The 44,442-nt window shown below is 41.4% G+C and carries 41 protein-coding genes and 1 pseudogene (1 of these 42 cut by a window edge); 19 read left to right on the forward strand and 23 right to left on the reverse strand.

The window, feature by feature from the left end; translation table 11 throughout:
* On the forward strand, positions 1-804 hold the 3' portion of the coding sequence (locus tag J2X69_RS20525; protein ID WP_310107571.1) for a tryptophan 2,3-dioxygenase family protein. 168 nt of this gene lie to the left of the window's left edge; 804 of the gene's 972 nt are visible here — the last part of the coding sequence; the start codon falls outside the window, past its left edge; it ends in the stop codon at positions 802-804.
* A gap of 229 nt (positions 805-1,033) precedes the next feature.
* On the opposite strand, the gene J2X69_RS20530 is transcribed toward J2X69_RS20525, so the two are convergent.
* Complete coding sequence (locus J2X69_RS20530) at positions 1,034-1,510, reverse strand: hypothetical protein (protein WP_310107573.1); 477 nt, start codon at positions 1,508-1,510, stop codon at positions 1,034-1,036.
* Positions 1,511-2,061: 551 nt separating this feature from the next.
* On the opposite strand from J2X69_RS20530, the gene J2X69_RS20535 reads away from it, so the two are divergent.
* From J2X69_RS20535 to J2X69_RS20590, 12 genes are all read left to right on the forward strand, one after another.
* Entirely contained in the window at positions 2,062-3,450 is a 1,389-nt protein-coding gene (locus J2X69_RS20535; RefSeq protein ID WP_310107575.1) for an MATE family efflux transporter, read from the forward strand.
* A 157-nt stretch (positions 3,451-3,607) separates the two neighbouring features.
* Complete coding sequence (locus tag J2X69_RS20540; RefSeq protein WP_310107577.1) at positions 3,608-4,987, forward strand: MATE family efflux transporter; 1,380 nt, start codon at positions 3,608-3,610, stop codon at positions 4,985-4,987.
* A gap of 133 nt (positions 4,988-5,120) precedes the next feature.
* Positions 5,121-5,558: a VOC family protein gene (locus J2X69_RS20545; protein ID WP_310107579.1), complete on the forward strand. Its 438-nt coding sequence runs from the start codon at positions 5,121-5,123 to the stop codon at positions 5,556-5,558.
* Positions 5,559-6,135: 577 nt separating this feature from the next.
* Entirely contained in the window at positions 6,136-6,720 is a 585-nt protein-coding gene (locus J2X69_RS20550; RefSeq protein WP_310107581.1) for an RNA polymerase sigma-70 factor, read from the forward strand.
* A 137-nt stretch (positions 6,721-6,857) separates the two neighbouring features.
* Positions 6,858-7,907 carry a FecR family protein gene (locus tag J2X69_RS20555; protein ID WP_310107584.1) on the forward strand — a complete coding sequence of 350 codons (1,050 nt, stop codon included), beginning with the start codon at positions 6,858-6,860 and terminating at the stop codon, positions 7,905-7,907.
* A 209-nt stretch (positions 7,908-8,116) separates the two neighbouring features.
* The gene (locus J2X69_RS20560; protein ID WP_310107586.1) at positions 8,117-11,536 is read left to right on the forward strand and encodes a SusC/RagA family TonB-linked outer membrane protein; all 3,420 of its coding nucleotides are present in this window, start codon (positions 8,117-8,119) and stop codon (positions 11,534-11,536) included.
* A gap of 53 nt (positions 11,537-11,589) precedes the next feature.
* Entirely contained in the window at positions 11,590-13,092 is a 1,503-nt protein-coding gene (locus J2X69_RS20565) for a RagB/SusD family nutrient uptake outer membrane protein (RefSeq protein ID WP_310107588.1), read from the forward strand.
* Positions 13,093-13,110: 18 nt separating this feature from the next.
* On the forward strand, positions 13,111-13,944 hold the full coding sequence (locus J2X69_RS20570) for a DUF4843 domain-containing protein (RefSeq protein ID WP_310107590.1): 834 nt from the start codon (positions 13,111-13,113) through the stop codon (positions 13,942-13,944).
* 270 nt (positions 13,945-14,214) lie between these two features.
* Positions 14,215-15,630, forward strand: a complete 1,416-nt coding sequence (locus tag J2X69_RS20575; RefSeq protein ID WP_310107592.1) for a PKD-like family lipoprotein — start codon at positions 14,215-14,217, stop codon at positions 15,628-15,630.
* 266 nt (positions 15,631-15,896) lie between these two features.
* Positions 15,897-16,769, forward strand: a complete 873-nt coding sequence (locus tag J2X69_RS20580; protein ID WP_310107594.1) for a serine protease — start codon at positions 15,897-15,899, stop codon at positions 16,767-16,769.
* 212 nt (positions 16,770-16,981) lie between these two features.
* Positions 16,982-18,094, forward strand: a complete 1,113-nt coding sequence (locus J2X69_RS20585) for a TlpA disulfide reductase family protein (RefSeq protein WP_310107596.1) — start codon at positions 16,982-16,984, stop codon at positions 18,092-18,094.
* Positions 18,095-18,344: 250 nt separating this feature from the next.
* The gene (locus J2X69_RS20590; RefSeq protein ID WP_310107597.1) at positions 18,345-18,809 is read left to right on the forward strand and encodes a DUF1456 family protein; all 465 of its coding nucleotides are present in this window, start codon (positions 18,345-18,347) and stop codon (positions 18,807-18,809) included.
* Positions 18,810-18,814: 5 nt separating this feature from the next.
* Here J2X69_RS20590 and J2X69_RS20595 read toward each other — a convergent pair whose 3' ends face one another.
* On the reverse strand, positions 18,815-19,030 hold the full coding sequence (locus J2X69_RS20595; RefSeq protein WP_310107599.1) for a YwbE family protein: 216 nt from the start codon (positions 19,028-19,030) through the stop codon (positions 18,815-18,817).
* 172 nt (positions 19,031-19,202) lie between these two features.
* Between J2X69_RS20595 and J2X69_RS20600 the strand changes: the two genes are divergently transcribed.
* The gene (locus J2X69_RS20600; RefSeq protein WP_310107600.1) at positions 19,203-19,661 is read left to right on the forward strand and encodes a hypothetical protein; all 459 of its coding nucleotides are present in this window, start codon (positions 19,203-19,205) and stop codon (positions 19,659-19,661) included.
* Between the two features lie 135 nt (positions 19,662-19,796).
* Positions 19,797-20,267, forward strand: a complete 471-nt coding sequence (locus tag J2X69_RS20605; protein ID WP_310107601.1) for a hypothetical protein — start codon at positions 19,797-19,799, stop codon at positions 20,265-20,267.
* Positions 20,268-20,630: 363 nt separating this feature from the next.
* Here the strand turns inward: J2X69_RS20605 and J2X69_RS20610 are convergent, their stop codons facing one another.
* From J2X69_RS20610 to J2X69_RS20660, 11 genes are all read right to left on the reverse strand, one after another.
* Positions 20,631-20,879: an acyl carrier protein gene (locus tag J2X69_RS20610; protein WP_310107603.1), complete on the reverse strand. Its 249-nt coding sequence runs from the start codon at positions 20,877-20,879 to the stop codon at positions 20,631-20,633.
* Between the two features lie 230 nt (positions 20,880-21,109).
* Entirely contained in the window at positions 21,110-24,175 is a 3,066-nt protein-coding gene (locus J2X69_RS20615; RefSeq protein ID WP_310107605.1) for an efflux RND transporter permease subunit, read from the reverse strand.
* Between the two features lies 1 nt (position 24,176).
* A complete protein-coding gene (locus J2X69_RS20620) occupies positions 24,177-25,229 on the reverse strand; it encodes an efflux RND transporter periplasmic adaptor subunit (protein ID WP_310107607.1) in 1,053 nt (350 codons plus the stop codon).
* A gap of 2 nt (positions 25,230-25,231) precedes the next feature.
* Entirely contained in the window at positions 25,232-26,587 is a 1,356-nt protein-coding gene (locus J2X69_RS20625; protein WP_310107608.1) for a TolC family protein, read from the reverse strand.
* Between the two features lie 58 nt (positions 26,588-26,645).
* Positions 26,646-27,278: a TetR/AcrR family transcriptional regulator gene (locus tag J2X69_RS20630; protein ID WP_310107610.1), complete on the reverse strand. Its 633-nt coding sequence runs from the start codon at positions 27,276-27,278 to the stop codon at positions 26,646-26,648.
* A 31-nt stretch (positions 27,279-27,309) separates the two neighbouring features.
* The gene (locus tag J2X69_RS20635; RefSeq protein WP_310107612.1) at positions 27,310-29,205 is read right to left on the reverse strand and encodes a monovalent cation:proton antiporter-2 (CPA2) family protein; all 1,896 of its coding nucleotides are present in this window, start codon (positions 29,203-29,205) and stop codon (positions 27,310-27,312) included.
* An 11-nt stretch (positions 29,206-29,216) separates the two neighbouring features.
* On the reverse strand, positions 29,217-29,777 hold the full coding sequence (locus J2X69_RS20640; RefSeq protein WP_310107614.1) for an NAD(P)H-dependent oxidoreductase: 561 nt from the start codon (positions 29,775-29,777) through the stop codon (positions 29,217-29,219).
* A gap of 11 nt (positions 29,778-29,788) precedes the next feature.
* Positions 29,789-30,223 (reverse strand): (4Fe-4S)-binding protein, encoded by a 435-nt coding sequence (locus J2X69_RS20645; RefSeq protein ID WP_310107616.1) that lies wholly within the window; start codon positions 30,221-30,223, stop codon positions 29,789-29,791.
* 174 nt (positions 30,224-30,397) lie between these two features.
* Positions 30,398-30,892: a hypothetical protein gene (locus tag J2X69_RS20650; RefSeq protein ID WP_310107618.1), complete on the reverse strand. Its 495-nt coding sequence runs from the start codon at positions 30,890-30,892 to the stop codon at positions 30,398-30,400.
* 66 nt (positions 30,893-30,958) lie between these two features.
* Entirely contained in the window at positions 30,959-31,303 is a 345-nt protein-coding gene (locus tag J2X69_RS20655) for a hypothetical protein (RefSeq protein WP_310107620.1), read from the reverse strand.
* Between the two features lie 64 nt (positions 31,304-31,367).
* Positions 31,368-32,855: a glycoside hydrolase family 32 protein gene (locus tag J2X69_RS20660; RefSeq protein WP_310107622.1), complete on the reverse strand. Its 1,488-nt coding sequence runs from the start codon at positions 32,853-32,855 to the stop codon at positions 31,368-31,370.
* Between the two features lie 193 nt (positions 32,856-33,048).
* Between J2X69_RS20660 and rfbA the strand changes: the two genes are divergently transcribed.
* On the forward strand, positions 33,049-33,909 hold the full coding sequence (gene rfbA / locus J2X69_RS20665; protein WP_310107624.1) for a glucose-1-phosphate thymidylyltransferase RfbA: 861 nt from the start codon (positions 33,049-33,051) through the stop codon (positions 33,907-33,909).
* A 280-nt stretch (positions 33,910-34,189) separates the two neighbouring features.
* Positions 34,190-34,255 (forward strand): annotated as a pseudogene (locus tag J2X69_RS20670) (helix-turn-helix domain-containing protein); the annotation flags it as partial.
* Between the two features lies 1 nt (position 34,256).
* Here J2X69_RS20670 and J2X69_RS20675 read toward each other — a convergent pair.
* The 5 genes from J2X69_RS20675 to J2X69_RS20695 all read right to left on the reverse strand — a co-directional run bounded on the left by J2X69_RS20675 (position 34,257) and on the right by J2X69_RS20695 (position 37,567).
* The gene (locus J2X69_RS20675; RefSeq protein WP_310107628.1) at positions 34,257-35,279 is read right to left on the reverse strand and encodes a hypothetical protein; all 1,023 of its coding nucleotides are present in this window, start codon (positions 35,277-35,279) and stop codon (positions 34,257-34,259) included.
* Positions 35,280-35,282: 3 nt separating this feature from the next.
* A complete protein-coding gene (locus J2X69_RS20680) occupies positions 35,283-35,600 on the reverse strand; it encodes a DUF3817 domain-containing protein (protein WP_310107630.1) in 318 nt (105 codons plus the stop codon).
* A complete protein-coding gene (locus J2X69_RS20685; protein ID WP_310107632.1) occupies positions 35,600-36,175 on the reverse strand; it encodes a hypothetical protein in 576 nt (191 codons plus the stop codon). The genes J2X69_RS20680 and J2X69_RS20685 overlap by 1 nt, the downstream gene beginning before the upstream one ends.
* Positions 36,176-36,265: 90 nt before the next feature.
* Positions 36,266-36,784: an acyl-CoA thioesterase gene (locus J2X69_RS20690; protein WP_310107634.1), complete on the reverse strand. Its 519-nt coding sequence runs from the start codon at positions 36,782-36,784 to the stop codon at positions 36,266-36,268.
* A 114-nt stretch (positions 36,785-36,898) separates the two neighbouring features.
* Complete coding sequence (locus J2X69_RS20695; RefSeq protein WP_310107636.1) at positions 36,899-37,567, reverse strand: protein-L-isoaspartate(D-aspartate) O-methyltransferase; 669 nt, start codon at positions 37,565-37,567, stop codon at positions 36,899-36,901.
* Between the two features lie 111 nt (positions 37,568-37,678).
* Between J2X69_RS20695 and J2X69_RS20700 the strand changes: the two genes are divergently transcribed.
* Positions 37,679-38,269 (forward strand): riboflavin synthase, encoded by a 591-nt coding sequence (locus J2X69_RS20700; RefSeq protein WP_310107638.1) that lies wholly within the window; start codon positions 37,679-37,681, stop codon positions 38,267-38,269.
* A 299-nt stretch (positions 38,270-38,568) separates the two neighbouring features.
* Here the strand turns inward: J2X69_RS20700 and J2X69_RS20705 are convergent, their stop codons facing one another.
* From J2X69_RS20705 to J2X69_RS20725, 5 genes are all read right to left on the reverse strand, one after another.
* The gene (locus J2X69_RS20705; protein ID WP_310107640.1) at positions 38,569-39,078 is read right to left on the reverse strand and encodes a hypothetical protein; all 510 of its coding nucleotides are present in this window, start codon (positions 39,076-39,078) and stop codon (positions 38,569-38,571) included.
* Between the two features lie 25 nt (positions 39,079-39,103).
* Complete coding sequence (locus J2X69_RS20710) at positions 39,104-40,201, reverse strand: formylglycine-generating enzyme family protein (RefSeq protein ID WP_310107641.1); 1,098 nt, start codon at positions 40,199-40,201, stop codon at positions 39,104-39,106.
* A 73-nt stretch (positions 40,202-40,274) separates the two neighbouring features.
* On the reverse strand, positions 40,275-41,285 hold the full coding sequence (locus tag J2X69_RS20715; protein ID WP_310107643.1) for a hypothetical protein: 1,011 nt from the start codon (positions 41,283-41,285) through the stop codon (positions 40,275-40,277).
* Between the two features lie 371 nt (positions 41,286-41,656).
* On the reverse strand, positions 41,657-42,199 hold the full coding sequence (locus J2X69_RS20720) for a ferritin (RefSeq protein WP_310107646.1): 543 nt from the start codon (positions 42,197-42,199) through the stop codon (positions 41,657-41,659).
* A 99-nt stretch (positions 42,200-42,298) separates the two neighbouring features.
* The gene (locus J2X69_RS20725) at positions 42,299-43,645 is read right to left on the reverse strand and encodes a M20/M25/M40 family metallo-hydrolase (RefSeq protein ID WP_310107648.1); all 1,347 of its coding nucleotides are present in this window, start codon (positions 43,643-43,645) and stop codon (positions 42,299-42,301) included.
* Positions 43,646-43,713: 68 nt separating this feature from the next.
* Here J2X69_RS20725 and J2X69_RS20730 point away from each other — a divergent pair, with 68 nt between their 5' ends.
* On the forward strand, positions 43,714-44,229 hold the full coding sequence (locus J2X69_RS20730; RefSeq protein ID WP_310107650.1) for a DinB family protein: 516 nt from the start codon (positions 43,714-43,716) through the stop codon (positions 44,227-44,229).
* The last annotated feature ends 213 nt before the right edge of the window (positions 44,230-44,442 follow it).

Below are 44,442 nucleotides of genomic sequence, written 5' to 3' on the forward strand. Positions count from 1 at the left end.
CAGCCCAAAACCTCTTTCAAGGACGAAAAAATCTTTATCATCTATCATCAGATCACTGAGTTGTATTTTAAGCTGATTATTTCTGAAATGGAGCAAATTGCAGAGGAACAGCCTATTACAGAGAAGTATTTTCTGGCTAAGTTGGAGCGGATCAATATGTACTTTGATCATCTCATCAGTTCGTTTGCGATGATGTGGAAGGGCATGGAGCAGGAGCAGTTTCTTAAATTTAGGATGTCCCTGCTTCCTTCCAGTGGGTTTCAAAGTGCCCAATATAGAGAGATAGAATTGATGGCTGCAGATGCCTTCAATTTGGTGGCATTGGACAAGCGTACCGATCCTGATTTCCATACGCCTACTGACGAGATTTTTGAAAACCTGTATTGGCAGCAAGGAGCTGTCGAATTGGCAACGGGGGAGAAGACGCTTACGCTAAAAAACTTTGAAGCCAAATACAGCAAGAAATTGATGGATTTGATGGATGCTTATAGGCGTAAAAATTTATGGCAGCGCTACATCGATGTGCCTAATCCCACCGAGGAGTTGACTGAGACAATGAAGCAGTTTGATCTAAAGGCTAATGTATTCTGGCCTCTGGCCCATTATAAATCGGCTGTTCGTTTTCTCCAAAGGGATCCTGTGGATATTGCAGCCACGGGTGGGACCAACTGGCAGAAATACCTTCCTCCGCGTTTTCAAAAAGTAATTTTCTACCCTGAATTATGGTCAGAATCTGAGCGGGAAGAGTGGGGAAAAGGATGGGTAGTAAAGGAAATATTCGGAGATGAACATAAAGGTTATTAGAAAAAATGGCTTCCATTCAAGTCATTTTTTCTAATAACTTATTCCGCCTTCTTGTTTCATGAGTCTCGCAGATGGCAGGATAAATTTGTATGGCAGATGTCTTTACTGATATCCGCCGTTCATTAACGGGCAAAAAAAATGCGTTTTTAACAATTTTACATTCATTTTCATTCACTGATGTTAAGAAAATCGATGTAAATTATAGTGGAGAAGCACAAAATGTACTGTTCTAATCTATTGTTATTTCATTTGGGGTTGAGCAGATTTTCTGCAAAGAATCAAGATTGTACTTCCATCTGTCTATTTCTTCTTTCCTTTCATCGATAGCGAGTTGTAAGCTCTTAAGTTGATTTTGATCTTCTTCACTCATTGTGTTTTCAATAAATTGATTTGACAAGCGGTCTATTTCCGCTGATTCTTTTTCTCCCTCATCTACAAAACTCTGTACCTGGATGTGCATATCTTCATATGCTTTTCCGACCTCTTCGCAATTGGTGTTTCCATTTGGTACTTCTAAGCTGTCACTTCGATATAGTGCTTGCCAATCAGCATGTAGCTGGCCTAATTTCTCGGAAAGGGATTGGGCTTCCCCGGAAGTTTTTTCCCACTCATGCTTTAACTCATCCATGCTTTGATTCTGAGTAGAGGCGTGTTCACAGGAAGCGAAAGAAACGGCCACAATTAATCCCAATATATATCCTTTCATAATGATAGTTTTTTAGATTATAGTTATCCGCAATGATGCCAATGCCTTCAATTGTTTTTTTAATCTGCATAGAGAGTAATAAAGGGAGGTTTAAGCCGCTTATATGCGCTTTTTGAGCATGTTCTGTTCTGTTTCGGCTCGTCTGAAGAAGTAGTGTGGGTTTTATATCAAGAATTCTGGATGATTAAGTTGCATATGTTTTCCGTTAATTGGGCAATAAATTCTACGCCAAACCTTAATCCATAGATGCCTGACTTGGATTAAGAATATCGGCTCATTTTTGCGACCGCTCATTATGAAAGCAGGGGATTGGTAGAGTTTTATTGACCATGCAAAATCATTCTAACTAGCTTAATCCTTCCAAGACTTATTTGGGATCGCTGCGTGTTTGAAAGCGAATTTATTTTGAACTTTTAAGCAATACTTTTTCATTTATATTCAATTAGTACTTAGTTTCTTTTCTTCATTCGTGCCCAAATAATTTCTATTTCACAGATTTTACCTAGAACTTGGGCAGGTAGGTTTTTTATGAAACTGCTTTTTCTATTACCATGCATAAGGATAATACCATAAAAGAACGAAGCTTAGTCAACACACTTTTTTCAATAGCCTGGCCAATTATAATGGCAAATATTCTGCAAACTGCCTATCAACTGATAGACACATTTTGGCTGGGGAGATTGGGGGCAAATGCTGTGGCGGCTGTCAGTATCAGTTTTCCGATTTTGTTTTTGGTTCTTTCGTTGGGTGCGGGACTGACCTTGGCAGGCACAGTGATAATCTCCCAATTCAAAGGGGCAAATGATCAAAAAATGATTGATTTCAGTGCCTCACAGACAGTTTTGATCATTTTCTTCGTGTCTATTGTTTTGGCTGTTTTGGGATATTTTTCAGCATCTCCTCTAATGAATCTGGTGGGAGCAGGTCCTGAAATTCTGGAGGATTCAGTCACTTATTTCAAAGTTTCTTCCTGGGGTTTTGTATTCCTGTTTATGTTCTTTGTCTTCCAGTCGCTTATGCGTGGAATAGGCAATGTGTTACTGCCCATGTACATAGTTTTCGGTACGGTGCTGTTAAACCTGTTTCTGGATCCGATTTTTATTTTTGGCTTTGGATCTATTCCGGGTTACGGAGTGGCAGGGGCTGCTATCGCAAGTGTCATCACCCAAGGGCTCTCCGCGCTGGTTGGTATGATTATTCTTTTCAGTGGGAAAAGCGGGATAAAAATCCGGCTGGCTCACATGATGCCTCAGTTTAAGTGGGTCAAACGCATGTTTGCACTCGGCATCCCTGCCAGCCTGGAACAATCTTCCAGGGCAGCGGCAATGACTGTTATGGTAATGCTGGTGACCAGCTTTGGAAGTGAGGTAGTGGCTGCCTACGGCATAGGGGCAAGAATTCTCAGCTTGGTGATCGTCCCGGCCTTGGGATTGGCTATAGCTACGACCACACTGGTAGGACAGCAAGTAGGGGCAGGGCAAATAAAAGGAGCAGAGAAAATCGGAGATTTAAGTGTGAAAATTGCATTCTTTGGACTTACCGGTATTGGGCTGTTACTTTTTGCATTTGCGGAGCAGCTGACTGCTTTTTTTGTGCCCAATGATCCTCAGGTAATTAAAGATGGAGCTAGATTTATCAGAATTATGGCTCCGAGCTTTGGATTACTCGGAGTTCAGCAGGTATTAAATGGTCTGTTTAATGGAACACGGTTTACCCAGGCTTCCATGCTGATTTCAGTTTTCAGTCTGTGGATTGTTCGTTTTCCCTTGGCATTTGTACTCTCTCAGCGAACAGACCTGGCCTTTGAAGGAATTTGGTGGGCATTTCCACTATCCAATCTTGTTGCGGCTTTGGTAGCTTTTATTTATTATAAGACGGGGCATTGGAAGATCAGAACGATTAGGCATAGAGCAGATTGGCTGGGAACGGGAATCGAGTAATGAATCAATGGGACTGAATTGATTTGTAAAGGGGAAAGTAGGGGAAAAGCGACAAAATGTGTCTGATATGCGTTTGGTAACTCTTTATTAACTCAGGCAGTTTTCCCGTCATCGAAAATTTTCCTTTCTTTCGCCCTTCATAATTTCCCAACCAACGATGACCTGGCAATTAATCAAAGATGCCCTGCGTGGCAAAGAGCAGGACTTTACCAGCCTTTCACTTAAAACAGCCATTTTCGTACTTGCGATTCCCATGATTCTAGAGATGATGATGGAATCAGCTTTTGCTGTAGTGGATATATTCTTTGTGGCAAAACTCGGAGAGCACGCCATCGCCACTGTAGGCTTGACAGAATCGGTGGTAGTGCTGGTTTATGCCATGGGATTTGGAATCAGCATGGCTGCTACAGCATTAATATCCAGAAGATTCGGAGAGAAGGAGTACAAAGAGGCGGGGGCGGCAGCTTTCCAACTTCTAATTGTCGGGGGAGTGATATCCATAGTACTGGGAGTTCTGGGGTGGATATTTGCGCCTGATATTCTGGGCCTGATGGGAGCAGAGGCAAAAGTCATTGAGACCGGTGTGAGTTATACGAGGATTATTTTTGCAGGTAATACCGCGATCATGCTGTTGTTTCTGTTGAACGGAGCATTCAGAGGTGCAGGACAGGCGCACCATGCTATGCGGTCGCTTTGGATCGCCAATGGTTTGAATATGATCTTGGATCCCCTCCTGATTTTTGGAGTCGGAAATTTCTCCGGATTTGGTCTGGAAGGAGCTGCAATAGCTACGACTTTTGGTAGAGGAGTAGGGGTGGTTTACCAATTGTATCACTTGTTCAATGGAAAGCATAAGCTAAAAATCTTAAAGGAGAACATTGCGATTTCTTGGGAAATCATCAAGAAAATCATGGAGATCGCGGTAGGGGGAATGGGACAATTTTTGATAGATTCGGTTTCATGGATTGCTCTTACCCGTATGAATGCGGAGTTTGGATCAGCTTCTTTGGCAGGTTTTACTATTGCGTTTAGGATTTTGATATTCACGCTTTTACCTGCTTGGGGTTTATCAGGTGCTGCATCTACTTTGGTAGGACAGAATCTGGGTGCGAAGCAACCGGATCGTGCAGAAAAAGCTGTATGGATGACAACACGATATACCGTGATTTTCATGGCTTCGGTGACGGGAATTTACTTACTGTTCAACCAACAGCTTGCGGGTTTCTTTACCGATATTCCGGAAGTGCAGCAAGTAGCAGCCCAAGGACTTTGGGTAGTGGTATTGGGTTATGTGTTCTTCGCAGTGGGGATGGTGTTGACACAGGCATTTAATGGGGCAGGTGATACCAAAACCCCGGCATGGATTAATATTGGTGTGCTATGGTTTATTGAGATTCCATTGGCATATGTGCTCGCTTTTACCTTTGGTTTGGCTCATTTGGGGATATTTATATCCATTTCATTTAGCCATAGTTTTCATTCCCTGGTTGCCCTTTACTTCTTTAGAAAAGGAAAATGGAAGCTAATGGAGGTATAGTGACTTTTTATCAAGTCACAGTATTTTCATAATTTATGTGCTTGTATCCAGGTAATTATAATGAACGGCAGTAAGGATCATCTACTTGAAAATATATAATATCTAAGAATTACAACACTTAACCCGAGACTCTATGACTACGATTAACACTTACCTGACTTTTGAAGGAAATTGCGAAAGTGCCTTCAATTTCTATCGCTCCGTTTTTGGGGGAGAATTTGCCCATGTAGGGAGATTTTCCGATATGCCTGCAGACCCAAATTATCCTATATCAGACGATGCCCGAAACCAAATCATGCATATCAGTTTACCGATCAGCAAGGAATGTGTATTGATGGGAAGCGATACAGGAGGACATGGCGGGCCATTGACTGTTGGGAATAATTTCTCGCTTTCAATAAATACTGACTCCAAGGAAAAAGCCGATACTTTTTTTGCCAAACTCTCGGCAGAAGGAAAAGTGACTATGCCTATGGATAATACTTTTTGGGGTGATTATTTCGGGATGCTTACAGATAAATTTGGAATAAACTGGATGATCAGTTTTAATGAGGCTGCCCCACAAGGGTAAACTAACATTGAATTTTGTACAGCCGGGAAATTGCATTCTCGGCTGCTTTGTTTTTGACGGGCATTATGGTAAAATTGAACGATTGCAGATGTTCTTGGTATTGTGTGCCTCAAGCTCTGTTTTCCGACTGGCGTTTTATAATTCCAGAAGCCCCGCCTTTCTTGTAGGTTTAAGGTTTGTGTAGTCCTGGGCCTTCGGGGTTTATTTTTCAATAGACGAACTTGTTTGTTAGTGAGTTCTAAACCTTAATTCTTTGTAAAACAAGATTTTCGGAAATTTTACCCATTAACAAGCATGCATCTTCACTCGGACGCCTTGAACCTGCCTTGTCGGACAGGCAGGGCTGGCATATCAGAGACTTTTTCAGAAAGTCCTAATTAATAGGAACCCGAGTGAGCGTAAATGAAGATTTCACATCAGAAAGTCATTTTTGTTTTAGTATTTGTAAGGAAACAGGGAGTTTATTCAATAAATCCCATGTTTGATTTGAGTTGACCATGTTATTCTAAAATTAATTTTACTTAGTTTTAGACACATGAAGTTCTATGTCAGCATTTAAAATATTAAAGAAAACGCTATGAATTACTCTTTACTACGAGATGAAGAGTTAGTTGATCGTTTGGTAAATGAAGAAGATGAGAATGCCTTTCAGGAAATATATAACCGTTATTGGAAACTGATATTTTTACAGGCATACAGAAAGATTGGAAACAAGGAAAAAGCGGAAGGGCTTACCCAAGATCTATTCATGAGCTTATGGGATCGAAGAAATATGGTGGGTATTCAGCATCTTTCAGGCTGGCTAAATCAGTCCATTCGCTACGCTATCATTAATTTTTACAAATCCCAGGCTGTAAAGGAAAAGTACAGGCAATTTGCCAAAAATCATACTAATTCTTCAGAGAGCAGTAGCGATCATTTGGCCAGACTGAATGAATTGTCGGAAAGTATAAGCCATGCTATGGATTCTCTTCCCGAAAAGACAAGGATGGTCTTTAAAATGAGTAGGGAGGAAAACAAACCTGTAAAGGAAATAGCCGACCTGTTGGACCTTTCCGAAAAGGCGGTAGAATACCATATCAGTCAAAGTCTTAAGAAGATGAGGATTTATCTAAAAGAATACTTGATGGTAATTCTCTTTTGGCTCTTCAAAACTTGGTAGTCGATCACCGGTTTTCCATAAAATCAAATTCCTGTATTAGCCCAATAGGAACAAATTCACAAAAATTCACAAAAATATCATCTCGTGTTTAGGGATAAGCTAAGTCTGATTGACTATACACATGAATTGAGCAAATTATGAGCAGAGATTACCTTCAAAATTTACTGGAACGCTATCAATCGGGCAACTGCAGCGATGAAGAACGGGAAATCGTGGAAGCATGGTACGATACTCTGGACAAAAAGTACGATTTACCTGAAATAGGTGCAGAAGAACTGGAATCAGTAAGGGATAGAATATTGGCTCATATCATTACTAAATCCGCGCACCCCTCAAAAAAGGAAATTGAGCCAATTAACCGCGCTCGTGCTGTTAGACTGTGGCCGAAGTTTGTGGCTGCCGCGGCAGTTGTCGGTATTGTTATTTGTGCAGCCTTGTTTATCAATGTTTCCTATAAGCATTCGTATTTCACCCAACAAGAACGAATAGCAGCGATTGACAAACCTGTTATAAAAGAAAACCTAACTGACTCACTTATGACGGTGGTGTTGGAGGACGGAAGTAGGATAACCCTTCATGCCGGAGCCAAAATAACTTATCCGACAGCGTTTGAAAAAGATAGAAGAGAGGTCGTTTTGTCGGGAGAGGCATTTTTTGAAGTGAGTAAAAATGCCGACAGTCCATTTTATGTGTTTTCTAATAGTTTGATTACCAAAGTTATTGGGACCAGTTTCTACGTAAGGTCGGGAGATTCTAAGGAAAGTGAAGTGGAGGTAGTTACGGGGAAAGTAATGGTCACCGCCAATAATCAAAGCATATTTGCAACTGATGCGAATAAGGAGGTTTACATCACACCGAATCAAAAAGTAATCTTCGATGAAGATTCAAAAAAATTAGTCCCTGCAATAGTTGATAATCCAAAACCACTCATGAGTGCGCAAGCCATTGTCGAGTTTGGGTTTAACTATAAAAATGTACAGCTACAGCAAGTTTTGAATGATATCGAATCAACCTATGGGATAAATATCATTCCCGACGATTCGAAAATATACAATTGCACCTTTACCGGTGATTTAAATGATGAAAATATGTATTCCAAACTTGATTTGATATGTCAATCCACCGGAATGTCATATGAAGTAAACAACCTCAGCATCATTATCAAAGGAAATGCATGCAGCCTCTAACCAAACCTATTATTCTCATAAAAAAGCAGACTATGTGACACCGCTACTATCCCCCTAAAACTTAACAGAGATACCTGATTCTGTCCTCTAAATAGAATCAGCTGAGCGTAGATAAAAAAACTGGCAATGCCCTAACATTGCCAGTCTGACTACTACCTGATGGTAGGATATTGCCCAAGTTAATTTTAGAACAATGACATTACAAATATATGAAAAGAAAGCAGCTCTATGCTTTAAAGGATATTTATAATAGAATATCCATGCTATTGATTACGGCCCTAGTCCTCTCCATAGGAGTGACAAATGGGCAAGTACTGGATAAAAGAATTTCTATTTCATTAGAACAAGTCGAGATCGTAGATTTTTTGGAAAGCCTTCAGTCCATGGCAGATGTTAGGTTTGTCTATAGTCCCTCCGTTATTCCTGTCAATGAAAAGATCTCACCAAAATTCAATAAGCAAAAGCTGAGTGAGGTGCTTAGAGTGACCCTGTCTGATTTTGGAGTTGATTACAAAGAAATGAGTGGACAACTTGTCCTTTTTAAACATACGTCTGAAGAAAAGAAAGATGGAGAAAAAACCTACATCATCCCACTCAACTCACCCCAATCGAAAGTTCTTTCCGGAAAAATAACGGATGTTAGAGGGGAAGGTATTGTAGGAGCCACTATCATGCTGAAAGGTACCGGCATTGGAACAACTACGGATATTGATGGATATTTCAAGTTTTATATCCCCGATGATCATGAAAAGGATTTTCTGGTAATCTCCTTTATAGGGTATAAACCTATGGAAGTGAAAATCGGAGATCAAAGTATCTTTCAAATAACACTGGAAGAGGAGATAGGCCAGTTGAGTGAAGTGGTGGTCAATGGTTACTCTGAGATCAGGAAGGAATCGTTTACAGGAACTACAGTTACTATTTCAGGCGAGGATTTGAAGCAGGCTAACCCTACCAATATCCTTGCAGCCATTCAATTGTTTGACCCTTCTTTTAGGGTGTCGGAAAACACCTCTTTGGGCTCCAATCCCAATTCCATACCGGAAATTACCGTCAGAGGTTCCACAGGTTTGCCAAGCAATACTTCTGGATCTACCGATGATTTTAATTTGAGCAAAGCCTCACTGATCAATAATCCTAATCTCCCAACATTCATTTTGGATGGTTTTCAGGTAAGTATTCAAACTGTTTTTGATATCAATTATAACAGGATCGCTTCTATCACCTTGCTGAAAGACGCTGCTGCTGCTGCTATTTATGGGTCCCGTGCTGCCAATGGAGTGGTAGTCATCACGACTTACCCTCCGGAAGAAGGGAAAATACAGGTGACTTATACCGCCGATGTAAATATCAGCGGGCCGGATCTATCGGTTTACCAGTTGCTAAATGCTGAGGAAAAGCTTGAATATGAGCGGTTGGCCGGGCTATACAGCACAAGTACCAATACCAATGGTAATAGCCAGAATGAATTGGATTTGCTTTACTATCAAAAGAAGAAGAACGTGGTTAGCGGTGTGGATTCCTATTGGTTGTCCGAACCTGTAGAGACATCCATAGGAAGTTCGCATTCAATTAATGCAGAGGGAGGATCCAGCACGATGCTTTATGGAGTGACGGGAAGATATCAAAAAATGAAAGGTGTCATGAAAGGGTCTGAGCGAAACCGTTATGGAGGGGATTTGAGGCTTACCTACAATTTGAAAGATAAAATCACTTTCAATAATCAACTGTCGATCACGATAACAAAAAGTAAGGAGTCTCCTTATGGAAGTTTTGCCGACTATGCAAGAATGAACCCCTATTATCCTAAAAAGGACGATAATGGAAATATTCTTCAAGCAGTGGACAGCTGGAGGAGACGGGAAACCAGTGGTACTCAAGTGCAGGATGTAGTGCTGAACCCCGCCTACAACGCTACCCTAAGCAATTCTGATGTCGAGAATTACACACAGATTATCAATTCGTTTTCCACTGTTTACCGGGTTACGCCGAGTTTGCGAATGCAGGCGCAAATCAGTTTGAACAGGATGCTTTCGGATAGGGATAAATACCAATCACCGTTCAGCAATGAATTCTATAACTATACCGGTGATGACCTAAAGCGGAGAGGGAGGTATGATTATGCAGGGGCAAATGAGACTGCTATAGATGGGAATTTTGTGGCTTCATACAACAAGGTTATTGGAGGACACTTTTTCAATGCATCTCTGGGAGGCAACTGGAGGACCTACAGTTCTGAATTCAAGAGCTTTGCGGCGACAGGATTCATAAGCGACAGATTCACGAATATTTCTTTTGCCAATCGCTATGAAGAAAATGCTTCTCCTAACGGAGATAGATCCGAAGAGCGTTTGCTGGGAGTATTTGCCAATGTCAATTACTCTATTAAAGATAAATACCTCTTTGACCTAGCCACCCGAATTGACGGTTCATCAAAATTTGGAACTGAAAACAAATATGCCCCCTTTTGGGCAGCCGGTATTGGTTGGAACCTGCATAATGAGGATTTCTTGTCTGATAGATCATTTATTAATAGACTGACAATCAAGGCAACAACGGGAGTTACCGGAGAGGTTTCTTTTCCGTCCTACATGTCCAAAACCACATATGAATATAGAAATGATTGGTATTCGACCGGAGTAGGTGCTGTGAGTCTGGGTTATGGTAATGAGTCGTTGAAATGGCAAAGAACACGAAACTATGATCTTGGTGTGGAGCTTTCACTTTTCAACAATAGAATTTACCTCCTGCCTAGGTACTATTATAGAAATACAGAAGATGTCCTGGCAGATATCATCGTACCGTCATCTGTGGGGTTTGGTTCTTATAAAGCCAATCTTGGTGTGATGGAGAATAAGGGTTTTGAGGTAATGATGAGAACCAATGTGATCCACGGAGCAGGCGGCTGGTTTGTAGGGCTCTTTGCCAACATTGCCCATAACAAGAACACCATCAAGAAAATCTCTGAATCGCTGAAGAAGTACAACGACGAAGTTGACCAAGATCAGGGAGGCGCGCCATTGTTGAGATTTCGTGAAGGGGAGTCTTTGAATACCATATACGCAGTTCCTTCTTTAGGTATCGATCCGGAAAATGGAAGAGAGCTTTATATGAAGCGGGATGGAACAATTACCTATGAGTACGATGCCAAAGACAATGTACCCGTAGGCGATAGTTCACCTAAAATCGACGGATCTTTCGGTACCAATATCTCTTACAAGAATTTCTACCTATCAGTCAATTTTTACACCAAACTGGGAGGGGACCTTTATAATCAGACATTGGTGGACCGGGTGGAAAATGCAGATCCAAGATACAACGCAGATCGGCGCGTGCTGTCGGAAAGGTGGCAGAAGCCGGGAGACATAGCATTCTTCAAGGATGTAGCGATCAGGGACAATACGAATGCCTCCTCACGATTTTTGCAGGCGGACAATGCCGTAGAGTTGCGTTCAGCTAATCTGAGTTACGAAAGCTATGGCAAGCTGGCTAAAGATCTGAAAATGCAGAGTCTGAAATTCACTGTGACCATGAATGATATCTGGAGATGGGCACCTGTGAAGTTGGAGCGTGGTATCCAATACCCGTTTGCCAGAACAGTTACATTCTCCGTTCAGACGAGGTTCTGATCAGGAATCAATCATAATTGACACAAGAAATTTATACTACTAAAAGAATAGAAATGAAAAAATACCTGATATTATTCTCGGGCCTACTCATTTTCTCTTCATGTCAGGATTATCTGGATGTGAGACCGGAATCCCAAATTGAAAAGGAGGTTTTGTTTAGTACTGAATATGGTTTTTTTGAAGCACTTAATGGTGTTTATGTGAGGAGTACTGAGGGAGATATATATGGCAATGAACTTACTTTCGGTTCTCTTGACGTTTTGGCCCAGAATTATTCCATGACCAACAGCACCAATACATTGGCTGAAACCTATGCCGAGACGGCTGTTTTCAACTACCGGAACAATTCTTTTGTGACTAGGAAAAATAACATTTGGAATGGATTGTACAATGCTATTGGGAATTGCAACCTCATTCTTGAAAACATTGATGAAAAAGAAGGTGTGTTTACAAATGCGCTTTATGCCCCACTGATAAAAGGGGAAGCCAAAGCACTGAGAGCTTACCTGCATTTTGATTTGCTACGGTTGTTTGCTCCCTCTTTTCTTAATAATCCTGCTTCACCGGCTATTCCTTATGTGATCAATTACTCTACTGAGATTACGCCTCAATCCACTGTCTCTGAAGTGTTGGACCTGATCATTGCTGAATTGCTTGAAGCGAGAACATTGTTGGAATCTGATCCAATTTTAAGAGATAGCTATCTGGTAGGCTACACTTACAATAATGATTTTGATGGCCTGCCGGATGATGGTTCCAATGAAGAACAGGGCAACGATCTGTTTATTCAAAACCGAAGGCACCGAATGAATTACTACGCTGTTTGCGCAGAGTTGGCAAGGGTGTACTTGTATAAAAACGACAAGGTAAATGCGCTCAAATATGCATTGGAGGTTATTGAATCAGGTAAGTTCCCGTGGACAGATAAAAACGATTTTACGGCGGATGATGATAAACTCAAAGACCGGATTCTCTACAAAGAATTGATTTTCGGATGGTATATACCTTCCAGGGAGAATGACCTGAGAAACAGATTTGAAAATATCGCCACCAGTACAGCTATCGTATCAGCAGAAGGTAATATCATCTATGAAACAGGTGGTGTAGGTGCGGATGACTTCAGGTTCAAAGAATGGATGAAGCAAGAAAGTGACGGGATAACCACAAAACTGCTGTTTATGAAATACAAACGTGACGGAAACGCAAATCTACATAATCTGATGGCTCCAGCATTGCGATTGAGCGAGATGTATTATATAGCTGCGGAGTGCAGCTTTGATACTGGTCCGGAAATGGCGTGGGGATACTTCAATACAGTGAGATTTAATCGCGGTATAGGGACTGCAATTCACAATAATACTGATTATGAGTTTTTTATATCCGAGCTAATTAAGGAGGCACGTAAGGAGTTTTACGGAGAAGGCCAGATATTCTATATGTACAAGAGATTGAACAGGGATATCTTGGCCGAGTCAGGAAGGACTATTGCTGCCGGTGATCAGGTGTTTGTTTGGCCTTTGCCTGATGATGAAATTGTTTTTGGAGACAGAGATTGATATATAAACTAGCTTAATATGACAAGATATTTAACCCTACTTATTCTAGCATCTATCTCCTTGTTTTCATGCCGGGATGAAGATGAGCTTTTGTACTGGGCTCCGGACAATGTGTTCTTTGATTTTGATGACGAAAACACGAATAACCGAGATAGTGTTTTTTATACATTTGCCTATAATCCGGAGTTGGGATCTGATACGGTTTTCCTACCGGTGACCATCTCAGGAAGAAGGGTTTCCTATGATAGGAAATTCTATGTGTCTGTGGTTGATTCAGCAACTACTGCTATTTCAGGCACCCATTATGAACCACTGGAATTTTACTATCTCATGCCTGCGGATTCGGGACAAACATACATTCCATTCATTATGTATAGTTCTGACCCCATTCTTGCGGATACTTCAGTTTCAGTCAGTTTGGTGCTTCAAAGTGGTGAAGATTTTGGAGTTGGTTTTCCTGATTTGATTGCCGCCAAAGTTATGTTTTCCAATAGACTGGAAAAACCTGAGTGGTGGGATTTGTGGGCTGGTCAGTTGGGAACTTATTCCCGAACGAAGCATCAGCTTTATTTGATCTCTGTCGGAAATCAAGATTTGATATCTTCTTATGCAGACTATCTGTTTATTCCAAGAAGCCTCTTTTTAATTGATCAGCTAAGAAAGTTTATCAATGATCCTTTCAGTTGGGCTGAGGCTCACTCAGATGAATATACAATGGAAAAGGTAAATGATCAACTATACTATTTCTATAGTATATCAAATCCTCAGACAAAATATGAGCTTACTTATTATCCGGACGATGCGAAGTTCTATTTCTACAATGAACACAACCAACGGGTGACGGTAAATTAAATGCATTTTGGAGGAATGAATGTCTTCGCTGAATATTTTACAAACGATGTTTTATATATACATGTCTTCACACCAAAGAAGGCTCTCATTTAGATAGCTTTCTTTGCTCATGGAGATGATCACATGATTGAGTTTTAAAAAATAATATTCTATGAAATCGAGCATGAAGAAAATCGTCACACCCCGGGATGATTATAATACATGCGAGATTCCATCCCGTTTCCTTCGTCACGGGACAAGTTATGGCCACTGAAAAAAAAATATAATTATATGAAACCATATTTAATCATATCCATAGTGTGCTGCCTGTTTTTGGCAACCTCATGTTATGAGGACTTGGGAAACTACAACTATGATCTCCCTGAGGAGCCTATGATACTTGGTGTTGCCGATTCGGTGTTTCAAGTGTCGGTTGGCGATAGCCTGCGGATACATCCCATTCTGAATCACAGCATGGCAGACACGGATAATTTCTCATTTGAGTGGCAAATTCAAATAGCCGAAGAAATGAGACACGAGACTTATACAGGGAAAAATCTGGATATACAGTTCGGATTTAAAGCCGGTAGATATCTCGGTATTTACAGTGTATTCGACAATTCCAATGGAATGAAATATTTCTACTCGTTTACTATTGAATGTCAGACACAGTTTTCTAAAGGAATCGTAACTCTTTGTGATGATAATGGCCAGGGCAAGCTTTCCTTTGTGAAACCTGATTCTACGGTTATCAACAACTTATATGAAAGTCTGAATAGCGGAATGCTACCCAACAACCCGTTTCAATTGGTTCCTATTATCAATCAGGCAAATACGAATACAGGTCTTACCAGGTATTGGTTTTTGGGAAAGGATGAGATCAACCCGGGAGTAGGCATTAATGCAAATACATTGTTTTTCGAAGCAACCCTGGAGGATAATTTTTTCTCTCCGCCAAATTCCATAATGCCAAATTATGTTTATCCCACCATGCTGGGGGCTTCTACAGGGGTATTCAATAATAAGCTTTATTTGGGAACTACCAGTACACAGGATATTAGCCCTGATTATGGCAGATATGGTAATGCTATTTCCGGAGATTACTCACTGGCTCCAAGTTATATCTATGTGGATTTTCAGTACTACCTAGGCTTTGATATTAAACATTCTCAATTCGTGCGTTTTGCGAGCAGCGGAGCATATTATGGAGTGGATTATAAAGTGGATACGGTAGGGACTGGATTTAATCCCAAAAAGCCTGGCTTGGTCTCCTATTCTCATATGCTTTATTTGAATGGAGCAACATCATATGCTTATGGAATTGATTCTTCAAACAGTTTTGTGGAGTTTAAATTCATGTTGAATGGAGATATTTTCGTGACTGATTATGTACGTGATTTTGCCCGTCCGGATTTGATCAACGAATCCAATATCTGGATTGGTAATCAATTGGGCATTATCTACTTCACTTCAAATGATAAAATCTATCGCTATAATCCAATCAATGAAGAAGTCAGAGCTCTCTCGGCTGATTTTGGAGGTAAGAAGGTGACCATGATTAAGTTTGTTCCAAACAGTGATTACATCATAGCCGGAACGGAAGGAAGTTTGTATTATTTAGATATTGGAACCGGAAAAGGAGGAAATATAGCTCGTAGAATAGATGGTTTTGTTGGTGCTCCTGTTGATGTATTTATAAGAGAGTAGCACTTTAAAAATACTACCCAATCCATTTTAATTAAACACTAGTAGGAGTGGGGGGCTGGATTTTTGAATCGTATATTATGGTTTAAGTAACTGATTTTTAAACCATAAGGATACTCGTCCAGCCCTTTTTTTTCTTATCCCGAAAAAAGTCTCTTTTATATTTTAGGGTTTTTGGACTTGTCCTTTACTTAAGGATAGGCGGCTTTATACTTTCAGTATAATATTTCAATTAGTCAGTTGTGCCTTTTATTTTAATTTAATAAAAAATGAAATTTAAGTTTACAAAATTCAAATTCTTATTATCAGCTATGCTCTTGCTTCTTGGGCTTGCGGGTTATTCTCAGCAAATAAAAAAGATCTATGAGTCGGAACCGGGTGTTACCATAGATGATGCCGTTTTCCGACATATCGATCAGGAAGCACATAAGCTTATGGAACATAAGCACCCCGAAAGGTTTGCTACTTTGGCTACACAGCTGGCCAATGATCATGTTGATCTCAAGTTATTGGAATCCTTCCAAAATAAGGTAGAGGCATCTGAAATATTTAAGACAAATGCTTCCGGAGTACTCGTAGTAGCTACCATTTATAAATGCGATGATTGCCCTAATACGCATCTTCGGGCTGCTTCCGGTTTTGTGATTGCCGAAGAAGGAATTGCTGTGACGAGCTACCATATCTTCAAAGGAGACGCTACGGATGAGAATTCTGATTTGGCGGTAGTTGTGATGGATTATGAGGGGCGCGTTTATCCTGTAAAGGAGGTGCTGGCAGCAAGCTTCAATGACGATGTGGCTATTTTTCGATTTGATGTGATGGGTGGAACAACGAGTAGTTTGCCATTGGGTCAGGATGCTATTCCCGGTCAGAACGTGAGTATTATTTCGCACCCACATTCCATGTTTTATTCTTTCACTTCAGGTGTTGCGATCAGAAGTTATCTTCGGAATGAAGCAAAAAAGACGAGTGTTACCGCAGATTTTTCACAAGGCTCAAGCGGAGCTCCTGTATTTGATGACAAAGGCAATGTGGTGGGAGTCGTGTCTGCTACGAGGGCTCTTTACAATACTGATCAAAATGTCCAAATGGTTTCAAGAGAGGTCATTCCAGTGAGTCGCTTAAAAACCTTAATCAACTGAATGTAGTAGAACAGCAGCTTAACTCAACACAATCATAAAATTTATTCAAAATATCAGATAAGATTAATCATGAAATCGAGCATGTCGAAGACGACACACAACTTGTCCCGAACTTGCATCGGGAGAGGGATGATTATTCGCCGTGCGAGATTCCATCCCGTTTCCTTCGTCACGGGACAAGTTATGACCATTAAAAATCAAAATATAAACAGATGAAAAATATTTTAGTTATTATCATTTTGGCCATGGGGATATATGCCTGCCAGCCGTCCGGTGAAAAAATGGAAGAGGAATCGGATTCCTTTACCATTGAAGGTGAGATCAAAGGGCTCAATGTTTCAGAAATCTATTTTATGCGCAAGGATTCGGCAGGTGACCATAAAGATACCTTGATCGTTGATAAGGGCAAATTCAGTGTTTCAGGTACTGTAGATGAACCTCAGATTGTGATGCTTTATTCAGATAAAGTAAGGTTTCAAAAGGTATTCTATGTGGAAAATAAGGCGATGAAACTCTCGGGTACTTTTGATTCATTGGTGCATGTGGATGTGAGTGGGTCGCCCATCCAGGATGATTTTGAAGTTTTGGAAGAAAGAATTCAGTCTCATAGGGATTTGGTAATGAAGTACTGGAATATGGCGCAGGAGGCCGGTGAAGCCGGTGACTCATTGCGATATGATGAATACCAGACTATCGCTGATTCCATGTATAGATCCGAAGCAGTAATCAGAAAACAATTCGTGCTGGAGTTTCCCGATAGTTTTGCGAGCTTGAATGAATTGATGAATTACAGCAATGAGGAGAATCTGGACGAAGCACGCATGCTTTATGCAGGTTTGTCGGAAGCTGTCACTACTACTAAAAAAGGAAAAGAAGTAGCTACTCATTTGGAGAATCTGGATCTGGTCAAAGAAGGCAACATGGCGTTGCCATTTTCTCAAACCGATGTTGATGGTTCGGTAGTCAGTTTGGAGGACTATGAAGGGAAATATGTCTTGTTGGAGTTTTGGGCCAGCTGGTGCGGGCCATGCAGGATGGAAAACCCCAACCTCCGGGCTGAATATCTTAAATATCATGATAAAGGATTTAATATTCTGGGTATTTCGCTTGATGAATCCAAAGAAAAATGGTTGAAAGCTGTGGCAAAGGATGACTTGCCTTGGACACAGGTATCAGACTTAAAAGGTTGGCAGAATGAAGTGGCGGTGCTTTATGGTGTCCGCGGTGTTCCTGCCAACTTTCTTATCAGTCCTGAAGGAAAAATCGTCGATAAAGGGCTGAGAGGTGAAGTGTTGAACGCGAAGCTTAAGGAGATTTTTGATTAAAGTGTGTATCGTATCTTTTGTTGCTTTGATGGCAGAAAAGCGGATATACATAAAATAGTATAGCAGATATGACAGCCGGGTAATTGAATGCTCGGCTGTCTTGTTTTTTGTATGTCGGATTTATCCGGAATTTTTTGCACTACTAAGAAATGGCTTGTATCATTTGCAATAAAAACCATATTCTTTAAGATTTAAAGACTTCCGAAAAAAGCCTTAATTTTGGCTTTTCAATCCAGATTTACCCTTACATATGACCAATAACGATGTAGCCCGTAGCCTCCGCTATACTTTTGATTTCAATGATTTTACGATGATAGAAATCATCAAATCAGGAGGAGAGACGGTAGATCGGGAATTAGTCGCAAACTGGCTCAAGCGGGACGATGACCCGGAGTTTGAGGAAATGTATGACAAGGAGTTGGCTACCTTTCTCAATGGATTTATTATCCTAAAGCGTGGGAAAAAAGAGGGAGAACAGCCCGTAGCGGAAAAAAGATTAAACAACAATATCATTCTTAGAAAGCTAAAAATAGCTTTAAATTTAAAAGACGAGGATATCCTGAATATTTTGGGATCTGTGGATAGAACCATCAGTAAGCATGAGCTGAGCGCATTTTTCAGAAAGCCGGGTCAAGCCCAATTCCGCCCTTGCAAGGATCAAATTCTGAGGAATTTTCTAAAGGGACTACAGGAAAAATACAGACCTACGGAATAGATCGCTTAGTCTTCAACAATCACATCAACCACCCGACCTACTTCTCCCGTATCCAGCATTACCTTGATGCCATGTGGATGTGTGGGCGATGAGGTTAGAATTCTTTTCACAAATCCCTCGGTGAGTTCGCCTGTTCGCTGATGATGTTTCTGTATAATAGTTACCTCACTGTCGATTTGTATGTTTTTTCGGATCGTTCCTGTGCGCGTTTTCTTATCCATTGGAGTTGTTTACCGGTATGATGTTGCAAGTTACTGCTGACTTGCTGTATATGACAATTTTAACTTGGCAAATCGAATTGTAGCATTCTGCAAAAGATTTACGTATTGATTAAGATTTTGATTTTCATTAGATTACCTATCTTTTCTTTTAAATTCTCTAATCAAATCTTATATGAATACTAAGCTCATATACATTTGCATAACTGCATTTCTCCTGCTAGGCTGTAACGATGAGGAAGTAAATCCGGAAAGAACCATTACAGGAACTTGGCAATCTGTATTCCGTCTTAGCGAATATGACCAAGTAACCACGTTTGAAATTATCCCGGACGGTACCATCAAAGGAAGTGTGACCTTGCGACAAAAAGGTTCACGTGTCGATTTGGGCTATTCAAGCGAATTTATAGGAATCTATAGTGTAGAAGATTCTAAGCTGATTGTTACAAGAAACCAATTTTCACTTCTGGTAGATACAAAGCTTCAGTATGCGGACAAGGAATTCCTGGTGTCTGTAGAAGACGGAAATACTATAATGGAATACGCTATTGAAAGGGATTTCTCAAAGTTCTATTATATATGTGGAATAAATGAAATTTGCACTCCACCAAAACCTTTTGTTAAGATTGACTAGATAAACACATGAAATCGAGCATGATCCCGTACCTACGGGATCACACACTGGGAGGATTATCAGCCATGCGAGATTCCATCCCGTTTCCTTCGTCACGGGACAGGTTATGACCATTAAAAATCAAAATATAAACAGATGAAAATCAACTTTCTATCTTCAATTTTTCTTATGCTGTTGCTTCTTGGATGCAGCGATGATGAAATTAATCCCAAAGTATTGACTGAGAGTCAATGGCAGAATGTCATTGAAATACAGAGTGCCAATCCAGCCTATGAGGTGGTTTATTCTATTGCATTCGAAGCGGATGGGAGTGCGTATTCTGAGGTTGTCTTTAGAGATTTGGAGACAAAAGACATCATTGGATTTCAGGAGTATTTTACGGGAAGCTATCAGATTATTGATAAAAAAATAGAAGTTTCCATACTCGAGCGCTTTGTAAATGAAGAGGGTGACGAACTCTATTTACCTAAAGATGAGCTGACCTTGCTTCAAGGGATGGATCAGTCCAGGGAGTTTGAACTGCGGAACAATAATACAGAGCTTCATACTATCATGCCGCTTTTAGCAAGTTCTCGGGGGATTATTTACCAAAGAGTAAGCAAATAAGTATGGCTGTCCCAAATGATGGCGCTAACCGTATTTTCTTTACTATTCTGGATTTAAGGCTTTATGTACTTTGTTTCTTTTGTGGTGAAAAATATTAACTGAAAAGCATAAAGTGGACTGGACCACCTTGAGGGCGAATCTATATTTCTCAAAAAAACTATGAGTCCTATGTGCCTCCTATGTAGTTAAATAGGTTTGCCACATAGGCACATAGAAAAGCATAGAAATGATCTGACTAGAAGTGAGATTAATTTCCGGAGTCTATGTGGTTAAAAAAACTTTACTGAAAAAACTGAATAGCAAAAGGGCTGTTTTCCGATAGAAAGCAGCCCTTTATAGTTGGTTTAATTTTCAAAATTTCGATCAATTCTCCTGAGGGATATTGATTAGTAGGGCTATTAAATCCTTTGGTGTATGCACAGCCCCGAGTTTTTCTTCTTGAAAAACCACGTGGAGATGATACTCCAACTCGAAAATCAACCCGTTGATAAAGACAGGATCCATATGCAATTGCTGAATAAAATCAGCATTCTTCTGCTGACCGATCAGCGTAATGCCATAGGAGTGGAACACCTCAATGGCTTTTTTTAGTAGCGTAAAATGTTGGTTCATAGTAGTAGTACAAATTGTGAAAATCTAGAATGGCTATTAGTTATAATTCACCCTCTGGCAAAACAGAAATTGGATTACTTAGTTCCTGTTAATCTAAATTACGTGTGTGAATGAGTATTCGCTACTGATAATTAAGGATTTAACATTTTATAGTATGTTGACTTTCCTTGCTAATCCTTTGATACCTCAATGGCTTTTTAATTAGGGCTTGCAGGTATTTTTAAGCAAGCCTAATTAGTTGGGTGAAGTGTTGGCTCATCGTATTCTATTTTTGGAGGGAGTAGCTTATACATGACAGGGGTGACTATTCTGGAAAGAAGCGTGGAACTGATTAATCCGCCGATCAAAACTATAGCAAGTGGCGAGATGAGTGGATTGGTAGATACCGCGATTGGGATTAATCCACCGATAGCAGTGACCGTGGTAAGCACGATAGGCAAGAAGCGAACTTCTCCTGCTTCACGAATTGCTTCATTCAGTGCTTTGCCCTCCAATCTGAGTTGGTTTGTAAAATCCACCAGCAAAATTGAGGTCTTTACTTCTATTCCCGCCAGAGCAATCAGACCAATAATGGCAACAAAGGATAAAGAATTTCCGGTTGCCCAAAGTGCAATTAATGCACCAACCATTCCCAGCGGAATGACTGACAGTACAATAATTGTGCTCTTAAAGGTCTTGAAAAGCAAAATTAGCACAGCAATAAATAGGAATACAGTGACGATGATTACTGTATTGAACCCTGCAAATGACTCTTGACGGGTTTCGTATTCTCCTCCCATCGCAAAGCTATATCCGTCCGGTAAATTAACCTGCTCCATTTTGGAGATTACGTCATTGATCACCCGGTCATTCAGGTAGTTAGGGTTTACGAAGGCCGATAGTGAAACGGATCTGATTTTATTATAATGATCTATCGATAGATTGCTGCTTTCCAATTTAAGATTCATAACCTGGGAAAGTGGGATTCCTGCTCCCAGCTGATTGTTGACATGAAGGCCATTAAAGTTCTCTAATGTAGCTCTTCCCATTCTTGGGCTGGTGACGATGATGTCCCTTTCAGAACCCAGTTCATCTGTAAATGAGCCAAGATTCAATCCAGCTATAGCCATTCTTACGGTCCGGTCTATATCCGAAATATTGATGCCCAATTGCCGTGCTTTATCTTTTTGGATAGCGACTCTGATGTCCGTTTTGAGATGGGCAACAGGATTATTGATGTAAAGCGTACCCTCAGTGTTTTTGAGAAGCGTTTCGACTTGGGAAGCCAAATTCCGGAGTGTATCAAGATTTTTTCCACTGAGCCGTACTTCTACAGGAGCAGTTACCGGTGGACCCTGTTCGAAGTTTTTAACTTCTATTTTCGCACCAGCATAGTCTATGAATTTGCTTTTTAGTTCTTCGATTAACTCCATTTTCCGGGGTGGGGTAGTCGCAGGATCTAGCTGGACAAAAATCTGGGCATAATCTGTTCGTTCATTTTCGGGGATTTCGTTGTAATAGATTCTGGGATTTCCCTTTCCCACATTGGTGGAGAAATTCATCAACTCCGGCATTTTGCTGAGTTCCGCTTCCACTTCCTTTGCTACCAGATCAGTTGTAGCCAGATTGGATTGTAGGGGAGTAGTGATATTGATGAGGAACTGTGGTTTTTCGGATGGAGGGAAAAGGCTAAAACCAATGATGGGAAAAAGTACCAGTGAGGCGCCAAATATTCCGCCTGCAATCAAAAGCGTGCGGACAGGCTTTAGAAGTGCCTTTTCTAAAATGGGAGCATAGGTGGCATGTATTCCTTTTTGTACGAAGATTAGAATAGGATTTTCTTTGCCATTGTGTTCTTTCAGAAGGCGTGATGAAAGAAATGGAATGATCGTGAGCGAAACCAGCATAGAGGCAAGCACACTCATGATCACTGCCAAAGGCAGACTGCGAATAAAGTCTCCGGAGCCTTCCGGCAGGAAAACCAAAGGCATAAAAGCAATGATCAAAGTTACCGTGCAGCCGACCACAGACACAGAGATCTGCTTGGTGGCCAAAAGTGCTGAATCACGTCTGGAATAGCCTTCCCTTATCCATCGTTCAATGTTTTCTACCACCACGATGCTATCATCTACCAAAAGTCCCAATGCAACCACCAGCCCGACTATACTTAGCTGATTAAGGCCAAACCCAAAGGCATTGAGAAGTACCAGTCCAATGGCGAGGGAAAGAGGAATGGAGATCATGACGATCAGTGAAGCACGATTTCCCAAGGGAAGGAGCGTCACAAATACCAACCCTATTGCAATCATAAAATCCATCCCCAGTCCACTGAGTCGCCTGTTTACATAGTCTGCCTGATCAAAAGCAGTTACCAGAGCAATATTTTCCGGCAACTCTGATCGAAAACTATCGAGTACCGGGAGGTACTTTTCCTGCAGTGCAGAAATATTATTCCCTTCTTTCATTGCTGCCGTGAGAAACACAGAGCGGTAGCCATTTAGTCTTGTGATATGCTGGGGATCTTCGAAGTCATTTTGAACTGAAGCAACGTCCTTGAGGGCAATGTTTTTTCCCTGATAAGAAGAGATTATTGTCTGGGCAATTTCGGCTGCAGAGGTATAATTTCCACTTGTTTTCACATTGAAAGTCTTGCTTCCTGCTTCCACTGATCCTCCCGGAATATTGGCAAGTTCGCTTTGAATGCTACCAATAATTGCATTGACGGGAATATTCATTTCAGCGGTCTTATCCAGATTCAGATCGATGCGTACAATCTGATCAGGAATTCCATGAATTTCCACTTTTTTCAACTCGGAGATTTTTTCCAAAACGTCCTGAAGTCTGTCCGCAAAGAGCTTCATCTGCTCTTTGGAAGCATTTTCTGAGATCAAGGCGAGTTGTAGAATGTTTACATCAGATGGCCTGACTTTCTGAACCTTTATGCTATGAATATCCTGGGGAAGATCGGGACGGAGAGCGTTTATTTCTCTTACTAATTCCTGATACTTCTCATTTACATCTTCATTGTAGTTGTACTCTACGAAGATCACTGCCACACCGTCTTTTATTTCAGTCTTAATGCGCTTGATGTCCTCCAGTCCATAGATTGCCTTTTCCAGCGGATCTACCACCAGTTCCTCCATGTCTTCAGGACTCGCACCGGGATAAACCACTACTACAGGAAACTGTGGAGCTTCTATCACAGGATCTTCGCTTCGGGGCATATTCAGAAAAGTAGTCAGCCCTAGGGCCACAGTCATCAGGAATATGATCAGCGTAAACTGATAATTTTTTACCGCAAAATCTGATATCCTCATCTTAGTTCCGGATTTGGATTTGAGACTGATCAGTGAGGTAGGCGGAGCCTGAAATAATCAAGAATGAATACCCTGATAGCCCCTCGATTACCTGCACAGACTGCGATGAGATTTTGCCCAGCTTTACCTTTACTTTTTCAGCTGTTTTTCCATCTTTGGAGGCGAAGACATACCCCTGATCTCCACTTGCATCGAGAAGCGATTCGTAAGGAATCTCCCATGCTTCCATTTTATTGCTGGGGAAAATAGTCGCCCTGCCAAAAATGCCGGAAGCCAGCTTTAACCCGGAGGGGTGGTCTGGAGAAATTTCTATCCAAAAAGCACCTGTGACAGGATCGGCAGCCTGACTCTTGCGGACTGCCTTTCCCGAGAATACACTGTTGCCTCCTATGTCAGTCATTAAGCTGACAGAGTCACCGAGAGAAATTGAAGACCAATTTTGGTCATTTACGCTGGTCTGGAATACCCAGGAATTATCATCCGCCCCATTGGTACGCAGCACCGGTGCTCCGGAAGTTACTTGCTGTCCTTCATTGACATACTTGGACAAGACAAATCCACTTTGATTTGCCCTGATCTGCGAATGCTCCAGATTAAACTCAGCGGCTTTGAATTGCTGCTCTGCCATCTCTAAGGCAGTTTCGGAATTTTGCTTTTGTTCTAACGTAGCGACACTATCGGCATAAAGTCTAGAAGCCCGTTCAAAGTCCCTTCTGGCTTTTTCCAACCCGATTTTTGCTTGATTCAGCCCTGTTTGAATTTCGGTCAAATTTAAGGAGGCGAGTAACTGCCCTTTCTTGACTTCCTCTCCTTCTTGTACATATATTTTGGAAACAATACCTCCAACTTTGAATGACAATACCGTTTCATTCTTGGTTGTGAAATTGCCGCTGGCAGAAATCGGAGTATAGAAGCTTCCTTTTTGTAGCCGTTGCACTTTTACAGGGATTATTTCTCCCTTAGAGGGAATTGGACTTTTGGATTCTGCTTGACCGCAGGCATAGAGTAATCCTGCGAGTAGGAGAATAGATGAGATATAAGTGACTTTTTTCATAGTTAATAAGAGTCAGTGAGCAGTTGTCTTTCGAGTGTGGCTTGGGCTTTCAGAAGGGCGTACGCATTGATCGTTTTCTGTAGAGCAGCTTGAGTGTATTGATTTCTGGCATCTATAAATTCTATTAGGGAATATGCACCTTCCTTAAATCCCCTGCTGACTAATCTGAGATAAGCGTCTGAAGAGTCCTCCTTTTTTTCGGCAGTGTGAAAAGAAGCTTCGCTAGTTCTCAATTGGTTTTTGGCGACTTTGAGATCAATGCTTAGTTTATTCTCTATTAAGCGTTCTTGAATGGAGATATTTTCCATATCAAGCTGTGAGCGCTGTATTTGATATCTATTTCTACTTCCTTGAAAAATGGGCATGGAAAGGTTAAGACCGAAAAATACATAGGGACTGTCTTGGTTACTGACATCGAAATTGAAGGCTTGACTTCCCAGATCGGCAAAAGTGTTGAGTCTGGGAATCCAATAATTCTTACTGGATTTCAATTGAGTTTCCTGAATGGAATGGAAAGTGGCTATACGAAGAAGCTCAGGTCTGTATGAGAGATTGTCTTCCAATGCCATGCTGTTGATTTTTTCCCAATCAGGATATTGTTCCTCGAAAATCAGTTCAGTTTCTAATGGTCTGTTTAGGAGGAAATTGAGGTAATAGCTTGCATTTTTTTTTCTGTTCTCAGCTTCAATCATCAGCGCGTTGATATTCTCTACTTCGCTTTCGGCACGCAATACCGATGCGGGAAGCCCTTTTCCGTTTTCGAGAAGTGATTGATTGTCTTTAAGATTCTGATCTACCAGTTTCTTGGAGCTTTTGATCACTTCTATTGCTGTATGGGCGGTGCAAAAGTCGAAATAGGCAAGCTTGATATCTTGGATTAGTGTGGCTTTGTAGATGGCTAGATCGTATTCCGAAACTTGTACCTGTTTTTCACGAATGTCTTTTTGGTAGGAGAGATGAGGGTTAATGAGTGGCATACTCACTCTGAATCTCGCATCATAAAAGTTATTGGCGAGAAAGTTGACTTTGACATTTTCCAGCTGATGGAATTGGGACGATTGCGTCAGGGCGTTTAGAGTACTGTACACGTCATTGAGTAAGTCTCCAACCGGAAAATCAATCGTTCGACCGCCTTTAGCGAGATTATAGGTCATTCCAAAATCAACTGCAGGTAAGAAATAACTCTTGGCATCTTTGAGCGCCAGATTGCTGTGCTCGATAGAAATGTTCTTTTCTTTCAGAACCAGATTATTATCAATCCCTTCTTGGATATATTCTGCCAAAACACCTTGAGCAGGAGACGATAGGCTTAGGATTAAGCAGAGTAGGGTAAGTAATATTCCAATCTTAGTATTCATTTTTATACATCGTTGATTTAATAAACAGTGTTTAATGCATGGGTAAAAAAAAGGGGAGCTACCCCAATAGTTTAAAGAAAGCATCCAGCCCCTCGTCCACAATATTTTCCCTGCGGGTTAAATCTATTACCTCACATCGTTTTCGGATGTGCAGGGATACCAACCCATGTACAACAGACCATACCATATAAGCCAAGGATTCTGACTCATGACCGGGGAAGTATCCTTGGGCTAGAGATTCCTCTATGGTCATGCGGAGACTATTGAATGCTCCTCCTCCTTCTATCCATTCTTCCTTTTCTGAATCAAACACATGGCACAATGGAGCCTCCTTTATAAACATAAGATCATACATGTCAGGGTTTTCCATTGCAAATTTCACATATATTTTCCCCATTACTTTCAAGCGTTCTAATGGATCCCGGATGACAGAAAGGATTTCCATTTTTTCACCAAGCGCTTTAAAGCCCTCCTGATGTAATGCGTGGAAAATTTCGTTTTTATCTTTGAAGTAATGGTAAATTATACCTGGACTGTATTCAATTCTATCGGCAATATTTCTCATAGAAGTCTTTTCAACTCCTTTTTCCAAAAACAAAGTTTTTGCAGCCTTAAGAATTGTCTCCTTCAGTTCCTCCTTCTCTCTTTCTTTGCGATCCGTAATCCCCATTGTATTTTCTTGAACGTTCAAAATTAATTAAACACTGTTTAATATTCTAATTTTATTTAAATTTTATTTCCGGATTTTCTACTTCTTTGATAGAATCGCTGTCCCAGGCATGGTCATTTACGGAAAATTTTCGAATCAATTCACTCGATAGGAGGCTTTCCTGCATCTCGATCTGTTGTCGGTTTTTGGAAATATACTCGTCTTTATTGTCTTTGAAATTTACCAATACTTTCAATGCTTTCTCGTCATAATCACGGAATTGCTTTGCGAGTCTGTGTACGGTGTGCGCTCTGAAACCAAGTTTCTTCAACACATCTTCCCCCATTCTAATGGATGTATCCAGATGCTCTCTATAGATGTTTTTCACGCCTACTTCCATCAGTTCAAAAGCATCGTATCTGTTTTTGGCACGCACCATCACTTCCAAATGCGGGAATTCCTCTTTGCACACCTCGACTAGCTTCATGCTGTATTCTGTAACGTCTACCGCAGAAATCAGAATGGATGCTTCACCTGCTCCTGCCGAATGAAGCAATTCACTTCGGGTTCCATCACCAAAATACACTTTGAAACCCATTTTTCGCAGGTATTCTACCCGATCGGGATCCGAATCCAGAATGGTGGCCTCTACACCGTTTGCTCTTAGAAATCGTCCAAGTGTGGATCCAAAATGTCCAAATCCAACAAGAATTACCTTATTGCGCTCATCGATACTGTCCATTTCTTTTTCAGGTTCCACATGTTTTTTATTAATGGCAGGATTGATGACTTTGTCTAGTAGTACTGCGAGGATAGGAGTGACGGTCATACTGAGAGCAGTCACGGCCATCAACGTATCGGATATTGACTGGTCAAAAATGCCAAGCTGAAGGGCAAACGCATAGGTGACAAATGAGAATTCTCCAACTTGAGAGAGACCTATGGCAAAGCTGAGATTGTTAGTCAGGCTTAATTTTTTGGATTTACCTATAATCAATAAAATGACTGTTTTCAATACGATAACCCCAAGTGTAATGGAAATTATGTTGAAGGCGTTAGCGAATATCAAATTGAAGTTGATTGTAGATCCGACGGCCATGAAGAACAAACCAAGAAGTAAACCTTTAAAAGGTTCTAAATCGGATTCCAGTGCATGCTTGTAAGGAGAGTTGGCAAGAATGACTCCGGCCAGAAATGCACCCAGGGCGGGGCTCAAGCCCACCAGCTCCATGAGGAAGGATATCCCTACTACTATCAGCAATGCAGAAGCTGTAAAGAGTTCCCGCAGCCTGCTCTTTGCCACCCAGTTGAGAAGTGGGCCAAAGCCGAACTGTCCCAAGAGTACGACTATTCCTATAGCTCCAAAAATGGATAAGGTCTGAGCCCATCCGGGTAGGCTATCGATCCAGCTATGAATCCCAGAAGCATGGGCTGAGGAGGCTGTCTCACCTGTGATTAGCAATGGCAATAGAGCCAGGATGGGAATGACGGCGATATCCTGCATCAATAACACCCCGAATGAAAGCCTCCCATTCGCACTGTTCATCTGATTTTTCTCTTTAAGGGATTGTAGTACGATGGCAGTAGATGACAGTGCCATAGACAGACCTACTGCAAGTGATATTTGCCATTGGACATCGAGAAGTATTCCAACTCCAAAAATCAATGCGGCAGTAACCAAGACTTGGCTCAATCCAACTTGTAAAATCAATTGGCGCATTTTCCAGAGGCTTCTGGGTTCTAGTTCCAAGCCGATAATGAATAGCATCATCACTACCCCAAACTCCGTCGCATGCATGATGTCTTGACCCTGGCCCTCGTTGGTAATAAAACCGAGCAGGTATGGGCCTATTAATATTCCGGCTATTAAGTAGCCTAAAACAGAGCCCATCCCAAGTTTTTTTGAAATAGGAACGCATACTATTGCCGCTATGATGTATAGGATGGCATTGACCAAAAATCCACTCATAAGTTCAAATTTTATTGTTTTTGGAAAGCACTAAGATCATTTGAATCTCTTAGACTGAGCAGAAATTCCCTGTACAAATCTGCTTTTTGGATTAGTTCAGAATCTGTGATTTTGTGGGTTCCGGGTACATGAAATTGGGTCAAATAGGTCATATTGCAGAGTTTGGCCGTTTGTTCGAAGGGGCGAAGGAAATCCTCGATTTTAAAGTTGTTTCTGCCATTATATTGGTAAGCTTCTTGGGATCCACCCGTAGTGATAGTGTTTATCACATATTTTCCCTTAAGATAAATGCCACCAGGTCCATAAGCCCAAGCAAATTCCAGCACCAAGTCTATCCACTGTTTCATAAGTGGGGGGCAAGAGTACCAATAAATAGGATGATGCCAGATGATCACTTCAGCTTCAAATAGGGCTTCCTGTTCGGCCTGAATAGAAATATTGAAATCAGGATATAGCTCATATAAATCCCGGATCTCCACATTCTCCAATCCTGAGATAGCTTGGATAAGCGCCTGATTAACTTTGGAATGTTCAAATTTTGGGTGGGCAAAAAGAACGAGTACTTTACGCATGAATATAGGCTTTAGCCTTGGAAATTTATTTTCTTGTGAGAGCCGTCACAAAAAGGCTTGTTCTGGCTGGATCCGCATCTGCAGAATGCAGACACCTTACTCTGATTAATAAGACGGTCATTGGGAAGTTTGACTTGGAGGTTACCATAGACCATCAGAGGGCCATTCGGGATTACTTCTACCATTTGCTCCGAGGTTACATTTCCTACACTTTTCTCCTCCCGGTCTGCAAAGTAATACCCCAACGCACCGCTAGGGCAAGCATCTATTTGTTTTACAATGGCTTCTGTACTGTCTCCTTCGGCATTGATCCAGGGTCTTCGTTCAAAATCAAAAACTGAATTCAAGCCCCTGATACACTTCTTGGAATGAATGCATTTGTGAGGTTCCCAGGTGATGGTTACTTCTCCGTTGGAATATTCCTTATGGATAGGAGTGTCAGACATGGTGTTTGTGTGTTTGGACCTTAAGTAATATTACAAAATAATCAACTTTAGCCTGGGGTATCATATCCGGGATCAAAAAAAAGACCCAGTTAGCTAACTGAGTCTTTTTACAATCAACCAAACCACTACAGTTTCACTTCCTGTCGTGGCTAAGTTGGGATATATGTTGCCTTGCTAATCTCTAAGCTGAGCTTCTAGGATTTTCTGCCATTTTTCTGCAATTCCACGTTCTCCTGCCATGTCGCTGAAGAGCTCTCCATCATAGATTTCAATTGTCTTTGGGGAATGGGAGGCGTCCTTGAAGTGGAACTGCAAAGCCAGAAAGTCCAGGATATAGCGCGTCTCTTTTCCTACCGGTACCTTACGGATTTTCTCTTGAATACTGACTTTGCCTACCTCACCCAAGTCTATCAGGCTTTGCTCAGGATAGCTGCCAAATCGGTGGTAAATCAGCTTTTTGGATTGGTTATCCAGGCCTAAATGATAGTGATTTCTCCATCGCTCATGCTGAGTTGGTACCACATTTTTGGCTACCGAAAACTCCTCAAAAGAGGCGAGCTGCGCACTGCTTATTTTTTTAAGTTTATAACTGTAATATACAAATGGTGAGGCGGTAGCCACCATTGCGAGTGATGACACAACTAGTGTGACAGGATCTATTGAGATCATAAGAAAAAGGGTTAAATGAATAGAAATTTGTGAGGTGCTAGACTGTAGCGGTTATTCTATTCGATCTTACCAAGTGTAGAAAAAATGTATGAATGTGTCCTTAACGTCAAAAAGTGGAACTGACTTTTTGAAAAAGGAAGAAGCTAAATAAACTTTGCCGGGAGTGAGTAGATCAACATACCATTCCGGATTCAGTTTTGCATTTAAACTCCAGTCAATTTTGAATTCAGGGATTTCGAGAAGCTCAGTCCCTGCATTAAATTGGTTAGAGGAAAACTGTACTAAACTGGAAACAGACTCATGGGAACGGTTATTTTCCGAAGCTTCAACTGTGCCGGAAAAAGCAAAAACAGCCATAAATCCTATGACCCAACTGAGGGAAATCATCACGATTGATAGCTGTTTTTTCATTAGGTATACCTATTTTAATTCGAATTAACGGGTATTAAAGCAGCAAGTTAAGGGTGATTTGGTTTTATTTTTTCAAATTAAAAATTTTTAACGAGCTGATGTTTTTGGAAACTGCAATATTTTTCCACGGACTAGACGGAAACAGGATGGATGTCATCACCAATTCTCCATCATTGACAAATAATTCAATGGATGATGCGTCCAGATATATCCTGATATCTTTTGCCTCCCAGCTCATAGGTGCGGAATGGATTGCCGCAAAATCCCGATGAAAATCACTTTTACCAGCATTTCTCCGGTCTATGCTCACGAGTCCGTTTTCTTTCGAGATTACAAGATTTTCACCAAGTTCATTTGATAAGGTTACTGAGAAAGAATCTGAATTGACATTTGCAGTGATTTCTATAGCTTCAGAAGGTAGCTCGGAAATTTCTTGACTTACTCCATATTCTTCAGAACGTAGTTTTTCAAGTTCATCCGCAGGAGCGGACTTCAGCAGCAAAGTGCCGTCTACGTCGAATAGGCTTAATTCTCTCGGAACAGTCATTGCGGATCTCCATGCTTTTGTAGGAACCACATTAGCATAGAGCCAGTTGCTCATCCAGCCTATGAAAAGTGTTCTGTTTTGCTCAGTAGGAAGATTACTCCAAGTAACCCCGGCGTAATTGTCCGGACCATAGTCCAGCCAGCGGATCATGGTGTCGTCGGGTGTGAATTTCCCATTCACGAAGTCACCGATAAAATATTGGGTAGCAGATCCATTCTGAGGCCCGCCGGGATTTATACTGACCAGCAAAACCCATTTGGTTTCCCCTGAAGGAGTTTTGAAAGGAAGCAAATCCGGGCATTCCCAGACCCCTCCATGTGCTCCAATGTTCTTTCCAAATTCTCCCATCAACCTCCAGTTTTTCAAATCCGGGGAGCTATAGAAATTAATCTGATCAAGAACAGCCAACGTCATTATCCATGAGTTGGAACCGTCAGGATTTGTGATTTGGGAGACTTTGGGATCACGGAAGTCCCGGATTCCCGGATTGGGCAAGACAGGATTGCCTTCATATTTCTCCCAAGTTCTGCCTTTGTCCAACGAAAACGCAATAGCTTGGTGTTGAAATGTGTCTGATGAAGTCTCAGCTTCTTCAGCATTGTGATAGGTGAAAACAGCAACCATCGGAGGGTTCTCGTTAGTCCCTAACCCGGAACTGTTTTCGGCATCAAAAACGGCGCTTCCCGAGAAAATATATCCCAGACTATCCGGATAAAGTGCTATTGGAAGTGGTTCCCATTTTAATAAATCGGTGGAAACAGCATGTCCCCAATGCATAGGTCCCCAGACTGTGCTGTCCGGATAATACTGATAAAAAAGGTGATACTCTCCATCCAAATAGATCAAACCATTTGGGTCATTCATCCAGCCTGATTCAGGTGTGAAATGATAGGAAGGTCTAAATTCCTCTGTCACGATGGATTCAAAGGTGATTTGAGGCTTTGGCTTGCAATAGGCGAGCGCTAAAATGCTCAGGATGGAAAGGTAAAGTATCGTTCTGTTCATATCTTATTTTTTTAATAGTTGCCCTTTCCGTAGCTTTAAGCGTTAATCTGCTTTTAACTTTCAGTCGTTTTGATCCGGATTTGCCTCAATTATTTCATTGAAATTAAGAAAGAATTAATGGATGGCAGTCAAATATGGATTCATTATTGAAATGCTGAGCGATGAATATTAAACTTATACAACTTAAAAATATATGAAGGGAATTATTTTGGCCGGTGGATCCGGCACACGCCTTTATCCTTTGACTATATCCGTAAGTAAGCAGCTGATGCCTGTTTATGATAAGCCAATGATCTATTATCCACTGTCTGTATTGATGATGGCAGGAATCAAGGAAGTATTGATTATAACTACTCCTGAAGACAGTGAAGCTTTTCAGCGACTTTTGGGCGATGGCTCTCAAGTTGGCTGCTCGTTTGAATATGCGGTGCAGCCAAGCCCGGATGGTCTGGCTCAGGCATTTATCATCGGTGAGAAATTTATCGGGAACGATAAAGTAGCTTTGATCCTCGGAGATAATATTTTCTATGGATCAGGACTTCATAAAACGTTGCAGGCTTATACTGATACTGACGGCGGCGTAGTGTTTGCCTACCATGTAAATGATCCGGAGAGATACGGTGTGGTGGAATTTGATGGGAACCAGAAAGCGATTAGCATCGAGGAAAAACCTACCAACCCAAAATCTAATTTTGCTGTGCCGGGGCTTTATTTTTACGATAACAGAGTGGTGGAAATTGCAAAGAAAATTAAACCGAGTCCACGGGGAGAACTGGAAATAACTGACATCAACAACGAATACCTGAAACTGGGTGAACTTCAGGTGGCAATACTGAATAGGGGAACTGCCTGGTTGGATACAGGTACTCATCAATCTCTCTTGCAGGCAGCACAATTCGTGGAAGTAATCGAAGAGCGCCAGGGCTTGAAAATCGGTTGTATTGAGGAAATAGCGTATAGGGCGGGCTTTATCGGCGAGGAAAAATTACTTCAGGCTGCTGATAAACTGGGAAAAAGTGGCTACGGAGGTTATTTGAGAAGATTGGTGAAGTAATATATGATTATCCGCAATGGTGCCTGGTTATACTAGATGGAAGACGGGAGACGGAAGAGGTGTCACAGTACGCTAGGTCTTGACGCTAGAATCCTATAATGCTTTTATCACTTTTCTGCCAGTAAAGAAACAAAAGCAATATAGGATTTGGCAAACTTTCGCGATGAGCTACTTCGGTCGTCCGTCATCGGCCTGCCTCGCCTTGGCGGGTCTTCCAGCCAATAAAGCAACGAAAATATAGTTATTGGCATCATTGCGGATAATCATTAATATTTAAAAAGCCCGTAAAGAAAGAAACTTGACTCAAGAACAACTCGGAGAACTTGTCGGAGTGAAAAAGGCTTAAATTATTTCTTAATAAGCTCTTCAAGGCTTGTTCGCAGGATTTGTCCCATATTGGTGCATTCCAAGAACTTGTTGTTTGAATAGTACCTTGCTAATTCTGCCCTCAAAGAGGCAATATTTTCCGGTAGGGAGATCGTGTCATTCTCCATTGAGCGCAGAATATCAAAAATACCCTGCCGGGAAGATTTGAGTCGTGTAGCGATCAGTGCACGCTCTTCTTTCTGGTATTGGACCATAGATTCCGGGGTGATGTACTTCATTCCCAGTTGAATCAAGCCATTGTTCTCTTTAAAATATTGGGGTAAATAGATAGATTTTTTACCCTCATAGGATTGCTGGTCAAAATCAATCGCCCGGATTCTATAGTGGGTCTCTTCAAAATCCGGGGTGACGTCAATTACAAAATTTGAGGAGTGCATATCCCCGAGTAATCTCACAAAGCAGCGCTCGTTGAATTTGACAAATTCCTTTGCCAGTCGAATCGGATTCAGATGGGGATCTTCCAAGTGTGCCCGCATGAATAGATCTCCGGGAATTCCCGCAATATGTTCTTCTATTAGGGTGTTTTGATGTACCAGGTAAGAGATTCTATTGGGTGAAAGTAAATGTTCCAGTTCTAGACCGTAAACCCTTGATGCATCGGCATTTTTGATATAGAAATAATCGAAATTATCGTTGATTCTATTCACTATCCTCACGCGGAAAGGTTGGGTGTTTCCATACACGCAAAGATCAATTCTATCCACATATAGATGCTCCATCACGGACATGTCCCCGCCGGCTTTCAGCAAAGCATAGATTTTTTTGACGTTCAGATGAATCTCTTCCCTATCGGATTGCTCATAGAAGACTGTCTCCCACAGTGTGTCCTGTTCTTTGGAATCGTAGAGGGCAATAGAACTAGAGTAGCGAAGCAATTCGTGGTAGTGGATAGGAATGTCCACTTCTCTGGAATACTTAATCAGATAGCGCCTCAGCCCTTGACTAATGGGGAAAATCTGCTTCTTTTTACTGATTAGTGCCATTACTTATAAATCCACATGCTGGCTTTTCTTCAAGTTTCTATCAAAAATAAATGGACCAAAAGGTAAGACCGAAGCAATAAGCGCAAAGAACGTTCTGCTGAAAGTCCATTTTAATTTATGAGCAGTAGGGAAGACCACATAGATGTAGAGAATGAAAAGCAACCCGTGAGCCCAGCCCACATATTTCACCGCCAGTGGATAATCCAACATGTATTTGAGTGGCATGGCGATCAGAAGCAATACCAGAAAGGATATTCCTTCAATTAGTGAAATCCAGCGAAATCGCTTTGCCCAGGTGTGTTGTTGGGGTGTAAGGCTCATTATTTTTTTGATAGGTTAAAGAGGACTTTTAGGGTGTTCCAAAGTTTGCCTTTTAGAACTTTATCTTCGGCTATGGTGCTTAGTGCGTCTGCGAAAAGATATTCCGTTTCGCCTTCTGTATGTATTTGGTAGTCCGACGCAGGAAGGGCATTGATGGGATGTTTTAATCGTCCAAATTTAAGTACGATGTGTGCATTCAGATCATATAGATCCGTCAAGCTTCTCCCTTCCAATTCCTCTGATGACAGTAATCCCACCTCATTCATCGAATGTCCTACGGCATTGACCATATTTACCAACATTTCCATCACTTCAGGCCGCAATTGTTGCTCTTCATGCAGCACCAAAATTCCCTTTTCAAATTTTCCGCGAACAATCAATGGCTCCGGCTTCAACTCCTCTATGGGAGGAATGCCACTATCGATGGGTACTGTTTTCGGAAGAGTCTTTGGTTTTTCCGTTTCCACGGTAGGATTTGTGTACTGTTTGACCGGATCGGGGGTAGGATCTTTTTCGAAGAAAAAAAGTTCCTCGGTGATGATGTGCTGGAGCTCCTGAATGCTCATATTTTCCATATCGGGAAATTGCTCAAAAATCGCCTTAACACAAAAAAAGAGGGATTAATATATCTATCACCCCTCGAATTTTAATGTTTTTAAGTTAACTCAATCCAGGTTGAAAATGGATTTCAGTTCCACGGCATCTTCCGGCTTCATTCTTTTTGCAAGCACTAACCTCAACTGTCTTCTTCTAAGGGCACCTTCGAAATTTTCTATTTCCTCCGGCGTCTCAGGAATTAGCTCCGGAATTCTTGAAGGCTTGTTGTTCTCATCCACAGCCACAAAGGTGAAAAATGCCCGGTGGGTCATTATTTTTTTATTTGCAGGAATATCTTCCGCAGTCACTTCTATAAAGACCTCCATGGAAGAGTTGAACGCACGGGTCACTTGAGCTTTCAGTGTTACCACATTGCCCAGGGCGATAGGTTCCTGAAAAGAAATATTATCCGCAGAGGCAGTCACCACTATGCTATTGGAATGCTTTTGGGCAGCTATGGCAGCCACTACATCCATCCAGTGCATAAGCTTACCTCCCATAAGGTTGTTTAGTGTATTGGTGTCATTGGGAAGGACCATTTCGGTCATGATCACTGACGATTCTCTTGCAAATTTCTTGATACTCATAAATCCAAATTTTAACAAAAATAGAAATAAAATTTGGTAGGAAAATAAATTTCGAAAATGACCAGAATATTATTCCGATAAAATTTGAAATTCCATAAATCTCAAATTTTAGATTTATGATTGTCCCCAGCCGTCTTTTCCTAAAAGAGGTACAAAAGCAAAGCCTTCATATTCTTCCCGATCAACCTTTGTATTAGATTTCTTGGTGATTTTAAGCATGGTTTGTCTGCGCTTGTCGCCCACTGGGATTACGAGTATTCCTCCAATTTTCAATTGCTGAATCAACGCTTCAGGGACTACAGGGGCACCTGCGGTGACAATTATTTTATCATAGGGAGCATAAGCAGGAAGTCCACCCGTCCCGTCTCCGTAGAAGAGATGCATTTCGATTCCCAATCTGGTCAAAAATCGCTTGGTACCCTCGAATAATTTTTTCTGGTACTCTATTGTAAATACTTCTGCGCCAAGAAGATGCAGGATACTTCCCTGATATCCTGATCCTGTTCCTATTTCCAATACTCTATCACCTTCTCTGATCTCCAAAAGCTCAGTCTGAAAAGCAACAGTGTAGGGTTGGGAAATAGTCTGTCCTTCTCCAATAGGGAAGGCTTTGTCCTCATATGCATGGGAAATCAGTGCTGAATCGAAGAAAAAATGTCTTGGTAAGGTATTGATAGCCTGAAGTACACGCTCACTTTTTATTCCTTTTTCCCTAAGCAAAGCCACTAAAGCCCTTCGTTTTCCTTTATGTAAATATGTGTCTTCGAGTTTGAGTAGGGGCATGGTTTTTTTATGGTTCTGCGGTCGAAGATAAAAGATTATTTGGCTTAATTTGAACTTGAATCGGGCATTTATTGCTTAGTCATTGAATCTTTGAAAGTTAAATTGAACTCCATGTTTACAGGAATAATAGAAGCCTTCGGCACCATTGGCAATATAACACATGATGGCACCAATGTCCATTTTGATATTGACTCTTCTCTCGCTTCGGAATTGAAAATCGACCAGTCCTTGGCCCATGATGGCGTTTGTCTGACTGTGGTACAGACTACTCCTGATTCGTATCGGGTGACTGCAATCGATGAGACCCTTCAGAAAACGAATTTGTCCCAATGGAAAGTGGGCAAGAAAGTCAATTTGGAACGCTGCATGCCGGCCAATGGCCGATTTGACGGGCATATCGTGCAAGGTCATGTGGATCAGGTAGGCCAAGTGAAAAGTATCACGGATCAGGATGGATCATGGATTTTCGAGATAGCGTTTGATCATGACCTGGGAAATGTGACAGTGGAGAAAGGCTCAATCACCGTCAACGGTACAAGTTTGACCTGCTTCAATTCCAGACCCGGAAGTTTTTCTGTCGCGATCATTCCTTATACTTATGAATTCACCAACTTTCATCAGCTTGTTTCCGGAGACTTAGTCAATCTGGAGTTTGATATCTTGGGCAAGTATATTCAGCGGATTACCAAGGGATATTTGTAAAAGTTTATTTTAACCCCAGAGGACACGAAGGGAGACGCAAAGTTCGCTGTCGTGAGCTTTGTGAATGTAGTATGGTATAAATTGTCCTTTTCCGGAGGCAGACTAGTGTGCAGTATGATAGCGTAAGGCATCAATGTAACCATGGCCAAGTTATCCTGCTTCTCCGGAAGCAGAATCTGATTTGAACTTTCATCCGTTCGTGATGACACGAACGGCGGCTACGATTTGTAAAAGTTTATTTTAACCACAGAGGACACGAAGGGAGACGCAAAGTTCGCTAGTGTTAGGGTTTATTGGATTTATTTGAGTTCCTTCCATTTTCTCAATTGTTCAATTTCTGATTTGAGGATTTCTAGCACTTCAATCCTGTGTTTTGAATCCTCAAGTTCGGATTCAAGCTGCAAAGATGGATCCGTTGGATGTGGTGGTGGGGGTGGATTTGTAAACTTCAATAAATAAGGGAATTTAAAGCTTCTTGAAAGCCCGCATTGAGACATTGTAATAAATCCATCTGAATTAGGGCTATTTGTGTACACTAGCCAAAATTCTTCATCGTCATTTGGGAAAATTGTACATGAATCAGTGAGAGATCCAATTACATCTTCCAACTCTTCCCCCTTAAGAGTTTCCAAAACTTCAAATTTGAAAGACCCATCGTCATTTCTTTCGACAATTTTCCCTAAAAAAATAAGGGTACTTTCTTCATAATTCAACTTTTGTGCACTTGCCAAATCTTCTGGGAAATAGCAATCGCAAAGTTTTTCTGAATAGAGCTGTATTATTAAAAGAAATGTTAATATAAAGTTCATCAGTCTTTGCCAAAGGGATTAATTTTTACTTCATACTAATCGTATTCTCCTCGGCATCTTTCACCAATCTGAAGCCTACATTGGATGTGCCGCTATCAAAAGCTTTGCCCTGGCGCGCAGAAGGTCTGTAGTTTACACAGTAATTATCCGCACATAGGAATGAGCCGCCTTTGATCACGCGCTCCATTGCGTAGGGATTGTCGGGATTGTAGCATGGCTTCATATTAGCATCCAGTTTCGGAGCTTGGCCGGCTAGTCTGGCATATTTCAATGCGTCATACCAATCGTCCGTCAATTCCCAGACATTGCCAATCATATCGTAAAGCCCGAAGGTATTTGGAGCAAAAGATTTAACAGGGGATGAACCTTCGAATCCGTCTAGGTTTTGATTGTCGTGTGGAAAATCTCCCTGAAAAGTATTAGCGAGATATTCTCCGTTTGGAGTTAATTCATCACCCCATGCAAAACGCTTGCCCTGCGCTCCGCCTCGTGCGGCAAATTCCCATTCAATTTCCGTAGGCAGCCGTTTTCCTGCCCACTCGGCATAAGCTTTGGCATCTTCATAAGCGATATGGACTACCGGATGGTTTTCCTTTCCTTCCAAATCTGATTCAGGCCCATCAGGATTTTTCCAGCTGGCCCCTTCTACCCATACCCACCAGAGTGAAATATCCTGAGTAGGAACAGCGTAAGGTGGAGGGCTAAACACCATAGATCCGGCGACCAAAAGTGAGTCGTCAGGTTTAGGTGTGCCGGGAGGTAGCTGTTTCTTGAGGTCTTCCCATTCAGGTTTTTTCTCTGCCAGTGTTATATAGCCCGTTTCATCTATAAATCTCTGATACTGGGCATTGGTGACTTCATGTATGTCCATCCAAAAACCTTTTACCGAAAGATCCACAGCCGGCTTTTCGGCGGAGTAAGCCTCTACTTCATTGGTTCCCATGACAAATTTGCCTCCTGGAATCCAAACCATGCCTTCCACTTTTTCGGTAGGTTCAGGTATAGTGGATATAGTCATTTTATCTTCGTCCATCTCCTTGTCGGAAGTTTTATCCTGACATGAAGAAAATGTCAAAGCTACCAAGGCTGCGAAAGCCAAGCTATATTGAATGCTACTGCCCATACTAGTTTTACTTGAGACTTGAATGTAGTGGATTCTTTCCTTTATGCGAAGGATTCTATGTAGAATGAGCAGTTCACTCTTCTTTCTCTGCTGTGGCATTCAGCCGTTCTACTACTTTTTTACGCAGTTTATTGAAGAATTGCTTGCGCTCTTTTTCACCCACACGGCTAATTTGAGTGGACTTCTTTATTAAATTTTCCAGATTCTTAAACATGGCATCATTGAATGATGGATCGGAGGTGCCATGAAAATAGATCACGCTGTGGTTGAGATAGGTGACTTTCCTTTCATCCATGGTAGCGAAAAAAGTATTGTCTCCGATGATAAATTCATTTACAAAAAAATTGTAATCAGCTCCCTCAACATCGAGCTGTCCGGGGAGGATTTTTTTTCCTCTTTCAGCCATTTTCTCCAAGTTGTCTATCACTTCCAGCATGCAGTTGTATAGGAAAATGGTGTCTTCCGTGGAGGTCATGACACCCATTTCATGATACAATTCTATTTGACGTAAGGTGATATTGATTCCTTCAATATTCCATATTTCAGTAGTAGGGATCTTATGGTATGCTTTGAGGATCTTTTCGGTTATTTCTGCAAACTGGTCATAGGAATTGTCCCGGATAGAAAATTTAGTGTTCTTCAGACTATCGTTAAATAAAATCGATTTTCTCCAGAAAAAGAACTTAAAAGCAGCAAGTTCCTTATGATAATAATGATGAAATGGTGGCATGTCTTTCACCAACCAATAAATATGTTTTCTAGAAAAACTATTGACCAGATTGAGCTGGGCATACACGTCTTCCATCCACTTCATAAAACTGTTTTCCTGATAGTCATTTTGGTTTCCCTGAAAAAGTATGCTATTGGAATGAAGGTTGAAAAAAGTGTCAACAGAAGTATTGAATCGGTTACATAGAATTTCCAACTCGCTGAAATCCAATAGTTTTTCCCCCCGAATCCTTCTATAAGCGCTATCTATGCTGATCTGTAATATTTCTGCGATCTCATCCACCAGAGAAGTGTAGATGGGCAGCGATAATTTTAGTGTTTGGAAAAATGCCGCTTGACTCTTATTGAAACTCATTGCAACACAGAGGGTTAGTGGGGTGAGGGGATAAAATCCTCATTAAGATAAAGTAAAGTTGAATAAGAAAAAATGAATTTTAAAAGAAAAAAAATCCTTTCTATATACTTAACAATCAACTATATGATTGGCCATAGCGATGTAGGTAGCTATGTTTTCTTTGATTTAATGGCCGCAAGACCCCGTCTAGGGTAGGGAGGAAGACCTGTCACATCGGGGCAGTCCGAAGTGGCCTAAATGATAGGATCCATCAAATCTTCTGATGCTTCTATTTCATTACCGGCAGGAAAGTGGGTAATCAGATTAACTAAGATGTATTGAGTCAAAAAAATAACAGACAAAAAAAAAGCGGCTGCAAAGCCGCTTTTGAATTATGCCTGTGGATGGGCTGCTGCGTGGAGCTTTCCAAGCTCCTGATCAATAGTCCAGAGACCGACTCCCTCTTCTCCGATAATATCGAAAAGCTCAAGAGCCCGTCTAGACATGGTTTCCTCTTCTCTCTGCTCAGTGACATACCATTGCATAAAACTGAACGTAGCAAAGTCCTTCTTGGTGAACGCATGATCAACGATGTTGTTGATAGACTTGGTCACGTTGATTTCATGCTCCAGGATCAATTCGAAGATCTCTCTCAACGAGTTGAAATTATGTCTAATACCGGTGATTTCAGGCTGAATGGCATGTCCACCTGCCTCATTGATGTATTGGAATATCTTCATCATATGCATTCTTTCTTCGTCTGCATGGGTATAGAGATACTTTGCCGAATTTTCATAACCCATCATGTGACACCAAGAAGCCATGGACAAATAGTAAGCGGAAGATGTGCCTTCCATTTCTACCTGCTTATTGAGTAATTTCTCTGTATCGATTAGCAATGAACGCTGTAGCGTTACGATTTCTTTAGCTTTCATATGTATAGTGTTTGAAATAGTTAACTAAATATAATCATTGGAGTTCCAACACACACTGCTTTTGTGAGAATTTGGAATTGATTTAATTAAGAACTGTAATTATCTGGAAAGGGGAGTAGGGAAGACAGGCAGACTTTCAGCCCCTGATTCTGAGACCGTTTGTACCGCAAAGAAGTAGTTGTCTTTGGAATAGGGTAATGTAAGGGTGGTATCCGTGGTCCAAAACTTTCTTTCCCACATCGCAGAAGAAGTTTCTCTCATCAGGACATAATAGCCCTTTGCGTTTCCGATACGGGGAGCTTTCCAAAGCAAGATGGATTTATTGCTTAAGCCGCGCACATCTATTTGAACTTCCTGTGGCTGATCGGGAGAATTTGCCAGAGAGGCGAGAGAAGCCAGATTCACGGCAGCAACTTTCCTTAGGTATTCAAAATCCATGAATTCAGGCAGGTCTCCATATTGGACACCATCTTCCAAGCGAACATTTTCGTGCTGATGGAGGAAATTCTCATTCATTTCAGACATTCTGACGGCAGTGAAGGCATTTTTTGCAAATGGAGTTTGATCTCCACCTCTCAGAAACCTATCGGCCCGATAAATCAATTTCACTTCAAATAGATCTACATAGCGCTCTCCCAATTCCTTGATGTATCGCGCCAGTTGTCTTGACCTGCTGTCGTTGTCGGCATTCGTGTATCGTCGGATATTGCCTTCCTGCTCAGTTTCGGCAGCAGGAATTGTTTCAGAAAAGACACGCATTTTCAGGTTGTCCTTGATCAGTGTCTCTGAAGAACTGCTGTTGCCTATGATATCATTGTTTAGTACAGCTGCTATATTCCAACCCCCTTTTTTTGCTTTATCGGATAAATAAGTCGCGCCTTTCAAGCCTTGCTCTTCACCCGTGAATGCCACGAATAGGATAGTTGCCGAAAACTTACGAGAAGCCATGACACGGGCTAATTCTATTACTGCAGCTGTTCCGCTACCGTTGTCATTGGCTCCGGGGGCATTCCCCTCGGCATCCATTACATCTTTATTGCGTGAATCCATATGGGCTGAAATAATGAAGATCCTAGTATCTGCCGGATCACTGCCTTTGAGGGTTGCCATTACATTGGCTCCCGGCGAATCTGTCGTAATCCTGCGGTTATCGGCAGGAATCGTGAAATGTTCTATTTCAGCAGTCATTCTTCCTTCAGATTGCTTCGCAAAATGGCTGAACTTAGAGAGTACGTAGTCTTGAGCTGCCGGCATGCCGTTTTCCTCATTTGTACTGAGGGTATGGCGGGAATTAAAAGAAGCCAAACTTCTGACGTGATGTTCAAGAGAATCAGAGGAGATTTCGGATATCATCTGGGCTATTTCTTGATTTCGGATTACCGTAGTTTGGGAAATGGCAACCTGACAGCAAAATGACAGAAAGAAAAGAAGTAAATTTTTATACATGACATAGGGGTGGTTTATACGAATGACTTAAATTTATCGCAATAATATTTTAGCCAAAACATTTTTACATGAGAACCCTTAACCAACCGAAAGAAGGTGACTATTCAGCCTTTTTTTCCACTTATATCAAATTAGTATCAGGAAATAATTATGAAGAGCAGCTTCTCAACCAAGTAGATGAGCTTTTGAAATTCTTTCAAGCGAAAGGCTCAGACTGGGCCGAGAAGGCGTATGCAGAAGGAAAATGGACTCCGAAGGAAGTGCTGGGACACGTGATCGATACCGAAAGGATCATGACGTTCAGAGCCCTGTGTTTCGCCCGTGGAGAGCGTTCCTCCTTGCCTGGGTTTGATCAGGACCCTTACGTGTTGAATGCCCGGTTTGGCCAAGCTCCTATAGAATATTTACTTGAGGATTTTCAGGCTCAGCGAAGAGCTTTGCTTTCGATGATTCGGATATTGCCGGAGGAATCCCTGGACTTTATAGGTCAAGCCAGTGGTAACCCGATTACTCCAAGGGCATTATTCTGGATAATCCCAGGACATTTCATGCATCATATGAATATTCTTAAAGAGCGCTATTAACTATGAAATCGAGCATGTCGAAGACGACACACAACTTGTCCCGAACTTGCTTCGGGAGAGGGATGATTATTCGCCTGGCGAGATTCTCCCGATCCGCCGCGGCGGATCGGGACAGGCTATCTGACCTCTTAAAACAAAATATAAACAGATGAAATATCCATGACGGGAGCGCGACACACAGGGGCATGATTATAAATCCCGGCATCCACCATT

Source organism: Algoriphagus sp. 4150 (genome assembly GCF_031457395.1).
Classification (GTDB): Bacteria; Bacteroidota; Bacteroidia; order Cytophagales; family Cyclobacteriaceae; genus Algoriphagus.

Bases quoted from the DNA above. Each gene is read 5' to 3' on its own strand.
- J2X69_RS20530 (WP_310107573.1), bottom strand. From the start codon at position 1,510: ATGAAAGGATATATATTGGGATTAATTGTGGCCGTTTCTTTCGCTTCC.
- J2X69_RS20535 (WP_310107575.1), top strand. From the start codon at position 2,062: ATGCATAAGGATAATACCATAAAAGAACGAAGCTTAGTCAACACACTT.
- J2X69_RS20540 (WP_310107577.1), top strand. From the start codon at position 3,608: ATGACCTGGCAATTAATCAAAGATGCCCTGCGTGGCAAAGAGCAGGAC.
- J2X69_RS20545 (WP_310107579.1), top strand. From the start codon at position 5,121: ATGACTACGATTAACACTTACCTGACTTTTGAAGGAAATTGCGAAAGT.
- J2X69_RS20550 (WP_310107581.1), top strand. From the start codon at position 6,136: ATGAATTACTCTTTACTACGAGATGAAGAGTTAGTTGATCGTTTGGTA.
- J2X69_RS20555 (WP_310107584.1), top strand. From the start codon at position 6,858: ATGAGCAGAGATTACCTTCAAAATTTACTGGAACGCTATCAATCGGGC.
- J2X69_RS20560 (WP_310107586.1), top strand. From the start codon at position 8,117: ATGAAAAGAAAGCAGCTCTATGCTTTAAAGGATATTTATAATAGAATA.
- J2X69_RS20565 (WP_310107588.1), top strand. From the start codon at position 11,590: ATGAAAAAATACCTGATATTATTCTCGGGCCTACTCATTTTCTCTTCA.
- J2X69_RS20570 (WP_310107590.1), top strand. From the start codon at position 13,111: ATGACAAGATATTTAACCCTACTTATTCTAGCATCTATCTCCTTGTTT.
- J2X69_RS20575 (WP_310107592.1), top strand. From the start codon at position 14,215: ATGAAACCATATTTAATCATATCCATAGTGTGCTGCCTGTTTTTGGCA.
- J2X69_RS20580 (WP_310107594.1), top strand. From the start codon at position 15,897: ATGAAATTTAAGTTTACAAAATTCAAATTCTTATTATCAGCTATGCTC.
- J2X69_RS20585 (WP_310107596.1), top strand. From the start codon at position 16,982: ATGAAAAATATTTTAGTTATTATCATTTTGGCCATGGGGATATATGCC.
- J2X69_RS20590 (WP_310107597.1), top strand. From the start codon at position 18,345: ATGACCAATAACGATGTAGCCCGTAGCCTCCGCTATACTTTTGATTTC.
- J2X69_RS20595 (WP_310107599.1), bottom strand. From the start codon at position 19,030: ATGGATAAGAAAACGCGCACAGGAACGATCCGAAAAAACATACAAATC.
- J2X69_RS20600 (WP_310107600.1), top strand. From the start codon at position 19,203: ATGAATACTAAGCTCATATACATTTGCATAACTGCATTTCTCCTGCTA.
- J2X69_RS20605 (WP_310107601.1), top strand. From the start codon at position 19,797: ATGAAAATCAACTTTCTATCTTCAATTTTTCTTATGCTGTTGCTTCTT.
- J2X69_RS20610 (WP_310107603.1), bottom strand. From the start codon at position 20,879: ATGAACCAACATTTTACGCTACTAAAAAAAGCCATTGAGGTGTTCCAC.
- J2X69_RS20615 (WP_310107605.1), bottom strand. From the start codon at position 24,175: ATGAGGATATCAGATTTTGCGGTAAAAAATTATCAGTTTACGCTGATC.
- J2X69_RS20620 (WP_310107607.1), bottom strand. From the start codon at position 25,229: ATGAAAAAAGTCACTTATATCTCATCTATTCTCCTACTCGCAGGATTA.
- J2X69_RS20625 (WP_310107608.1), bottom strand. From the start codon at position 26,587: ATGAATACTAAGATTGGAATATTACTTACCCTACTCTGCTTAATCCTA.
- J2X69_RS20635 (WP_310107612.1), bottom strand. From the start codon at position 29,205: ATGAGTGGATTTTTGGTCAATGCCATCCTATACATCATAGCGGCAATA.
- J2X69_RS20640 (WP_310107614.1), bottom strand. From the start codon at position 29,777: ATGCGTAAAGTACTCGTTCTTTTTGCCCACCCAAAATTTGAACATTCC.
- J2X69_RS20645 (WP_310107616.1), bottom strand. From the start codon at position 30,223: ATGTCTGACACTCCTATCCATAAGGAATATTCCAACGGAGAAGTAACC.
- J2X69_RS20650 (WP_310107618.1), bottom strand. From the start codon at position 30,892: ATGATCTCAATAGATCCTGTCACACTAGTTGTGTCATCACTCGCAATG.
- J2X69_RS20655 (WP_310107620.1), bottom strand. From the start codon at position 31,303: ATGAAAAAACAGCTATCAATCGTGATGATTTCCCTCAGTTGGGTCATA.
- J2X69_RS20660 (WP_310107622.1), bottom strand. From the start codon at position 32,855: ATGAACAGAACGATACTTTACCTTTCCATCCTGAGCATTTTAGCGCTC.
- rfbA (WP_310107624.1), top strand. From the start codon at position 33,049: ATGAAGGGAATTATTTTGGCCGGTGGATCCGGCACACGCCTTTATCCT.
- J2X69_RS20675 (WP_310107628.1), bottom strand. From the start codon at position 35,279: ATGGCACTAATCAGTAAAAAGAAGCAGATTTTCCCCATTAGTCAAGGG.
- J2X69_RS20680 (WP_310107630.1), bottom strand. From the start codon at position 35,600: ATGAGCCTTACACCCCAACAACACACCTGGGCAAAGCGATTTCGCTGG.
- J2X69_RS20685 (WP_310107632.1), bottom strand. From the start codon at position 36,175: ATGGAAAATATGAGCATTCAGGAGCTCCAGCACATCATCACCGAGGAA.
- J2X69_RS20690 (WP_310107634.1), bottom strand. From the start codon at position 36,784: ATGAGTATCAAGAAATTTGCAAGAGAATCGTCAGTGATCATGACCGAA.
- J2X69_RS20695 (WP_310107636.1), bottom strand. From the start codon at position 37,567: ATGCCCCTACTCAAACTCGAAGACACATATTTACATAAAGGAAAACGA.
- J2X69_RS20700 (WP_310107638.1), top strand. From the start codon at position 37,679: ATGTTTACAGGAATAATAGAAGCCTTCGGCACCATTGGCAATATAACA.
- J2X69_RS20705 (WP_310107640.1), bottom strand. From the start codon at position 39,078: ATGAACTTTATATTAACATTTCTTTTAATAATACAGCTCTATTCAGAA.
- J2X69_RS20710 (WP_310107641.1), bottom strand. From the start codon at position 40,201: ATGGGCAGTAGCATTCAATATAGCTTGGCTTTCGCAGCCTTGGTAGCT.
- J2X69_RS20715 (WP_310107643.1), bottom strand. From the start codon at position 41,285: ATGAGTTTCAATAAGAGTCAAGCGGCATTTTTCCAAACACTAAAATTA.
- J2X69_RS20720 (WP_310107646.1), bottom strand. From the start codon at position 42,199: ATGAAAGCTAAAGAAATCGTAACGCTACAGCGTTCATTGCTAATCGAT.
- J2X69_RS20725 (WP_310107648.1), bottom strand. From the start codon at position 43,645: ATGTATAAAAATTTACTTCTTTTCTTTCTGTCATTTTGCTGTCAGGTT.
- J2X69_RS20730 (WP_310107650.1), top strand. From the start codon at position 43,714: ATGAGAACCCTTAACCAACCGAAAGAAGGTGACTATTCAGCCTTTTTT.